At 45.6% G+C, this 57,671-nt stretch carries 41 protein-coding genes (2 of these 41 cut by a window edge); 30 read left to right on the forward strand and 11 right to left on the reverse strand.

Annotated features, from left to right (window positions below):
• Positions 1-2,130 carry the 5' portion of a zinc-dependent metalloprotease gene (locus tag BUR42_RS25755; protein WP_143197581.1) on the reverse strand. Its footprint begins 432 nt before the window's first position, so 2,130 of the gene's 2,562 nt are visible here — the first part of the coding sequence; it begins with the start codon at positions 2,128-2,130; its stop codon lies beyond the left edge, outside the window.
• Between the two features lie 670 nt (positions 2,131-2,800).
• Between BUR42_RS25755 and BUR42_RS25760 the strand changes: the two genes are divergently transcribed.
• The 18 genes from BUR42_RS25760 (at position 2,801) to BUR42_RS25840 (ending at position 25,786) form a co-directional block, all read left to right on the forward strand.
• Entirely contained in the window at positions 2,801-3,520 is a 720-nt protein-coding gene (locus tag BUR42_RS25760; protein ID WP_234979808.1) for a MotA/TolQ/ExbB proton channel family protein, read from the forward strand.
• 69 nt (positions 3,521-3,589) lie between these two features.
• On the forward strand, positions 3,590-4,258 hold the full coding sequence (locus tag BUR42_RS25765; protein ID WP_074242429.1) for an ExbD/TolR family protein: 669 nt from the start codon (positions 3,590-3,592) through the stop codon (positions 4,256-4,258).
• Positions 4,259-4,301: 43 nt separating this feature from the next.
• Positions 4,302-4,880 (forward strand): ExbD/TolR family protein, encoded by a 579-nt coding sequence (locus tag BUR42_RS25770; RefSeq protein ID WP_262488020.1) that lies wholly within the window; start codon positions 4,302-4,304, stop codon positions 4,878-4,880.
• A gap of 46 nt (positions 4,881-4,926) precedes the next feature.
• Positions 4,927-5,766, forward strand: coding sequence for an energy transducer TonB (locus BUR42_RS25775; RefSeq protein ID WP_074242431.1), 840 nt, complete (start codon positions 4,927-4,929; stop codon positions 5,764-5,766).
• Positions 5,767-6,095: 329 nt separating this feature from the next.
• On the forward strand, positions 6,096-7,472 hold the full coding sequence (gene mnmE / locus BUR42_RS25780) for a tRNA uridine-5-carboxymethylaminomethyl(34) synthesis GTPase MnmE (protein ID WP_074242432.1): 1,377 nt from the start codon (positions 6,096-6,098) through the stop codon (positions 7,470-7,472).
• A gap of 199 nt (positions 7,473-7,671) precedes the next feature.
• On the forward strand, positions 7,672-7,806 hold the full coding sequence (locus tag BUR42_RS30105) for an SRPBCC family protein (protein WP_262488013.1): 135 nt from the start codon (positions 7,672-7,674) through the stop codon (positions 7,804-7,806).
• Complete coding sequence (locus BUR42_RS30110; RefSeq protein WP_262488014.1) at positions 7,803-7,964, forward strand: SRPBCC family protein; 162 nt, start codon at positions 7,803-7,805, stop codon at positions 7,962-7,964. Before BUR42_RS30105 ends, BUR42_RS30110 begins: the two co-directional genes overlap by 4 nt.
• A 188-nt stretch (positions 7,965-8,152) precedes the next feature.
• Positions 8,153-10,585, forward strand: coding sequence for an ABC transporter permease (locus BUR42_RS25790; RefSeq protein ID WP_074242433.1), 2,433 nt, complete (start codon positions 8,153-8,155; stop codon positions 10,583-10,585).
• Between the two features lie 265 nt (positions 10,586-10,850).
• The gene (locus BUR42_RS25795) at positions 10,851-11,933 is read left to right on the forward strand and encodes a serine hydrolase domain-containing protein (protein ID WP_074242434.1); all 1,083 of its coding nucleotides are present in this window, start codon (positions 10,851-10,853) and stop codon (positions 11,931-11,933) included.
• Between the two features lie 222 nt (positions 11,934-12,155).
• Positions 12,156-14,369, forward strand: a complete 2,214-nt coding sequence (locus BUR42_RS25800) for a tetratricopeptide repeat-containing sensor histidine kinase (protein WP_084185822.1) — start codon at positions 12,156-12,158, stop codon at positions 14,367-14,369.
• Complete coding sequence (locus tag BUR42_RS25805; protein ID WP_074242435.1) at positions 14,366-15,001, forward strand: response regulator transcription factor; 636 nt, start codon at positions 14,366-14,368, stop codon at positions 14,999-15,001. The genes BUR42_RS25800 and BUR42_RS25805 overlap by 4 nt, the downstream gene beginning before the upstream one ends.
• 90 nt (positions 15,002-15,091) lie before the next feature.
• Positions 15,092-15,688 carry a hypothetical protein gene (locus tag BUR42_RS25810; RefSeq protein WP_074242436.1) on the forward strand — a complete coding sequence of 199 codons (597 nt, stop codon included), beginning with the start codon at positions 15,092-15,094 and terminating at the stop codon, positions 15,686-15,688.
• A gap of 51 nt (positions 15,689-15,739) precedes the next feature.
• A complete protein-coding gene (locus tag BUR42_RS25815; protein ID WP_074242437.1) occupies positions 15,740-17,062 on the forward strand; it encodes an OmpA family protein in 1,323 nt (440 codons plus the stop codon).
• A 10-nt stretch (positions 17,063-17,072) separates the two neighbouring features.
• Complete coding sequence (locus BUR42_RS25820) at positions 17,073-18,305, forward strand: hypothetical protein (RefSeq protein WP_074242438.1); 1,233 nt, start codon at positions 17,073-17,075, stop codon at positions 18,303-18,305.
• Between the two features lie 134 nt (positions 18,306-18,439).
• Positions 18,440-19,033: an RNA polymerase sigma factor gene (locus BUR42_RS25825; protein WP_074242439.1), complete on the forward strand. Its 594-nt coding sequence runs from the start codon at positions 18,440-18,442 to the stop codon at positions 19,031-19,033.
• Between the two features lie 91 nt (positions 19,034-19,124).
• Entirely contained in the window at positions 19,125-20,297 is a 1,173-nt protein-coding gene (locus tag BUR42_RS25830) for a FecR family protein (RefSeq protein ID WP_074243221.1), read from the forward strand.
• Positions 20,298-20,394: 97 nt separating this feature from the next.
• Entirely contained in the window at positions 20,395-23,925 is a 3,531-nt protein-coding gene (locus tag BUR42_RS25835) for a TonB-dependent receptor (protein WP_074242440.1), read from the forward strand.
• A gap of 10 nt (positions 23,926-23,935) precedes the next feature.
• The gene (locus BUR42_RS25840) at positions 23,936-25,786 is read left to right on the forward strand and encodes a RagB/SusD family nutrient uptake outer membrane protein (protein ID WP_074242441.1); all 1,851 of its coding nucleotides are present in this window, start codon (positions 23,936-23,938) and stop codon (positions 25,784-25,786) included.
• 51 nt (positions 25,787-25,837) lie between these two features.
• Here the strand turns inward: BUR42_RS25840 and BUR42_RS25845 are convergent, their stop codons facing one another.
• Positions 25,838-27,019, reverse strand: coding sequence for a metallophosphoesterase (locus BUR42_RS25845; RefSeq protein ID WP_074242442.1), 1,182 nt, complete (start codon positions 27,017-27,019; stop codon positions 25,838-25,840).
• Between the two features lie 277 nt (positions 27,020-27,296).
• On the opposite strand from BUR42_RS25845, the gene BUR42_RS25850 reads away from it, so the two are divergent.
• A complete protein-coding gene (locus BUR42_RS25850; RefSeq protein WP_074242443.1) occupies positions 27,297-28,076 on the forward strand; it encodes an NIPSNAP family protein in 780 nt (259 codons plus the stop codon).
• 127 nt (positions 28,077-28,203) lie between these two features.
• Here BUR42_RS25850 and BUR42_RS25855 read toward each other — a convergent pair whose 3' ends face one another.
• Genes BUR42_RS25855 through BUR42_RS25875 form a run of 5 tightly spaced genes read right to left on the reverse strand, consistent with a single transcriptional unit; the run spans position 28,204 to position 31,417 of the window.
• Entirely contained in the window at positions 28,204-28,977 is a 774-nt protein-coding gene (locus BUR42_RS25855; protein ID WP_074242444.1) for a hypothetical protein, read from the reverse strand.
• Entirely contained in the window at positions 28,974-29,939 is a 966-nt protein-coding gene (locus tag BUR42_RS25860; protein ID WP_074242445.1) for a hypothetical protein, read from the reverse strand. Before BUR42_RS25860 ends, BUR42_RS25855 begins: the two co-directional genes overlap by 4 nt.
• Before the next feature lies 1 nt (position 29,940).
• Positions 29,941-30,447 carry a hypothetical protein gene (locus BUR42_RS25865; protein ID WP_074242446.1) on the reverse strand — a complete coding sequence of 169 codons (507 nt, stop codon included), beginning with the start codon at positions 30,445-30,447 and terminating at the stop codon, positions 29,941-29,943.
• Positions 30,448-30,453: 6 nt separating this feature from the next.
• Positions 30,454-30,936 carry a hypothetical protein gene (locus tag BUR42_RS25870; protein WP_084185825.1) on the reverse strand — a complete coding sequence of 161 codons (483 nt, stop codon included), beginning with the start codon at positions 30,934-30,936 and terminating at the stop codon, positions 30,454-30,456.
• Position 30,937: 1 nt separating this feature from the next.
• Positions 30,938-31,417, reverse strand: a complete 480-nt coding sequence (locus BUR42_RS25875; RefSeq protein ID WP_074242447.1) for a hypothetical protein — start codon at positions 31,415-31,417, stop codon at positions 30,938-30,940.
• Between the two features lie 180 nt (positions 31,418-31,597).
• Between BUR42_RS25875 and BUR42_RS25880 the strand changes: the two genes are divergently transcribed.
• The 7 genes from BUR42_RS25880 to BUR42_RS25910 all read left to right on the forward strand — a co-directional run bounded on the left by BUR42_RS25880 (position 31,598) and on the right by BUR42_RS25910 (position 44,391).
• Entirely contained in the window at positions 31,598-33,346 is a 1,749-nt protein-coding gene (locus tag BUR42_RS25880) for a helix-turn-helix transcriptional regulator (RefSeq protein ID WP_074242448.1), read from the forward strand.
• A 247-nt stretch (positions 33,347-33,593) separates the two neighbouring features.
• The gene (locus BUR42_RS25885) at positions 33,594-36,701 is read left to right on the forward strand and encodes a SusC/RagA family TonB-linked outer membrane protein (RefSeq protein ID WP_074242449.1); all 3,108 of its coding nucleotides are present in this window, start codon (positions 33,594-33,596) and stop codon (positions 36,699-36,701) included.
• An 18-nt stretch (positions 36,702-36,719) separates the two neighbouring features.
• Positions 36,720-38,363, forward strand: coding sequence for a RagB/SusD family nutrient uptake outer membrane protein (locus tag BUR42_RS25890; protein ID WP_074243224.1), 1,644 nt, complete (start codon positions 36,720-36,722; stop codon positions 38,361-38,363).
• Between the two features lie 48 nt (positions 38,364-38,411).
• Positions 38,412-39,833: a hypothetical protein gene (locus tag BUR42_RS25895; protein ID WP_074242450.1), complete on the forward strand. Its 1,422-nt coding sequence runs from the start codon at positions 38,412-38,414 to the stop codon at positions 39,831-39,833.
• Between the two features lie 10 nt (positions 39,834-39,843).
• Positions 39,844-40,854, forward strand: coding sequence for a GntR family transcriptional regulator (locus BUR42_RS25900; RefSeq protein WP_074242451.1), 1,011 nt, complete (start codon positions 39,844-39,846; stop codon positions 40,852-40,854).
• 10 nt (positions 40,855-40,864) lie between these two features.
• On the forward strand, positions 40,865-42,802 hold the full coding sequence (locus BUR42_RS25905) for a glucosidase family protein (protein WP_074242452.1): 1,938 nt from the start codon (positions 40,865-40,867) through the stop codon (positions 42,800-42,802).
• Positions 42,803-42,819: 17 nt separating this feature from the next.
• Positions 42,820-44,391 carry a solute:sodium symporter family transporter gene (locus tag BUR42_RS25910; protein ID WP_074242453.1) on the forward strand — a complete coding sequence of 524 codons (1,572 nt, stop codon included), beginning with the start codon at positions 42,820-42,822 and terminating at the stop codon, positions 44,389-44,391.
• Here BUR42_RS25910 and BUR42_RS25915 read toward each other — a convergent pair.
• Positions 44,375-45,745: a Gfo/Idh/MocA family protein gene (locus tag BUR42_RS25915; protein WP_074242454.1), complete on the reverse strand. Its 1,371-nt coding sequence runs from the start codon at positions 45,743-45,745 to the stop codon at positions 44,375-44,377. The two genes, BUR42_RS25910 and BUR42_RS25915, sit on opposite strands and share 17 nt — an antisense overlap.
• A gap of 53 nt (positions 45,746-45,798) precedes the next feature.
• Here BUR42_RS25915 and gloA2 point away from each other — a divergent pair, with 53 nt between their 5' ends.
• From gloA2 to BUR42_RS25935, 4 genes are all read left to right on the forward strand, one after another.
• Positions 45,799-46,188 carry an SMU1112c/YaeR family gloxylase I-like metalloprotein gene (gloA2, locus tag BUR42_RS25920; protein WP_074242455.1) on the forward strand — a complete coding sequence of 130 codons (390 nt, stop codon included), beginning with the start codon at positions 45,799-45,801 and terminating at the stop codon, positions 46,186-46,188.
• 44 nt (positions 46,189-46,232) lie between these two features.
• Entirely contained in the window at positions 46,233-48,359 is a 2,127-nt protein-coding gene (locus BUR42_RS25925; protein WP_074242456.1) for an outer membrane protein assembly factor BamB family protein, read from the forward strand.
• 73 nt (positions 48,360-48,432) lie between these two features.
• On the forward strand, positions 48,433-49,869 hold the full coding sequence (locus BUR42_RS25930; protein WP_074242457.1) for an NHL repeat-containing protein: 1,437 nt from the start codon (positions 48,433-48,435) through the stop codon (positions 49,867-49,869).
• Between the two features lie 132 nt (positions 49,870-50,001).
• Positions 50,002-53,559: an Ig-like domain-containing protein gene (locus tag BUR42_RS25935; protein WP_084185827.1), complete on the forward strand. Its 3,558-nt coding sequence runs from the start codon at positions 50,002-50,004 to the stop codon at positions 53,557-53,559.
• A 28-nt stretch (positions 53,560-53,587) separates the two neighbouring features.
• Here the strand turns inward: BUR42_RS25935 and BUR42_RS25940 are convergent, their stop codons facing one another.
• The 3 genes from BUR42_RS25940 to BUR42_RS25950 all read right to left on the reverse strand — a co-directional run.
• Positions 53,588-54,550: a phosphotriesterase family protein gene (locus BUR42_RS25940; RefSeq protein WP_074242459.1), complete on the reverse strand. Its 963-nt coding sequence runs from the start codon at positions 54,548-54,550 to the stop codon at positions 53,588-53,590.
• 72 nt (positions 54,551-54,622) lie between these two features.
• On the reverse strand, positions 54,623-56,026 hold the full coding sequence (locus tag BUR42_RS25945; protein ID WP_074243226.1) for a RagB/SusD family nutrient uptake outer membrane protein: 1,404 nt from the start codon (positions 56,024-56,026) through the stop codon (positions 54,623-54,625).
• A gap of 28 nt (positions 56,027-56,054) precedes the next feature.
• Positions 56,055-57,671, reverse strand: partial view of a SusC/RagA family TonB-linked outer membrane protein gene (locus BUR42_RS25950; RefSeq protein WP_074242460.1) — the 3' portion only. Its footprint extends 1,467 nt past the window's final position; the window shows 1,617 of its 3,084 coding nt (coding positions 1,468-3,084); its start codon lies beyond the right edge, outside the window — the gene reads right to left on this strand; its stop codon occupies positions 56,055-56,057.

Genomic DNA, 57,671 nt, shown 5'->3' on the forward strand with positions numbered 1-57,671 from the left:
GATAGTAGTAACAGGGCTGGCCTTAATGCGGCTGTAGATATCCTTGTTCACCAGCCATGTTGGGGTGGTGAAGAGGTTAGCCTGTAAGAACTGCACGGCTTCTTTTTGTTTGGCTTTAGGCACAAACTCATAGATGGCACCGCTTTGTTCTACCGTCTTAGGCGTTTCGTAGATCCCGCCGATGTTTTTGGCAACGTGGCCCATGTAGCGGAAATACTGGCCGTATACTTCTTTGTACAATTCATCCAGGTTACTATATCCTTCTCCTTCCTGGCGGGTCCAGGCCATGAGGTTAGGAACAATGCGCTGCAGGTTCTTAATACCATAGGCGCTGGCTTTCATGGCATCATCGCCAAGGTCTTCGTTCTGAGAACGTGGGTCGTCGGGATTGCTTTCTGTACCGAACCAGAATTTCTTGTCCTGCAGGCGGTTGATGGTCCACTGGTTCAGGGTTTTCTTTTCTGAATCAGCATCTGTACCGGGGATCAGTTTGTAACCCCATTCGATGGCCCATTTATCGTAGAAATTAATACGGGGATAGAGGTCTGCACCGGTGATACCGTCTCCAGGCTGTGCGATGTAGTTAAAACGTGCATAGTCCATGATAGAAGCGGCGTGACCGTTCTTCTTCACCCATTCTTTATCACGCAGTTTTTCAACCGGGTAAGCAGAGCTGGAGCCGAAGTTGTGGCGGAGACCTAAAGTGTGACCTACTTCGTGAGAAGATACAAAGCGGATCAGTTCGCCCATCAATTCATCATCAAACTGCATTTTACGTGCGCGGTCGTCGTTAGGAGCGGCCTGGATGAAATACCAGTTACGCAGCAGGCGCATTACGTTATGGTACCAGTTGATATGGCTTTCCAGTATTTCACCGGAACGGGGATCGTGTACGTGAGGGCCGCTGGCGTTAGGAACTTCAGAGGGTTTGTATACGATAGCGGAATAACGGGCATCTTCCAGGCTCCAGGTAGAATCTTCCTGTGGAGTGGGGGCCATTTTAGCTACGATCGCGTTTTTGAAACCAGCCTGCTCGAAAGCGCCCTGCCAGTCGTTCACCCCCTGGATCAGGTATTTACGCCATTTGGCGGGGGTAGCAGGGTCGATATAGAATACGATCTGTTTCTTTGGTTCTACCAGTTCGCCTTTGCGGAACTTCTCCATGTCTTCCTCCTTAGGCTCAAGGCGCCAGCGGGTGATCATAGAAAGTCTTTTTACGCCCTGGGGATCAGCATCAAAGTCAGTAACGCTGGTAGCGAAGTAACCAACACGGGGATCAAAATAGCGTGGTTGCATGGGAACAGCAGGTAACATTACCAGGGAGCTGTTCAGTTCCAGGGTGGCGTTGCCACCTGGAGCAGGAGGCATACCAGGGCCGGAGGGGCCGCCGCTTTTGGTGTAAGTTTTAACAGTTTTGATCTCCAGGTTCTCAGGATAGGAGCGAACATCCTGGATGTAGGATTTGTCAGACTGAGGCATACCCAGTTTCAGCGCGGATTTCAGACCGCCGTCGAAATAGAGGATATCGTTATCGCTGTTGATATAATCTGTAAAATCAAGTACAGAGCCGTTGTTGTCTTTAGAAAAAGCTTTGATATCGAAAGACGCGGCAATGGGCTGAATGTTGGAATTCATTACTGAATTGAACATTGGTTGGGTAGAATCCTTAGATCTTTCTGAGAAAGAGATATTTTTAAGGAAGATGCGGTTGTTGGGTCCTTTTTCGAAGCGGATCACATTTTCATTGATCTGGTCTCCGCCGAAGCCCATCATGCCCACGCGTGTGTCTGCGGCTGATTTGGAAATGCGGTTTACCACCAGGATGTCTCTTCCGAGGAGCCTGTCAGGTATTTCCACGAAGAACTTATCGTCCAGTTTATAGACATTGAACATGCCGGAGTCAGCTTTGGCCTTTGGCGTGATCACTTCGGAGAACTTTTTAGGTCCTGGTTTAGGAGCGCCGGGTCCCATCATAGGGGGGCGGGCTGTAGTGTCTTTTGCGGGAGTGGCTGCAGGTACGGGAGTGCTCTCTTTTTTCTTACGCTGCGCCTCTGCCGGGGCGGTTGTGAGCAAACAGGTTGCGCACATCATACCTGCCAGGACAGCGGTCATTCTGGGTTGTAAATGCATTTGAGATGTTGGTTTATTTGATTTAAACAGATTATAGATGGGGGCAAAGAAAAGGATAACCGTCTATATAAAAGAACAAAATCCATAAAAGAGAGAAAAGCAGTAAGAACGGAAAGAAAAAGGGGTAAATTGCTGTGGGAGACCGTGCTGTTAATGAAGCTGATAGCGGAAAAGTGAAGTTTTAAAATTTCTGTTGGAACATTTGAATTTTTTCTTAAATTGTGCGTCCAACTTTGAAAAATATCAATCGATTCCGTTTTTAAGCGGCAAAGGTGGGGTAGGACGGTAAGAACAACATTATCTTTTTTGTTTATTTAAAGTGTTTGCTCAAAAAATGTGTAGATTGGAAAGGCTCTACGGATAGGGCTTTTGTGTAGATAGTTAAATTTTTGAGTGGCACTTGTTTTTTTGAGTAAGGCTTATAACTTTGTGAATCACTGATTATTAGCCGCTTATTGTGATGTTTTGAAAATAATGATCTAAATCTTAATTACTAACAAACAAACAGTTTAATCTTTAACACTAAAATTCAATCAACATGGCTGAGACTAAAACAACTGTGACTGCAGCTGCTGCCAAAACTTCTCATCAAGCGACTAAGTCGTCTAACTTATTCGCTATTCTCGCTGTACCTATTTGTATCGCAATTGGGTACATCTTCTACATTTTCGTGTTAGGAAACAGCGCAAACTTTCAAGGCGGTAATCCGGACAATCACCCAGTTGAAGCAGGTATCGGCAAATGGTTTGGTACTGTACACAAAGGTGGTGTTATTGTGCCTATCCTGATCTCTACCTTGTTGATCTGTCTGACTTTCGTAATCGAGCGTTTCCTGTACCTGGCGAAAGCTAAAGGTAAATTCAGCGGTTCTGAGCTGGTACGTAAAGTACAATATCACCTGGCTAACAAGAATGTTGACGCGGCTTTGGCTGAGTGCGACAAACAAAAAGGTTCAGTTGGTAACGTTCTGAAAGCTGGTCTGAAGAAGTACAAGGAAATGATCAGCAATACAGAGCTGGATACTGATCAAAAGATCCTGACCATTAAGAATGAAATCGAGGAAACTACAGCATTGGAACTGCCAATGATGGAGAAAAACCTGGTATTCCTGTCAACTATCGCTTCTGTGGCTACCCTGTTGGGTCTGTTCGGTACGGTATTGGGGATGATCAAGGCGTTCGCGTCTATGTCCAACACAGGTGCTCCGGATTCTGCACAGCTGGCACTTGGTATCTCTGAAGCATTGATTAACACGGCTTTAGGTATCGGTACTTCCGCTGTAGCGATCATCATGTACAACTACTTTACTACCAATATCGATAGCATCACTTACGCTATTGACGAATCTGGCTTTACTTTGACACAATCATTCGCTGCTAACCACAAATAATTCGTAAATTATATTGTGGAATTAGCGCAGGATTGAATCTAATTAAGTGAACCAAAAAAAGGAGTAAAGATGCCAAAGATAAAAATGCCCAGGAAAAGCACACTCATCGACATGACTGCGATGTGTGATGTGGCCTTCCTGTTGCTGACTTTCTTCATGCTGGCGACCAAGTTCAAACCGGACGAACCGGTGGCTGTGGTTACTCCGTCTTCTATCAACACACAATTACTGCCGGATTCCGATGTGATACTTTTAACAGTTGACAAGGATGGCAGAGTGTTTTTCAGTATGGACGGCCAGCCTAAGAGAAAGCAGCTCATAGAAGACCTGAATACAAATTTCAAGTTGGGCCTGGAGGATAAAGAAATCCGGAACTTCATGGTAGGTTCAAGCGTTGGTACAGACTTCAAGAACCTGAAAAAGGTACTGGATATGACGGCTGACGAGCGGAAGAATTCAAAAGCGGAAACAGGTATTCCCATGGATTCTACCAATAATGAACTCGCTATCTGGATCGATTATGCCCGTTCAGCGCAGGTTGCCACTGTAGGTAACGCCAACAAGCTGAAATACTGTATAAAGGCAGATAATGATACGCCTTATCCGGTTATCAAGAGGATCCTGGACACCTTCAAAGAGAAGAAGATCCAGAAACTGAACCTGGTAACCAACCTTGAGGCTAAACCGGCTGGTTCTGCTGCTGCTATTTTTGAGCAACAGGAACAGAACAAGCAGTAGTAAAAAATATTCAAAACACTAAAAAATTGCTACCATGGCCGAAATGGATACCAGTAGTAAGGGTGGCGGGAAACATGACAAAGGGACGAAATCGAAGAAACTTTCGACTCGTGTTGACATGACTCCGATGGTGGATCTGGGTTTTCTCCTGATTACCTTCTTCATGTTGACTACTACGATGTCTAAGCCCAAGACCATGGATCTGATCATGCCTAAGGAAACGGAGAAGGAGGAAGAGCAGAACAAAGTGAAAGAGAGTACTGCCCTCACGATCCTCTTAGGTAAGAAAGACCAGGTTTACTACTACGAGGGATTGGCGCAAGACCCCAATGCCTCCAGTAACCCGGACTTCTTTAAAGCAACTACGTTCTCAAATACCAGCGGCATCCGCGATGTGATCATCAAAAAGCGTGATGAAGTGGCAAGGTTACGTAACTATAAAGGAGAACCAGAAGATGTGGTTGTCATTATCAAAGCAGATGATGGCTCTACATACAAGAACTTTGTAGATTTATTGGATGAAATGGCAATCAACCGTATTCAACGTTACGCAACGGTGGATATCAGCGACCAGGACAAGCAATGGATCAAGTCTACTGAAACCTCTAACGGGATCCAGTAGATTTATGGAAAAACTAATTTTTTGCATCCATCAATAAACATGTATCATGGATTCAGCTAAAATCCTTAAGGCCGATTTTCTTGACATCCTGTTTGAAGACAGGAACAAGAACTACGGTGCTTATGAGCTTCGCAAGAAGTACGACAAGCGCGTGCGGAATTCCATCTTAGGTACAGCTGCTCTGGCATTATTGATCGTTGGTTCTTACCTGGTTTATATCAACCTGAGTGCTAACGACAGCGATAAGAACCTGAAGCCTGTAGTTGAAGATATCAAGCTGGAGGACGTGAAGTTACCGGACGATCCGAAAACGCCGCCTCCGCCGCCTCCGCCACCTGCTCCACCGCCACCAGTGAAGCCTTCAGTGCAATTCACGCCGCCGGTGATCAAGAAAGATGAAGAAGTAAAAGCGGAAGAAGAATTGGTTAAACTGGACGAGATCAAGGATAAAGCCGTATCTACTAAAACAGTAGAAGGTGACCCGAACGGTATCGACCCAGGATTGATCAATGACAGTAAAGGTACCGGTGTGGTAGAAGCACCGCCTCCGCCGCCGAAGGAAGAGATCTTCACATTCGTGGAGCAACCTCCAACCTTCCCGGGTGGTGACGAAGCGCTCAACAAGTACCTGAGCAATAACATCCGTTATCCGCATCTGGCAACAGAGAACGGTATCTTCGGTACCATTTTCGTATCCTTTGTGGTTGACTCAGAAGGTCAGATCAAGGATGTGAAAACGGTAGGTGCACCCAAAGGTGGTGGTCTTGAAGAAGAAGCCATCCGCGTGGTGAAGAAAATGCCGAAGTGGAAACCAGGTAAGCAAAATGGACGCCAGGTATCTGTGCAGTTCAACTTGCCGATCCGGTTCACTTTGCAAGATCAGTAATTATTAGTCTCAAGCTAGTAGAAATATATTCCCTGCCAGTTAGCTGGCGGGGAATTTTTTTTTGTTTATGGCGGTTGTTACTTTATAGAGGCAGGCCGGAAAAGCGGACCTCTTCTTGATTTTTAGGGCTTGCGGTGGGCTGTTTTGTTGGAGGGAAGGTTTTGGTTTTATAGGTTCGGAGTACAGATGTCAATCAAGGAGTTTATTTTGGAGCTACTGATTAAGAGTCAGTAGTTATTAGATTCTTTTGTTTATTTATTTATGGCCTTTGGCTGGTAGAATAAATCCCGGCCAGACTGCAGGTAGGTATTTTTATTTAATTTCGATGCATGATTGGAAAGTTAGGAGGTCATGATGATACGATAGTTGCGATTGCAACTGCACCCGGGATCGGGGCTATTGCAGTGATCCGTTTGAGCGGGACTGCTGCGATTGCTATTACTTCAAAGCTATTTCCCTCTAAGGACCTGGCTGCGCAGCCCGGGCATACATTGCATTTTGGGGCTTTGCATTTTGAAGGGAAAGTTATTGACGAAGTAGTGGTTAGCCTGTATCATGCTCCCCGCTCCTATACGGGAGAAGAGGTAGTGGAGATTTCGTGCCATGGCTCACCTTATATACAGGCGCAGATTGTTGAGGCCTGTATAGCATCGGGGGCGCGTATGGCTAAGCCGGGGGAGTTCACACAAAGAGCATTTCTGAACGGTAAGCTGGATTTGACGCAGGCAGAATCCGTGGCAGACCTGATTGCCAGTAATACGGCCGCATCTCATCAAACAGCCATCCAACAAATGCGGGGAGGCTTTTCCCGTGAACTGCAGGCTTTGCGGGAGCAGTTGATCAGGTTCTCAGCACTGATAGAACTGGAATTGGATTTCAGCCAGGAAGATGTAGAGTTTGCGGACCGGTCTGCTCTTTACCAGTTAGTGGAGGCTGCGTTGGTGGAGGTTGCTCAGTTGGTTAAGTCTTTTAAAGCCGGCAACGTAATCAAGAACGGAGTAAATACTGCCATCATTGGAAGGCCGAATGCGGGCAAGTCTACTTTGCTGAATACATTACTGAATGAAAACCGTGCTATTGTAAGTGATATTGCCGGTACAACCCGTGATACGATTGAGGAGGTGTTGAATATAGGAGGTATCCTTTTCCGCCTGATTGATACGGCGGGGATACGGGAGAGCTCCGATCTTATTGAAAGTATAGGAGTGGCCAAGTCTTTGGAGAAGATGCGGGAAGCGGGGATTGTGATCTACCTCTTTGATGTGGCGGAGCTTTCAGCAGCTGAGGTACTTGCACAGGTGGCTTCATTTGAGGCAGAGGGGATCTCTTATTTACTTGTAGGGAATAAGGTCGATCTTCTAGCAGATGCTGAGACTAAGTTTTCCTCTATTCCTGGGATCCTGTTTATTTCTGCGAAGGATCATTCCCGTGTTGATGCTTTGAGGGAGCGGTTGGTGGCTGCGGTGATGGGAGGTTCTGTCAATACAGAGAATACGATCATTACCAATGTGCGGCATTATACGGCTTTGCAGGAAGTGTATTCTTCTTTGCAGGATGTGAAACGTGGGATGGATGAGGGGTTGCCGGGGGATTTGTTGGCGCTGGATATCAGGAGGTGTTTGTTTTACCTGGCGGATATAGCAGGGGAGGTGACGAATGAGGATCGGTTGGATTATATATTTTCGAAGTTTTGTATTGGCAAATAACCCCCATTTTTTTCTTTCTAAAGAATGATGGGCTTCCAAAGGTCAAACTTGGCAAATCGCTCCGGTTTCATAAACCGACGACCATGGCGTATAGTAACCAAGTATAACACCGGCCAGGCTATGATCAAAAAGAATCCCGCCGAAGTATCTGGAGAAATTCTATGGCCCACAGCTTGTGAAGACCGGCGGTTCTTTTAAAATGTCTTTTCAGAATTTTTCCACCGGCAACAGTCATTCATTTGGTGGGAAGTATGTAGAAATTAAACCGAATGAATTTCTGAAATATACGATACGGATCAGTTTGATGATCCTAACTTACCGGGTGAGATCATGACGTCTGTATGGCTGAAGAAAAATATGGCAGGTACGGAGATAAAGGTCCTGCAGGAAGGAATTCCTTCTGTTATACCGGAAGAGATGTGTTATTTAGGCTGGCAGGAATCGCTGGATAAGCTGATGAGGCTGGTAGAGCCTGAGATTCCGGATGCCTGAGGCTAATTACTTCAAAACGGGAAAGGATCATCTTTTCCCGTTTTGCTGTACCCCTGTCCGGAAACGGACGCCCATTGTGCTGAAACCGAACGACTGAGCATACCTATAAGGAGGTAATTTATTGATTATCAATTGAGAGGACTATGGCATTTTCTTAGCTATCTTAGTCAGGATGTATACGTCACCTTATGTTCAAAAATTACCTAGTCGTTACTTGGAGGTCGCTTTGGAAGAATAAAACTTTCTCAGCTATTAATATATCAGGCCTTGCTATTGGCCTTAGCGCATCATTAGTAATATACCTGCTGGTGAGCTATCATTTTGGCTTTAATAAGTTTGACAGAGATGGTGACCGGATTTACAGGATAGTATCTGACTTCGTTTTTACCGGCGTTGAGTATCATAATTCCGGTGTTACTTCTCCCCTTGGCAGGGCCGTTCAGAACGAACTTACAGGCTTTGATGAAGTGGCCGCCTTCCGTACATGGAATGATGGTGTAAAGGTAAGCGTGGCGGATGCGCATAAAAGCTTTAAAAAGCAAAGGAATATCATCTTTGCCAATGTTCACTATTTTAATCTCTTTCGTCATCAGTGGATTGCGGGTACTCCCGCCACTGCCTTACAGCAGCCTTACCAAACTGTATTGACTGCATCCAATGCACAGCTTTATTTCCCGGGGCTTTCGGCTAGCGAAATAATAGGCAGGGAGCTTTATTTCAATGACACCGTGCGTACCACCGTTACCGGCATTGTAAATGACTTTAAAGAGAATACCGATTTTGCCTTTAAGATATTTGTATCCTATAGCACCCTAAGCACTACGGGCCTGAAGCCGGAGGACTGGGATCAATGGAGCAGCACTAACGGCGCTTCGCAACTCTTTGTGAAACTCTCTGCAGGTGCACAGGTGCCGCAGGTGGAAAAGGAGATCAATAAGCTATATAACAAATACAATAAGCCTGAGCCGGGGAATAATAATAAAACCTCCTACAGGCTGCAACCCCTGAACGACATTCATTTTAACAGTACTTATGGTGCATTTGGCCAACCGCTTGCTAATAAGCAAACCTTATACGGTCTGCTGGCTATTGCTGCTTTTTTATTATTGCTGGGCTGCATCAACTTTATCAATCTAACTACGGCGCAGGCTGCACAGCGCGCAAAGGAAATAGGTGTACGTAAAGCTATCGGCAGTTCCCAAAAGCAACTCATCCTTCAATTCCTGGGTGAGACTTTTCAGCTTACTTTAATTGCAGCGCTGCTGTCAATACTGCTAACGCCGCTGATCTTAAAAGCCTTCGCCGGTTTTATCCCTGAGGGCCTGGGGCTTAGTTTGGCAACACAGCCTGGCGTGCTTTTATTTTTAATCTTATTGATATTGCTGGTCACTGTGCTGTCCGGCTTTTATCCTGCCCTGGTATTAGCCGGTTACAATCCTGTGCAGACCTTAAAGAACCAGACTTACGCGAACGCCGGTAAAACGCGTAATGCATGGATGCGTAAATCCCTGACCGTATCACAGTTCGTAATTGCACAGGTGTTTATTCTGGCCACCGTTGTTGTCAGCAAACAGATCCATTATTCGCTTAACAAAGACCTTGGTTTTAAGAAGGATGCAATTGTTTATTTCAGCACCAATGTTAATGAGCCGGATGCAAAGAAAAGGATTTCGCTGATGAACAAGCTGAAAGCGATACCTGAAATTGCCATGGTGAGCCTGGGCTCTGCGCCGCCTTCCTCCAATGGTAGCTGGTCCAGCACCATGAGATATAAAGATCTTGAAACAGATGTACAGGTTAAAATTGGCGATACCGGCTATCTTAAATTATATGGCTTACAATTGCTTGCAGGGGAAAATATACAGCACAGCGATACTGTAAATGGGGTGCTCATCAATGAAAGATATGCGCAGATATTGGGCTTTGCCACATCGCAACAGGCAATAGGTCAGTACATAACCTGGGATGAAGAAAGACATGTGCCCATAACAGGAGTGATCGCAAATTTTCACCAGACCTCTTTACGTGAACCTATCAAGCCATTGATAATAGCTCACTGGAGCGCTAAAGCGAACACCTTTAGCATTGCCTTGTACCCGCAGAACAAGGCAGGTACGGCATGGAAGGCAGCTTTTGGGAAGATGGAGAAAGCATGGAAAGAAATATATCCGGAAGAAGATTTCTCTTATAGTTTTTTTAACGAAGAAATAGCCAGGTTCTACAAAAATGAAAGGCAGATCTCCCGTCTGCTGATGTGGGCTGCAGCGCTGGCTATATTCATCAGCAGCCTCGGCCTGCTGGGGTTGGTCATTTATACTATCCGGCAGCGTACCAAAGAAATAGGTGTACGTAAAATACTCGGTGCTTCTGTTGTTCAGATCGTGACGCTGATCTCAAAAGAATTTATTCTGTTGGTCATTTTAGCATTTATAATTGCTATACCGCTTGCATGGCTAAGTATGCACCAATGGCTGCAGCAATTTGCTTACAGGACGGGCATGAGTTCCTGGATATTTGTGGTCAGTGGGCTGGTCATGCTTTCTATTGCATTGCTTACGCTGGGGTTACAGACTATCAGGGCGGCATTAGTGAACCCGGTGAAGAGCCTGAGGGCGGAGTGACCGGGTGACCAAACAAGGCACTACGGACCTTTTCTTATTCGTTTACGCCTGCCACAGGAAGGCTGTAGAGACAAAAGCAAGCGCTACGATCTATACTTCATCAACCCCTAACTCCACCACCTTTGACTTACCGGGGTAGAATTTGAGAAAGCAAATGGGTCGTTGTTTTTGGAAATAATGTGTACGCGGACGGTATCAAGGGATTGCAAATTCTGTATTGAGAAGTAGGCTTTTTCTTCTATTTAACAACCAAAGAAATCTAACCATGCAGAAACTTATAATTTTTGGTCTGCAACTACTTCCACTTTTGACAGTTGCTCAAACGGCAAAGCCTTTACAGAGTTCCCTTGAAGTATTTCCTGATAGCACCTGGGAAAGGATTATCAATCCGGGCGACTATGGCTGGAATAACAGAAAGTTAAAGCAACTTCGTGGTTTTATTATTGATAGCACTCACACTACGGGAATGGTGGTGATACAAAGTGGTAAAGTTTTGTTTGAATATGGGGATGTACAAGAACTTAGTTATCTGGCTTCATGTAGGAAGAGCGTTCTTTCGATGCTATATGGCCCTTTTGTTACCAATGATAAGTTAAAGTTGAATACTACCATTGAACAACTGGGACTTGACGATGTGGGTGGATTACTACCGATTGAAAAGAAAGCGACTATTAATGATTTACTCACGGCCCGCTCTGGTGTTTACCATGCAGCCAGTAACGAAGGTGACGCTTCTGCTATGGCGCCTAAAAGAGGCAGTGTTACACCAGGCAGCTTTTGGCTATACAATAACTGGGACTTTAATATAGCGGGGTATATTCTGGAGCGGCAGACAGGTAAAAGCATATACGAGCTCATTGACTCTATACTGGCTAATCCACTACAGATGCAGGACTGGAGGATCGAAGCGCAAAGAAAGACCGGTGATACCACAAAGTCAAAATACAAGGCGTATCATATATGGTTTTCAACTCGTGATATGGCACGGTTAGGCTACCTTATGTTAAGGAACGGAAAGTGGAAAGATCAACAAGTGCTTCCTGCCAGCTGGGTAAAAACCACTACTTCAATTGTTACCACAAACAAGGAGGCTGAGCAAAACAAGACCGCTTACTTTCATTTTGGTTATGGATACTTATGGTGGATCTGGGATGCACCATATAATAAAGGTGCCTATGAAGGCGCTTATTCCGCCACGGGTGCCTTTGGACAATTTATCACCGTTCTGCCAAAACTTGACCTTGTGATAGCTCATAAGACAAAGTATGAATATGAGCGACAAGTTTCTACTGAGCTTTATTTAAAAATTCTTGATAAATTATTAGCAGTCCGGGATGCTGAAAAGTAAACCACGACTAACATAGCGGCGCATCATTTATAATTCAGCAAGTAAATTACAGCTGAATATTTTCGGAAAAACGTTTATTTCTATTTCGTATTTTCCTACTGATAATTCGTTGGTCCTTAATAAATATTACTTTCGGCATCGGCAAGTGATCTCGTTCCTTTCCCCGGAAAAACTTCTTAATTCCCTATTTTATTCGTACATTTTCCTCATAATTCAACCCCTATGAATTTCAGGCTTTGCCTGTTATGCACGTTCTCGCTTTTGCTTCTGACGGCTGCTGCACCTCGGGCACAATTCTATTCCAAAGATTCCGCGACAATATTCAAACTTATTGCAACCGCGGAAGAACATTTTTCCAATTCAATCTACGATTCCGCCCTACATTATTGCGACCTTGCAATCAATTACAGCCGGCACAATAACTATAAAAAAGGATTGGCTTTCGCGCTGATAGAAAGGACAGACATCCTCATAGACAAAGGAGATCTGGAAAATGCAGCCTTGCAAGCCGGTAGCACCAGGGAGATCGGTCAGCAACTGAAAGATTCCATGATTGTTGCTATTTCCCTTATGCAAATGGCACAAGTGAATATGTACGATAAAAAATATGACGAGGCCATTCCCTATTTTGAAAAAAGCGTACAGCATTATTTCGAAAAACATCCTTCCCGGTATGCCGCGCTTGCCTTCAACGATTTCGGATTTACCTATGGCATGAAAGGGGAGCTGGACAAAAAGGCCCATTGCCTGATCCGTTCCATCGATGTATATGAATCACTTGGAGATGGGTTCGATGGTGAAAAGGCCGCCGCTTATAACAATCTCGCCACTGTTTATTATGAGCTCAAACAAAGGGATAAAACCATCGAATACGCGAAAAGATCCGTTGCCTACAGGGAAAAAGCCGGTGATATTTCCCGCCTTTCCCTTGGATGCTGTAACCTCAGCCAGTTCTACCTTGGCGTGAATAACGAGGAAGCAAGACGATACCAGCGCCTCTGCGTAAAATATGCCGAGCAATCGGGCGACGAATCCCGTATCATTCATTCTTACATCACTTCCTCCCTCATCGCAAGTGAACAAAAAGACAGCACTACGGCACTCGAATATGAAATGAAGATCATTTCCCTGCTGGAGAAGAATAGAAAGGATCCGCTGATGCTGGCCCGGCGCTATATTGCTGCGGGTATGGCTTTCATGAAAAAAGATTCAGTCCAGGCATTATCCTGGTTCAACAAATCCCTGGCACTGTCGGGTTCCCTGAACGACAAATTTAATCTTCGTGACCTTTATTATCAGCTTGCGATCTTTTACAAAGATCATCAGAACTATGAAGAAGCCTATCATTACTATGTCAGACATATCCTCTACAGGGACAGTATCATCAAAAACAATACAGCAACTGCTATCGCCGGTCTGGAAGCCAAATATGAAAGTGAAAAAAAAGACAACCTGATTTCCCGCCTCAATACCGCTCAGGAGATTAAAACCCTGCAGATAGAAAAGCAGAAAGCCCTGCTGGCAGGAAATCTCGAAGAAGCAAGGAGGAAACAGAACGAGATCATCCTGCTGTCTAAAGAAAAAGAAGTGCAAGACCTGAAGATCAGTCAGCAGGATGAAAAACTGGAAAAACAATTACTTCAGGTCAATTACAACCAGCAACAATTGGAGCTGGCGGCCAAAGAAAAACAATTGAAGGAGAAACAGCTGAAAAGCTCCCGCATGGTCCGTAACCTCCTGCTCACAAGCCTTCTTCTTTTATTGATCATTGGATTCTTCCTGTTCAACCGGTACCAGTTGAAACGAAAGATCCAGGAACAGGAAGCCCTGCTTGCCGTGCGTAATAATATCGCCAAAGACCTGCACGACGAGATCGGCTCCACGCTCACCAGCATTAGGATATTATCGGAAGTTTCCGGGAAAGACCTGCAAAAAGAAGGCAATAAAGTCTCAGGCTTCATTCAAAAGATCACTGAACAATCCGCTGCCGCCCAACAGGGCATCAGCGATATTGTGTGGGCAGTGAAACCTGAAAATGACAAGCTTGAAAATATGGTGGTCCGCATGCGTGAGTATGCTGCACAAACACTGGAAAGCAGAAATATTCAGACCTCCATCAGCATCGACGAAAAGCTGCTGGATACGAGTCTGGATATGCGGCAACGAAGAGATCTCTTCCTGATCTATAAAGAAGCGATCAATAACGTCTCCAAATATGCACAGGCAACAGAAGTGGACGTTATCATAACACAACAGGAACAAGAGCTGAACCTTACTATCCGGGACAATGGCATTGGTTTCAATGCTAACGGAACCCACAGCTCAAACGGGCTTAATAATATGCAGGCACGCGCAAATGCATTGAACGGCACATTAAGCATTCACTCCGCCGAAGGACAGGGCACGCTTATCAGTCTAAAAATACCCGTTACATGACGATAAAAGTATTGGCATATGATGATAACGAAGTTATCCGCACCAGCATTGAAATACTGATAGCTTCAGAAGATGGCCTGGAACTGGTGGCCGCGATACCCAATGCGGAAACAGTGGAAACGGATGTGAAAGAATTGCGTCCGGACGTTGTTCTGATGGATATTGATATGCCTGTTGTAGATGGTGTGACGGCGGTTAAAAAGATCCGGGAATTCAACCCGCAATTACCGGTGATCATGCTTACCATCTTCGATGATAATGAAAACATCTTTAAGGCTATTTGCGCAGGGGCATCAGGTTACCTGTTGAAGCAGAATATCACGGGCGAAATTCCCGGGGCTATCCGCAATGTTCTGGAGGGCGGAGCCCCCATGACGGGAGCCATAGCAAAAAAAGTATTGCAAATGCTACCGCAAGCCCGTTCGGAAGAACCGGAGAAAGGAAATCTTTCCGCAAAAGAATCGGCTATCCTTCAGCTGCTGGTGAAAGGTTACAGTTATAAAATGATCGCCGGAGAACAGGGTATCAGTATCGATACCGTTCGTTTCCATATAAAAAAGATATACGATAAACTCCACGTACACTCCGCTACAGAAGCCGTTTCCAAGGCTATAAGGGATAAGCTGGTATAATGCACCTACATGGATATGTAGTTGAATTCCCTTTACCGTGATCGTAGGTTTGGGAGGATAAAATTTTTTCTTATCCCCAAAAATACAGTTATGAAACAAACCTCTTCTATCTTCAAAACCAGTGGCTTGCTGTTGGCATTGATGATCATTACAGGCTCCGCCATTGCACAGATCAACATTCCGCCCGCCATGCAAAAGTCGATCGTCAGCAACAGACTTCCTGCACACATCCAGCTGACAGAAGCACAGATGAAAAAGATCATGATCAAAAAGATTGATCTTTCTGCCAGCAAGATCAATTTTACCATCATAAAATGTAAGGACCGCTTTAACGCACACGTTGTTGTTGAAGGCGTGGTAAAGAACACGGGTGGGCTTGCCTATTCCTCCAACGCCAATCAACAATCCGCATTGCTGTACGAAGATAATGGCGGCAGACTCCAGCTAGTAGCATCGCAATCCTTCCAGAACCTGGCTCCGGGTGCAGAAGTAAAAGTATCTTATACAAGGCCCTGGAACCGGTCCTCCCCTGCAGAAGGCGAATTTCCCCCCAATTATGTACTGGTGATCGGCTTCGATCCGGATATCTATATCGATGGAAACGACAGCAACGATGACAGTAATTATGGCAATAACAGGTTTACCAGATCTGCCGCCGAAGTCAACAGCAACTGGACCTGTAAATAAATCAAAAAGCCGCTCCTGTACTTCAGGGCAGCCTTTTCCAAAAACATCAATATGAAAATGATCCTCGCGCTGTCCATCATACTGATGAGCGCAATAACTTTACATGCACAGGTCTCTCTGCCCAAGAGAGTGGAACAAAGGGCAAAGGACAAATCCGGCAACAAAGTGGATGAAACTGTAGACAAAGGCATTGATTCCGCCTTTTCTAAAACAGGCCGGGCCATCGGTAACCTGTTCAAGAAAAAAGACAAAGGTAAAAAACAACAGAACGACCAGGAAAATGGTTCCGGTGCCGGAAATGAAGTAACCGGAACTGCCGAAAGAAAAAGCACCGGGAACATTTCCGGAGCTCCGAAGAACATCAACAGCACCACTGACTTTGTGCCTGGGGAAATGGTACTGTTTGAAGACGATTTTGAAAAAGATGCATTAGGAGATTTTCCTGCACAATGGAATACCAATGGAAGCGGAAAAGTGGTGACCATAGGAGGGCTGGATGGAAAATGGCTGGATGTGGTGCACAATTGTATTATTACCCCGGTTATGAATAGGCAATTACCGGAAAACAGCACCATAGAGTTTGATCTCTTCCTCAGATCGGAAACAGGGCGCAGCACACCGTTCATCCAGTTCGGGCTCACACAGGTGAAAGATATTCTGAGGGAAGACCTGTTCTACCAGGACCGCTTCTTTATCAACCTCCACCGGTATACGGAAGAAGATGGGAAAACCCTGGAATACGGATTGAAGAATGATATCATTGGCAACAAAAGTAATTTCCCGCTTACTTCTTATGTGAATAAAGTGCTGCATGTTGCGATTGCCGTTAATAAATCCCGGATCAGGCTCTACCTGGACAATAACAAGATCATCGATCTTCCACGGGCATTGACCAGTGCAATGAGAAACACTTTTTTCCTGAACAATAATGCGGTGATACCTGCCTCCGAGATCGGCATGCTTATCAGTAATGTACGCATAGCATCGGCTGAAACAGATGCCCGTAGCCTGCTGGTCAAACAATTGATGGAAGAAGGGAAAGCGGTGACAAATGATATACTGTTCGATGTAAACAGTGACAAGCTCAGGCCGGAATCTTTCAGCATCATCAATCAGTTTGGAGATGCCTTGCAAAAAGAGCCTTCGCTGAAAATAAAGATCATTGGTCATACCGATAATGATGGCAATGATGCCAGCAACCTGGCATTGTCACAGAAAAGAGCGGTTGCCGTAAAAAGCTATATCACGGAAAAATATGCTGTAGCCGGCTCCAGGATCCAAACAGACGGAAAGGGTGAATCGCAGCCCGTGGCAGATAATGCCAGTGTGGGTGGCAAAGCAAAGAACCGTCGCGTAGAATTTGTAAAACTTTAATTTCCCTGTCATGAAAAATATTCTGCTGGCGTTTGTTCTGGTCGGTTTAGTCATAACAGATGCCACAGCTCAGCCCAGGAACCGGAGCAGGGATAGCCTGGGCGTGATTCCCTGGCGGGCTGCTGTAAAAAATGCACCTGTATTGACCGGCCATTCGGAGCCGCGCATTATTGTGCCACACGAGCAACCTTTATGTTTTCCTTTCGAGTTCGATCTGAAGATAAATATTCCCGGTAAAACGGTGGAACAGGCAATGTTCATCAATAGCAATACCGGTGTGATCGGCTATTTGCCTCCGGCTGAAGGCGGACTGGTGAACATGCTGTTCCCGGAACTGGCTGATTTTTCTTTTTATATCATGAGCCTGAAGGGAAATACCTTTCACTATTCTACACGCAAAGGGAAAAATAATATCATAGAAAAATGGGTGTCTACAGGAAATACCAATACAGATCCGTACCGTATGGCCACAATCGATGTTTCCCGGCCGGCAGACCTGCAGCGTAAAGGTGTTACTGCTCCATACTGTAATGGAACCATGACGGCCATGGCATACCGTTTTGCCAGTTCCCCGGATATGACATGGTACCTGTACGGAGACCGGTTCCCTGAAAAGCTGCATCCACGGAAATTCCTTGGCAATTTTGGAGTGGGATATCTCTATACAGACGAAGGATTATATATTGTTACGGAGATCCAGGCTTCTTCTTATTCCTGCAGGGTAACGGACATCCTGATCATGAACACCTGCCTGAATACAAGTGAATTTAAGGTGATGGAAGACGAGTATGTACGAGGACAAACGATAGCATTACAAAAAGAAAAAGAGAAACTGGAGAGCCAATCAGTTAGCGGCCCCTGCGCTTCCGAGCAGGCCATTTTACTGACCTTCAGAAAGGAACAGCAAAGGAAAAAGGAAGAGGCCCTCCGGGGGGCAGGCACCGGGAATATTCACCAGAATATAAATGCACAGAAGAGCATGCTGAGTATGATGGACCCGCTGGCCCTTGTACAGGAAAACATCCTTTCTGCTAAAGTAAGCATTTGCAAAATACAACATGCCCCTCGCGCCACATCGAGGAGTACGGCAAGACTAAGTTGCCTGACCAACCGGCTCAGTACGCTAATGCGGCTTGAAGCCCAGATGAGGGCACTGGATGCACAATATGTTAATGAGCCAGGTAAGGCCTATGCAGAGAAAAGTAAGTTGTATATGCAGAATCTGCCGGGAGAATGTGACTGATATAGATTTGATATCTTTAGGCCGGGGTTTCACAACCCCGGCTTTTCTATTGTTTGAAGAAACTTAACTTGACAATTACAAGATAATTTCTTTAACTTGTACTCATACCATTTAACCATTACAACCAAAACTCTTTGCCGGGAAACTCCTTCACCAATGAAAAAGCGCTGCTATTGCGAGTTGCAGAGGGCAATGAAAATGCCTTTGCAGAATTGTTTCATAACTACTACAACCAACTTGGCGATTTCATTATCCGTATAACAGAATCCGAAGAAATTACCCAGGAGATCGTTCAGGATGTATTCCTGAAAATATGGACCAACCGCCAGGCATTGGCCAAGGTAGATAGTTTCAAAGCCTATCTATTCACAGTAGCCAGAAATCATGCATTTAACTGCCTTAAACAAACGGCCCGGCTAAGGAACCGCCAGAAGGCATACGAATATTATGAACTTCAGGCTGCCGGCACCCAACATGAAGAGGCCATGTCTACCGATGTACTGCAGCTGGTTGAAAAGGCCGTGGAACTGCTTCCTCCCAGGCAAAGAAGCGTTTTCCTGTTAAGCCGGAAAGAAGGTATATCCCATGAGCTCATTGCCAGAAAGCTCAATATCTCCCACGAAACCGTTAAAAAGCATATGGTATTGGCACTGAGGTTCTTAAGAGACCATCTCCGTACCAGCCTTCGCTTTTTAGTCCTTATTCTTTCTTTCATATTCCGCAGCTAGAAATTTTTTTTTAAATCTCATTACCTCCCTTGTACAATTACGTTGTCTTACCATCAAACTGGGGAATAACTTTCTTCACCGAATGACACATATGCATAAAGCTAGACTGGCTTATCTATTGAGTATCTATTTTGATAAAACTGCTACAGCTGCAGAGGTAGATGAGTTGATGGAGGCGGTTGAGGACAGTAAACATGATGAGGAGCTCAAAAGTCTGCTCGCCGAATTATGGGAGCAACACCATAGCCATCATCGGCCGATCAGTGAAGAAAAGGGGGCTGAGACGTTAAGAGCTATCCTGCAACAGGAGAGAGTGTTGAAACCAGTAGCCGTAAAGAAGCGGTGGTGGCCGGCAGCGGCAGCAGCTGCCATTATGTTATTCATCGCAGGTTATTATTGGATGAGCAATCAGCGGCCCACGAATGAGTATATGGCAGAACAGCCTGTACCACCCTATGTGATCAAACCCGGTGGGAATAAAGCGGTATTAACACTGGCGGACGGTTCTCATATAGAACTGGATTCCTCACGTGAGGGCGTGCTGACAACACAGGGAAGCGCGGTGGTTGTGAACTCCAGTTCATCCATATTAGCCTATGGCCCCAATAAAAACAGCACAGATGAAGCAGTATATAATACATTGTCTACACCAAGAGGAGGACAATATTGCCTGATACTTTCAGATGGCACCAAAGTATGGCTCAATGCCAATTCCAGCATCCGCTTCCCGGCCACTTTTAATGGCGATACAAGAAGCGTGAGCATTAAAGGGGAAGCTTATTTTGAGGTAGCAAAGAATAAAGCAAAACCATTTCTCGTAACAGCGAAAGAAGCAACAATCAGGGTATTGGGTACCCATTTCAATATCATGGCCTATGAAGATGAAGGCATGATGACCACTACCTTGCTCGAAGGAGCAGTAAAGGTATCTAAAGGAGACAAGTTTAAAATATTGAAGCCGGGGGTACAGGCACAGATCCTTGCTGACGAAACAATGAAAACCGCAATTGTTGATGTAGATGAGGAAATGGCCTGGAAGAACGGTTGGTTTAACTTTAACTCATGGGATATTCAACGCATTATGCGGCAGATATCCAGATGGTACGACATAGACGTAGTATATGAAGGGAAGATGCCAACAGGGCATTATTCAGGAATTGTAAGCCGTGAAAACAATATCTCTCAGGTATTGCAGATCATGAAGGCTGGTGGTGTTGACTTTAAAATAGAAGACCGCAAGATCATAGTGTCCGAAGGCCACTAGCTAACGTTAATTTCAAGGGGACGACTCCCCGATAATTATATGAACGCTGTCCCAAAACAGACGTAACGGATTTTCTATTCTTCTAATTTACCACTTTATGAACAAGAGACTATTTTTATTGACGTCTAAATCAGACTGGTTGGTAGTAACCAGATTAATGCGGGTTGTTAAACTAACCGCATTATTACTTATCGTGGCAAATTTTTGTGCAAATGCCAAGACCTTTGCCCAGATCACCATGTCCCAACGAAATGTATCGTTGGAAAAAGTATTTAAAGAGATTCACCGGAAAACCGGCTATCAGTTCTTTTACAAGGATGAGCTGATGAAAGAGGCAAAGAAGGTGGATATTGACGTGAAAGATGCCAGCATTGAAGAAGTACTGGACATCTGTTTTAAAGATCAGCCTTTCGGTTTCACTATCACACAAAAGACAATCACTGTTGTGAGGAAGAATGCAGTGAAAGTGGTGACAGGCCATCCATCACCGCCTATTGTGATCAAAGGAAAGGTGACTGACTATAACAATGCCGGGCTTGCCGGTGTATCTGTTTCCGTGATCGGTTCCACAACTGGTGTGTTCACTGATATAGATGGTAATTTTACCATCACCGTTCCCGATAACAGTGTATTGAGTTTTACATTTATTGGGTTTAAAACGGAGAACCTTCGCGTAGGTAAAGAAAATACCACTGTAACTGTGATGCTTACCCAACAAGTATCTTCATTGAACGATGTAGTTGTGGTAGGTTATGGGACACAGAAGAAAGTATCCGTGGTAGGCGCAGTTACTTCCATCGGCACCAACGAACTACGTCAAAGCCCTACTACCAACCTCTCCAATGCACTTGCAGGAAGACTACCCGGTTTGCTGGTGAACCAGTTTGTGGGTGGTGAGCCTGGTGTGGACCAGAGTGATGTGTTTATTCGTGGTATGGCTACTTACAATACAGGTAACAACTCTCAAAAACCCATTGTGATCGTAGATGGCATTGAGCGCGACTTCCAGTATCTGAATCCGGAGGAAGTGGAAACCTTTTCCTTATTAAAGGACGCATCTGCCACAGCGGTTTTTGGTGTTAGAGGTGCCAATGGTGTAATCCTGGTTACCACGCGCAGAGGTAAATTGATGGATAAGCCCAATGTTACTTTCAAAGCTGCTACTGGTATTTCCGCACCTATAAAATTCCCTGAGTACCTGGGCTCTGCAGATTATGCCATGTTGTATAACGAGGCGCAGGACAATGATAAAAGTACCCGCACCAGGTTTACTGCAGAGGCCATCGAGAATTACAAAAAAGCAAAAGGCGATAACTCAGATGGACTGGGTTATAACATCGATCTGTTCGATTATGCCTTTAAACCCAGTATGCAGCAGGATTACAGTCTAAACATCCAGGGTGGCAGTAAAACCGTGAAGTACTTTGTAATGGCGGGTTATATGAACCAGGATGGTAACTATAAGCATACCAAACTGAGTCCTTATAATACCAACGCAGTTTTTAAACGTTATAACTTTCGCTCTAATATCGACATCAATATCACGGAGAATTTCTATGCGCGTTTGAACCTCGGCGGGCGTATCCAGAACAGGATCGCGCCAGGCACTACAGCAGCGCGTGTGGTGAATATCGCCAACACACAACCTTCTATCTACCCGATCATATTGGAGAATAACGATAATCCTGCAAACAAGTCCATCATCTACAAACATCCGGAAGGCTTGCTGTTCGGTACGCAATTGTATCGTTATAATATCCTTGGTGAGATTGCTTACTCCGGTTTTATCAACGAATACAAAACGTTCATGGACGGAAGTTTTGCGCTGGGCCATAAACTGGATTTCATTACAAAAGGTTTGACTGCCGAAGTACAATATTCTTATGATGTACAGAGTGGTAATACTGTGAACAGAACAATCCCGCACGAGTCTGAAGGTTATCGTGAGTATGGCGGATATGCCACTTTCTATCCGCAGGCCGGCGTAGATATATTCATGAATCCCAACGGCAGCCATTACGATGGTGCATATATTACACCGAAACGTTCAGACAATGCCACTATGAACAATGGTTACGATGGTAACACTCCGGGTGCACAACGCAAGACCCATCTGCAGGTGACATTGAACTATGCCCGGTCTTTTGGCAAGCATAGTGTGACAGGGATGTTACTGGGGCTTCAGCAACGCCGGACTATTATGAATGACGTTCCTTTCGGTAACCAGGGCCTGGCTTTCAGAGCTACTTATAATTACAACGACCGCTACCTGTTTGAGTTCAATGCCGGGTATAACGGATCGGAGAACTTTCCCAAAGGTGCCCGTTATGGGTTTTTCCCTGCCGTTGCCGCAGGATGGGTGATCAGCAATGAGCGTTTTATGGAGAATTCAGTCATCAATTACCTGAAGCTGAGAGGTTCTTACGGATTGGTAGGTAGTGATCTGTTGCCTGGCATCCGTTTCGGCTACCTTCAATTCTTTGAGGTAAATGGTGATACCTACAATTTTGGTGTTGGTCAGAACAATGGCGCACCAGCAAACGTGTATGAAGCACCGCTGGCCAACCTCGCACTGACATGGGAGAAAGCCAGAAAGACCAATATTGGTATTGAAGCAAGAACATTGAGCAATCGCCTGAGCCTTACACTGGATATCTTCAAGGAGCATCGTTACGACATCCTTACCACCATTCCTAATGACTATGGGACCAGGAACGTATCTGCCGTTGTTGGTCAGAACGCGCCGCAGTTGAACCTGGGTATAGTAGACAATAAGGGTTTTGATCTGGAAGTTGGCTGGTCAGATAATATTGGCAAGAGCTTCAGCTATTACATTCGCCCGAATGTATCTTTTGCCAGGAACAAGATCATCTACATCAATGAAATAGAACGTATTGCTGCCAATGGCAAGAATGTGGACTATGCCCGCCGTACAGGAAAGCGTATCGGTGAGCAGTTTGTATTTGAGTTCAGTCATTTTGTAAAGGACCAGGCGGAAGCGGACCAGTTGAATACATCCAACTACCAGAAATGGGGAGCACTGATACCTGGTGATGTGGTGTATAAAGACCAGAATGGCGACGGACAGATCACCGATCAGGAAGATCGCATCGCGATGGGTAATCCCCGGAATCCTGAGATACAGTTTGGTCTTCCTCTTGGCGTGTCTTACAAAAGTTTTGATGTCAGCATTTTGTTCCAGGGAGCCACTAATACCAGCGTTCAGCTGATCAATGCCGCAGCCTGGGATTTCCCTACTTACGGACAGGACATCATCGGACGTGTGAAGAATTTCCACCTTGCCCGCTGGACTCCGGCAACAGCAGCCACTGCTACTTATCCTGCATTGCATTACGGCACACATCTGAATAATAAAAACCCGAATAGTTCATTGTTCCTCGCAGACGCTTCTTACATGCGTTTGAAAAGCCTGGAAATTGGCTATTCCCTCTCCCCCAAGTTCCTGAAGAGGTTAGGTCTTACAAAAACAAGGTTCTATGCCCAAGGCCTGAACCTGGCTACCTGGGATAAACTGTCCACTTTTGATGTAGACCCCGAAACCAATACCGGGGGCGACTGGTACCCTATTCAGAAAGTATATAATCTGGGTGTTTACGTAACCTTCTAAAGCAGCAATCATGAAACAAAGAAAATATACCCTCTTAATAGTAATCGGCACAATGATAGGTGCCACCTCCTGCGAGAAATTCCTCGACAGGCAGCCTGACAATAAACTCAACGAACAGCAGGTATTCACTAACTGGGACCGCGTAAACGGCGAAGCGAACAAATTGTATCGCGACATGCGGGACCGTGACAAAGGGATTGTTACCCTGCAGGATTTCTCCATGTCCGGCATAACGGATGAATGTAAGGGTACCAAGGTAGAAACCGGTACACCTGATCTGTTTAACTTCGGAAGTTTTGGGCCATCCATCGGGATGCCTTCCAAAGCCAATGGTATTTACTGGCCGGATTATTATAACTCTATCCGTAAAGCCAATGTGTTCCTTGAAGGTGTGAAAAAATATAATTCTCCGGACAACCCGCTTCGTGAGGGAGATCTGAAGAACCGTGTAGCCGAAGCGCATTTTTTGCGTGCATATTTTCACTGGTTGGCAGCCCGCTTCTATGGCGACATTGTTTATATAGATTATGTACCCAGTCCCTCTGCTAATGAGCAATTCACTCGCAAGCCATGGCCTGAATTTGTGACGAAGATTGTTGCTGATCTGGACTTTGCCATTGCCGAGCTACCTGCCCGGCACGATGATGGTGAATTCGGACGAGCCGACAAGGGGGCCGCGATGGCCTTAAAAGCGATCGTTCTATATATGAACGCAAGCCCTATGTACAATGGAGGCAAGCTGCCCGGCAGCGATACCCGTGCCGGCCACGCACAATATGCGGCTTATGACAAGAGTAAGTGGAAGCTGGCCGCAGATGCCGCAAAGGCTGTACTGGACCTGAAAAATGGTTCCACACCACGTTACAGCCTGTATATGGGGAAAGGCACTGACTGGCAGCCGGAAAGCAATAACAAGGTGTATGCGAGAATAAAGCAGATCTATATCGATCAGCCGGCTATCCTCAATGAGTGGGTATTCTACATTTCCAATAATAAGGCAGAATCATGGCAAGGGGACCATATTCCACCTTCTTATGGCGGTGGTTCCCGTTTACAGCCAATACAGGAGCAGGTGGATGAATATGAGTTTGTAGGAAATGATGGTTATGGCTATGCTACCTACGATCCACAGGCTGCAGCCAAGGGCTGGGACGTGAACAATCCATATGCAAAACGCGATCCCCGCTTTTATTCTGATATTATGTATCATGGCAGTACTTACCAGAATAAGATTATCAATACTGCCAGCGGTGCTGATAAGATAGGAGCCAGTAATGCAACCTTTACAGGTTACTACCTGCGTAAGTTCTATCATGAAGATTGGAAACGTAGTGGCAGCTGGCCTTTGCACTTTCCTGTTATCCGCCTGCCGGAAATTATGCTGATCTATGCAGAGGCAATGAACCGGTTCAGTGGTCCGGGCAGCGATGTGTATGACATGTTGAACACGCTGCGCGCACGCTCATTCATGGCGCCGGTGCCTCCCGGATTGGATGAGGAAGCATTGCACAAATATATTCAGCGTGAGCGCCGTGTGGAACTTTTCTATGAAAACAAACGTTACTTCTATGCCCGCTGGAACCTTGAGCCGGATTCTCAGGTAGAGCTGGCACGGGAAAATAACTATAAAGGTGCTCCTAATCCGGCAGCAGTATGGCCTTATCCAAAAACGCAACGTTACGCGCATGGTATGCGTCCTGTTGAAGACCCTGCCGGTGCTATTGATATTGGCGGTGTCAAATACAGGATGGAGCGTTTTAAATTGGAGGACAGAATTTTTACTTCAAAGAATTACTACTGGCCGTTGATGCAAAGTGAACTGGCGAATGCGCCAAGCTTGCTGCAGAGCCCGAACTGGTAATGAGGATTTTTTATATTCAAAAAGCCCCGATCGTACGATCGGGGCTTTTTGTTAAGCACCCCGCTTTAGTGTAAGCACGGTGATCTCAGGCCATATACCCACTCTCCCCTTTAACCCGTGAAAACCAAAGCCTCTGTTCACATACAGGTACTTCCCGTCTTGTTGATATAATCCTGCCCACTGTTTGTAAACGTACTTTACAGGGCTCCATTTAAACCCGAAGAGCTCAATACCAAACTGCATCCCATGTGTATGCCCGGCCAGTGTAAGATGAACATGCTGATCATGGTCTACTGTCACTTCATCCCAATGTGAAGGATCATGCGACATCAATATTTTGAAAGCGTTATCCGGTACATCAGTGGTTGCTCTTTTCAGATCACCGTATTTTTGAAAGCCGCCTTTACCCCAGTTCTCCACACCAATAAGTGCTATGCTCTGCCCCTGTTTGCTGATCGTCACCGATTCGTTCAGTAATAGCTTGAAACCAATCTCTGCATGGATTTCTTTCAGGTGGTTAAGATTGGCATCCTTGGCTGTTGCATTTTCCCATCTCATATAGTCTCCATAATCATGATTTCCTAAAACCGAGTATTTGCCATAAGGCGCTTTAAGCTTTGAAAACAAGGGTATCCAGGGCGTCATTTCCGAGGCCATGTTATTTACCAGATCACCAGTGAATAACAGCAGGTCGCTGTTTTGCGCATCTGCCATGTCAAGGCCTTTTTGTACGCCTTTCACATCACTAAGGCTACCGGAATGCACATCGGAGATCTGGGTGATCGTGAAGCCGTCAAATGCTTCGGGAAGGTCTGGGAAATACAGAGTTTCCCTTTTTAATTTATAGAAGTGTCTGCCGCGTGTTAAACCAAACAGAATGATCAGGAAAAATATCCCGGCAAGTACAGCCGCTGCTTCACTCACATAAACACTTCTTGAAGGGAACCCTTCAAACACGCGCACTATATCTTCCGCCAGCAAAACCAACGAAGAAAATACCTTGGGAATGAACATCAGCAACATGGCTGACATCAATAATTGAATAAAGCGTTGTGCATTAATGCCCGTTCTGCGGGCAAATATGATGAACAGGATACCTGCCATCAAAGTAATGTCAATCAACCAATAACCTAAGTGGATCACCGGGTTCCCTGTAAGGGTCGTGATCGCCTGATAGAAATAAATATCACTCACCACAAAGACCAGTAACATCAGTAAAAGCCGTCTTGCCATATAACGAATATGTTTATATAGAAGACGAACAACGGGCGGAAATATTTTATGATCGCAGGATTTACCCAGGGGCTCTTTCTACAGTTGTTTACTGTCTTTCCCATAACGGACCACCCTGGATATGCAGGAGATAAATATTGTTTTATTTTAATGTTTTAATTAGCAGATGTTTCGGTAGGTTTGCAAATAATGCATAAAAATACCATGAAACCGGTATTGTTTAATTGATTGGTTTTGTGGATTTTCAAGTGATTTACAGACTAAACCCACAACCCATATGCAACGTAGAAAATTCCTTCAGTCTTCACTTGCAGCAACAGCAGGTATGATAACCCCCGGTCCTGCAATAGCAGGTGATAAACAGCCCCCACAAAAAGAAGTATACGAATGGCGTGAATATGAAATGCGCTTTGGTTCCGACCAGATGCAATTGGAGAATTATTTTAAGACCGCATTTATTCCTGCATTGAATAAATATGGTGTAAAAGCAGTTGGTGTCTTCAAAGAATGGAGGCAATCGGAACCGGCTAAATTTTATTTACTGGTTCCTTATTCTTCCCTTGACAATTATCTTTCGGTAAATATGAAAGTAAAGGCGGACACTGATTATATTAAAAATAGTGCCGCATATAACAGCGTACCAGCGGATAAGCCCATATATAGCCGCTTTGCCTCCTCTTTGATGATTGCTTTTGACGGTTGGCCTGCAATGGTTATCCCATCAGGTAAATCCCGGATCTTTGAATTAAGAACGTATGAGGGATATAGCGAAGATGCCGTAAGAAGAAAAATTAAGATGTTTAATGACGGAGAGTTCCCCATTTTTAAAAGGGCGAAGTTAAATCCGGTATTCTGTGGTGATGTGATTGCCGGCGACAGACAACCGCGTCTCACCTATATGATCACATGCGATAGTATGGAGGAACGTGAGAAAGGATGGGCGGCTTTTGTAGCTGATCCTGAATGGAAGAAGTTAGTAGGAGATCCTCAGTATGCAAATACGATTTCCACTATCAGGAATACCTTTTTGGTGCCAACATCCTATTCGCAGGTGTAAATATAAAAAGAGAGGCTTCCTGCAGAGAAGGCTTCTCTTTTTATTGTTTTACGAATCTCACGATGTTTTTCAGTAGGATGGCTATGAAATAGCATTAAACGCAGTTGAACAATAAATAGCTGCAGCACTATTCCCGTTCAAACCTCCTCAGCCCACCATCTTCATCAAAATCTATAGACCATTTTTCCCTGCTGCCAATGATAGTTCCGGGATACCAGCGTACCCTGTTATCCCAGATGGAGATATAAACGCTTGTTAAAGGCTTAGCGCCTTCAACTTCCGCGGCCTTTTCATTATAGGTTTTCGCAACCTTGGCCGCAGTGGTAAAATGGATCTTTTCAAGTGAAACCAGTCTGCTGGCAATACGGTCCTTTATGGATACCTGTTCAGGTTTGGGGGCAGACCATGCTCCATTTTGATAGACATAGTTATCAATGTATTCAGGGTTCTCCGGATGCTGTAGCATAGTGCGGATACTTCCATCACCATAAAAATGAATGGAGGAGTAGATGAAGATTTCTTTACCCGCATATTGAGGAAGGTTTCTTAGTGCCTTTTCTGCTTTTAGCAGACCATCTGTAAGCAAACGGGAAGAACGGGTTTTGATCGTAACTGATAAAGTAGAATCTATGCGCTTCTGAATAGATGAAGGAATGACTGCATCTGTTTCTATAGTAACAGAGAAACTGGAATCTTTTCTTTTTTCTATATGCTGTGTGATCGCTTCCGTTTCTATAGTGATAGAGAAGCTACTATCCATGGAAAAATGCTGCACAGATGGAGGCGGATCAACAGGCTTTTTAGTGGGCTCAGCAACAGGATGGAACGTTTCCTCAACAGTCCTCACCACCTGCTTGCAGGACAATAATAAACAACAGGCAAAAAGAAGTGGTTTCATCATGCATAGATTATTTCGTCCAGATCACTGGCAAAGGCGATCTGCTGAGGGTTTTCTTTAAGGTAGAAGATCTCCACGGCCTCCTGCCGCGTAACATCCAGGTGTAGGAGATCCACCAGTTTTTTGATACTGGCCTTGTGCTTTTTGTAATGTTCATCCATGAATTCAAGCTCAAAACGCACCATCGGTTGCTCATTGATGTAAGTTCCTGTTTGGCTGGCGCTCAGAAGTTTTGCACTTGTACGGATCCCTTTGAACTTAATGATCATTGATTCATCCGTATTGGCAGTGAAAACAGAAATGAACTTATCGAACAACCGGTAACCCAACATCACAATAGGGCAAACAAACAATGGATGATAGAAGCTGATAAAGCGCCATCCCATCCCGTTACTTTCCAATTTATAGGAAAATACATAATAGCCAATGATGAGAGCTGTCAGCGCCAACCAGCCAAGCATGGTCCACGTCATTATCATTTTCCTGATGCCGGCTTCGGAAGTGGCAAACATGAAATAGGGATAGGATGTCATGTCCTTATCGATCAGGATGTCTATTTTCTTTCCAGCCTCAAATCGTTGCTCATCGGGCTTTCCGTCATTTACAGCTGTCTTTTGAATGATCTCGGTGTTCACCAGGTTTTTAAAAGACAACGTGAGATCATAAACGTCCTGGGACACACTTTCTGAAGACAAGATGGTGGCAGTCCGGGGTATGCCATTCTGCTTCAACCGTTCAAAATTTCGCTTTGCAATAAAGTTGGACAGGATCCATTTGTAGAAATATCCCCACAGCAGGATCCCCCATAATATTATAGACACCAATAGCACGCCGAGCGCCACCCAGGGATTTGAGTAATCAATATCAGCGGATTCACTTTTGATGTTATAATACAGGATCATCGGGAAGGGAACCGCAAAGAAGAGCATGTAAAGGCTCCAGAATATACCCCAGGCGCGTGTCATATTACCGGTTGAATTTTGGCGTTTCCACTAATTTGATGTCGTGATCTTTGGCATATTGTGTTCCGATGTTATACAGCTTATCGTACTTGACCAGGAAGGTTTCGTACGATTTTTTATCCAGTTCTTCCATGGCTTGGGCTACCTCTTCCTGCGGAGCTTTCCGATCTATCATTTTGGCAATGGGTAAATGATCATTGCGATAGCTATCCAGCGTGAACTGGAAGAGGTCTTTGGAAGCATCCAGCATGGCTTTGGTATCTTTAGTAGGGAGTAACTTGTTCACGTTTTTCAAATTATTCTCTACCCGCAGGATCGCATAGTTTACCTGTTCTTCATAATTATACTGGCTGCTCCCTCTTTTGCTATAACCAAGCGCCGTAATAAAATAGTCACTGCCGAAATGGGAAACCGAATTGGCGTTCAAAGCCGCCGCGTCAAAATATTTTTCCGGCGATGCAGGGAGTTTGCAAGCAGTCAGCAGAAGCAGTAGGATCAAAATTTTTCTCATAAGTCATTATTTTACGAATTCCAGAATAGGGTTTAGTATTTGTTCGATGTACTCCTTCTCCCTTGCCTGATGTTTCTTACTGGTGCCGAACGCATCGCTGATCGCGTAGTTCTTTACGAACTGGTTCTTCTTCCTGCCTATTATATAAGTTATATCGCCGTATTCTGAGTTGGTGAGAATGGTCATTTCGTCGAAAGCCATTAATCTCTTTTTGAAAAGGTTCACCTTATATATAGAACGGGTCCTTTTGTCGAACAGGAAGCGGACGTTTACATGGAAGAGGTAATCATAAATGATGTAGAATAACAGGATCAGCCCTGCGGCAATAACTATCCTTATGATATCGGTATCCAGCAGGTTATGGAAAAAGATCAATGAACTAAACACCAGCACGAACAGGACCACGAATAACCTGATCTTAGGCATATAGGCAAAGTATGGCCGGATGCTTAGTTCGTAAGGTGTTATTTTTAACTGGTACTTGTTCATCTCAGGCTAATTCAATTCCCATAATATCGCTCATCTCGTTTACCGCATTCTGGGCAGGGCGGGCACTGAAAAGCCCCACAACCACCGGCACTCTTTTCTCCCTTCCATTCTGATCAAAGATGAGGAAGGCAGTGCTGTCCATGGTGATGGCTTTAAAGAGGTAGCTGCTGGTGAGTACGTAGAACTGCACAAACTCATCAAAGCGATAGGTGACCTCGGGGCTCAAAGCATTGTTTTTGTGTACAATGGTTTTGGCCGCGGTGTCGATTGTGAGTTTTTTGGTGGACCGTAGCAGGTTGATCAGGGCAAATACGACAAAGAATCCGGCTCCGAAGGCTCTGATCTTTTTCTCTGGCGGAAGGAGAAGATATAAACCTGCGGCTATCGCCAGGCATATGAGTGAACGGAGCAAAGCAGTAGAGGATTTGCTCTTCAGGTGGAATTTACTTCCTTCTTGTATGAAATAATTGTACTGGGTCATAGTGCCACAAATTTCCATCAAGCCCTGGCCTGTTTCCAAATTCCCCTATCCTACAGTACATCTACTTCCTGCAGATGAGGCGTCTACAATATGTCTACAGTTTGACTATAAGCATTGATTATCAATAAAATGTATCAACGCCCATATCTGATTCTTAGCGATTTATTGTAATTTGGCGGCATGAAATACTGCCTATATATAATAGTTATGCTGATGCCATTCGGCAGTATCGCACAGACGGGGGAATTGAACCAGCAGGCAGAGGTATTCCGGATCAATAAGGATTATAAGGAAGCAGAAGCCAGGGCAAGGCAAAGTGCTGCCCTTGCATTGCAACATGATAACTATACGGATGCTGCCAAGGCTTATACCCTCCTGACGGATATCAGGATCAATGCGCAGCAGCTTACGAACCTGAAACAGGTAAGTGATTCTGCCCTGGCACTCGCACAACAGGCAAAAAATCCTGTGGCCATGGCTTATGGATATTATTCCCAGGTACTGTTATACAAAATGCTGGACAACGGGGAGGATGTGGTGAGGTTTTGCAATAAGGGGCTGAAAGAGCTGGAGCAGGTAGACGATCCTTACATTGCCGCCAAGATCTATTACAGGCTTTATGTGGTTTATTCCGACTGGAACAATGAAGCCCGGGTGAACACCTATGCCCGGAAAGCCACAGAAAATGCCCTGCGTACGAAAGATTATAATCTCATGAGCAATTGCTATATGGCATTGTCCGTGGCACATGAGTATAATTATAATAGCACCAAAAACAGGCCGCAGCTGGACAGTACTCTCTTTTACCTGAATAAGGTGGAATCACTTTATCAGCAATACCCGGGGCAGGTGGCTAAGTTTACCTATGCCATCGCCTGTATTAACCTTGCCAATTGTTACCTCCGGTATTTTCCGGAAGCAGCAGCGAAAGGTATTCATTATGCCAGTACTGCCCGGGCTATATTAAATGGCTTACCGAATACTGAAGAGGTGGTGGCCAGCAGTTTAGGGATCTTAAGTGAATATGCCAGCCAGGCAGGAAATAAAGCGCAGACGGAAAGTTATCTCCTGGAGGCTTATCGTGTAATTAAAGCCCAGCAACCTCCTTATTATTATACACTCATTAACGTGGTACAAGCCCTTTCTGGTTTTTACGAACAGCAGGGAGATCATAAAAAAGCACTGGAATTTCAGAAGGAAGTAACGGAATATAATAACAAGAACTTCAACCAGAAACAGGCGCTGAATGCACAGAAACTGGAAATTCAGTATGAAACGGAAAAGAAGAATAACGAAGTGCAGATCCTGAAAGAGCAGGAGCGGAACCGCAGGCTGCAGAGTTATTTATATGGAGCTGTTGCACTGGTTGCAGTATTGGGGTTGATAATTATGTATCGTGCCAACCGTTTCAGAATGCGTTATGCATTGCAGCGGGAAAGACAGCTGCAACTGAAAGTAAAGCTGGAAAAAGAAGAACAGGCCAGGTTAAAGGCAGAACAACAACTCCTGGAAACGCAGCAGCAGCAATTGAAGAAAGAGGTTATGGCGAATGTGTTGCAGCTGGAACATAAGAATCAGACCTTACTTAATATAAAGGATAAACTTGCAGAAGGAGATAAGGTGAACATGCAAAAGATCCTCAAAGAAGAAATGATACTCGACAGCAATTTTGAACATGCAAAATTGCAGATCCAACAAGTACACCCCGACTTTTTTTACCTGCTCAATGAAAAGGCACAACGAAAACTCACTATGCTTGACCTCAAGCTTTGTGCCTACCTGTACCTCAAAATGGATACCCGCCAGATTGCCCAACTGATGAATATTGAAGCTAAAAGCGTAAGGATGAGCCGCTACCGTATCAAGCAGAAGCTAGGCCTGGATAAGGACGAAGACCTGAATAGCTTCCTCCAGGCACTGGGAGCTTAAGTATAAGGTACTGTACAACCCCATTTAATTTCAGGAACAAAAGTTTTGAAATATGAAAAACCTGCTTATCTTTATATTGTCAGACCAGACCAGAACAGACCAGTGGGCATATCAACCAGGTAAATTCCAGAAGACTATTATTCACTTTCCAAAACACCGTTATGAAAAAGGTAACCTAGATACCTTAACCATTTACTATTAAACGCTTCCACGGCTTATACTTTCCACAAACCAAACAAATGCTGTTATGAAAAGAACAAAGCATAATGGGCATCCTATTGCCTTTGCCTCCCAGGCGGAACATCCGCTTAAGGCGTTTATCCTCCTATTCCTTTTACTGTGCAGTTCTATTTTATCTTTTGCACAGAACAATGCCCGCGTGATCAGCGGAAAGATCAAGAATGATAATGGTGAGTTCATTCCAGGCGCCACCATTATGGAAAAGAACAGTAAAACTGGCGCCATCTCTGATAACAGTGGTAGTTACTCCATCAGGGTTTCCGGCAGCAATACCATACTGGTGATCTCTGCAACAGGCTTTACTACTACTGAAATTCCGGTAGGCGAAAGGAGTAGCATAGACGTTACACTTCAGAATGAAAATAAAGAATTGAATGAAATAGTGGTGATAGGTTATGGTGCCAGGAAAAGAACAAATCTCACAGGTGCTGTTTCTGCTGTTACCGGTAAGGAACTGCAAAAATCCCCCGCTGTAAATATCACTAATTCCCTTGCAGGCCAGGTGCCTGGTCTGATAGCGAATACCAGGAGCGGTGAGCCTGGGAATGATAATGCGGAGATCTTTGTTCGTGGTAAAGCTACATTGGGAAGCACCGGCGCACTGGTTGTTATAGATGGTGTTCCTGACAGGTCTGGTGGTTTTGCCAGGCTCAACCCTGCGGATATTGAATCGATCTCTGTTATTAAAGATGCTACCGCAGCCATTTACGGTGCCCGTTCTGCAAATGGTGTTATCCTGGTTACCACCAGGAGAGGGCGGTCTGGTACACCTGTATTGTCTTTCAGCACTAACTGGGGTTTCACACAACCCACACGGGTACCTGAGATGTTGAATTCTTACGAGTATGCCGTGGCAACAAATGAATATGATGTATTGCGCGGGCAGCAGAAAACCTGGCCGGATGCGGATATTCAATTGTTCAAAGATGGCTCCGATCCACTCGGCCATCCTAACAGCAACTGGTGGGATGCTATTATGAAAACATGGGCAATGCAGCAGAATCATGTTGTTTCGCTCAGTGGTGGCACGGAGAAAGTAAAGTATTATCTCTCCGGTCAGTATCAGCATCAGGATGGCATTTACAAGCAAAGCGCAGCTTATTATAAACAGGCACAGGCAAGAGCTAATATAGATGTAGCAGTAACAAACAATTTCAAAGTAGGGATAGATGTGTTGTACCGTAATGAGTTCCGCAATGCTGCGAAACCGGGGTATGATGCAGGTGGAATATTCAGGGAGTTATGGCTGGCTTATCCTTACCTGGTGCCCAAATATCCTAATGGTTATGTAGGGCCAGGCATAGGTGGCGGACCTGATAACAGCATGATCTATATTACGAACGGAGATGCCGGTTACCAGCGTTTTACGAACGATTACCTGCAAACAAAAGCATCTTTCAACTGGGACCTTTCCAAAATTACAGATGGCCTTTCACTGGATGGTTATTATGCCTACGATCTTACACTGAACAGAACAAAACAATTTGTACAAACACCTCCAGCCGCTTACAGGTATAATCCTTCCACGAAGGACTATACAAGGATCGTATCCTCCATTACCCCCAACCTCAATGAACTAAGAGGTTCTGTAAGGCAGAAGCTCCTGAACCTGCGGCTGAATTACAGCAGGAAGTTTAATGATCATGCACTGGATGCTTTTGTTGCCTTTGAAAGGTTCCAGGGCGAGGCCGATAACATTACGGCTTACAGATCTAACTTCCTCAGCAATTCCCTGGATGAGTTGTTTGCAGGCAGCCTTATCGGGCAGCAGAACAATTCTTCCGCTGCGGAATCAGGCCGTATCAACTACATCAGCCGTATATCTTACAATTTCAGGAATAAGTATCTCCTGGATTATAATATGCGCTACGATGGATCGCAGAATTTCCCCGAAGGTAAACGTTATGGTTTCTTTCCGGGTGTGTCTGCTGCATGGCGTATTTCGCAGGAACCTTTCTTCCGCTCATCTTTCGTAAGTGACCTTAAGGTAAGGGCGTCATGGGGTAAAACCGGTAACGATGCAGTGAGTGCTTTCAACTATATTCAAACGTACCTGTTTGGTACCGGCTTCGGTTATTCACTGGGCCCCAACGCATCACAGGTGAGTTCACTGAACCTTGGCCCTACACCCAACAGGAACATTACCTGGGAAGTGGCCAACACTACAGATCTGGCAGTAGAATCCCAATTCCTGAATGGAAAGATTGGCCTGAGCCTTGACTACTTCCGGTCTATGCGCACGGGGATCCTGATCGCACGCAGCGAATCTGTTCCCGGTTATACGGGTGTTACCCTGCCATTGGAAAACCTGGGACGCGTGCTGAACAGGGGTATTGAGGTAGAAGCTTCCTATAATAACAGAACAGGGAAAGACTTCTCTTATTCCGTAAGAGGGAACATGACGTTCGCACGGAACAAAGTGATCTATATGGACGAAGCGAAAAATATTCCTTCCTACCAGCAAAAAACCAACCTCCCGATCGATGCCTGGTTCCTTTATCAATCAGATGGTATTTACCAGAACCAACGGGAGATAGATAACAGTCCGCATCCTGCAGGTACTGCTCCCGGCGATATCCGTTATAAAGATCTCAATAATGATAAACAGATCAATGGACTGGATATGGTGAGAACACCATTGGTAAGAACACCTGAGATCATCTACGGTGCTGCATTCAATTGCACCTGGAAAAATATTGATGTGTCTGTTTTCTTCCAGGGGCAGGCAAGGGCCAAATCTTATCTCGCACCCGCAGGGTTAAACCTGGCCAGGGAATTTTTCACTGACCGCTGGCAGAAAGAAGGAGATAATACCTATCCCCGCAATTTCAGCGGACCTACGGGCAGAACTTTTGGTGTAAACACCATGGCTTCCGACTTCTGGTTGCGCAATGCTGCCTTTGTGAGATTGAAGAATGTGGAGATCGGTTACAACCTGCCATCTTCCTGGCTGGGCAAAGCAAAGATCCAGGGTGCCAGGATCTACGTGAGCGGAAATAACCTGTTCTCTATCGATAAATTCGGGCCATCTTATGATCCTGAAATACCTAACGATAATGGCTATTATTACCCGCAGCAGCGGATCGTAAACATCGGTGCAAACCTCAGTTTCTAACGGTAACAAATGAAAAGCATGAAAACATTATATATTATTTGTGTGCTGGCTGTAGCTATGCTACTCAGCGCATGTAACGACACGCTGGACCTTAAGCCGAAGAATGCCTATTCTGAAGAAGATGTATGGGGCGATCCCAAACTGACGGAAGTTTTCGTGAATGGCATTTACGACAGGGCCGTGCTGGCATATAAAGACGCAGGTTATGGATGGGCAGCACAAACAGATGAGCTCTACGGAAACTTTAACTGGACAAATGAGAATGTATATGTGCGGGGAGAAGCCACTCCGGATAATCAAACCAGTGGTTCGCTGAACAACTGGAATAGCTTATATACTGCGATCCGGTATTGCAACACCTTCTTTTTAAACATTAATAAAGTTGATTCCACAGGGAATGAAAGCCTTATCCGCCGTATGAAAGGAGAAGTATATTTTCTCCGCGCAATGGCCTACTTTGAATTGCTGAAACGTTTTGGCGGTGTGCTGCTGATCACCAAGGTCTACGATGTTACAGATAAGACCTTTACTGAAAAAAGGGCCACCTGGCAGGAAACAAAAGATTTTATCCTGGCAGATATAGCACAGGCAGTGCAGCTGTTACCTGCATCCCAAAGCAATGATATGAATAAAGGCAGGGCCACTGCCGGGGCTGCGCTCGCGCTTAAATCCCGTTTGCTGTTGTACGCGGCAAGCCCTTATTTCAACAAAACCAACGACCAGCAATTATGGCGCGATGCAAGGGATGCGGCCAAAGCGGTGATTGATTACAATGGCAAAATGTATAGCTTGTATGGCAACGCAGGCAATGGTACCTATAATAAGATCTTCCTCGACTTCTTCAATCCTGAAGTGATCTTTGGAAGGGTATACAGCGGCCTGGTGAAGGCAGACCGGTATAACACGGTGAGCAGGGACCTTAGTCCTAATGGATACGATGGTTACAGTGCATACAATGTGATCCAGCAAATGGTAGATGAATTTGAAATGGCAGATGGTACCACCTTTAGCTGGAATAATCCCGCCCATGCGCAGAACCCTTATGCTAACAGGGAACCACGTTTCTATGCGGATATACTCGCCAATAACCAACAATTTAAAGGACGGCTTACACAGTTCTATGAAGGTGGGGATGATTCCCCCCAAAGCCCTTATTCCCCCTGGAATGCATCTAAAACAAGGTATTGCATGCGTAAAATGGTGGACGAGGCTGTAGACTGGAAAAAGCAGGATTTTGCAGCCTCTCAATGGGTTGTGTTCCGTTTGTCAGAAATGTATCTTAACTATGCGGAAGCTTGTGCTGCATTGGGGCAATACGGAGAAGCCCGCACTTATCTGAATGATCTGAGGCAGCTGAAAGCAGGATTGCCTGCAGTGACGGCTCCTGATGCGGGGCTGATGGACAGGATAAAACATGAAAGAAGGATTGAACTTTGCTTTGAAGGGCATCGTTACTTTGATATCAGAAGATGGGGCGTTGCTGAACTGGGATCGGAAGATGCCAAGGGTGTGGTGATCACGAAACAGCCAAACGGTACCTTCACCTACCAGCAGATCACTGTGGAAGAAAGAACATGGGTGCCCGGCTTTTATTTCTATCCGATACCAAGAACGGAAATACAGAAGAATCCGAATATCACACAGAATCCGAATTATAATTAATACAATAAGCAGGGGCCATCTGCCCCTGCTTATAAGAAATACTTTTCCATGTTTATCAGGTCCTTATTATTGTTACTGATTTGTTTAAAGGGAAATGCACAACAGATTGTATTTCATTCTTCCAATGCTAAGCTGGAAGCAGCTTTCAACTGGGCACAGCAAATGGCTTTATCTTACAAGGGGCACAAGGATGATCCTGTTGGCCCCTGGTATGAATCTGCCTTGCCGCCAAGGTCTGCCTTCTGCATGCGGGATGTGGCACATCAATGTATTGGAGGGGAAATACTGGGGCTGGCCGCAGAGAACAGGAATATGCTAACGCTGTTTGCTAAAAATATCTCGAAGGAAAAAGACTGGTGTTCCTATTGGGAAATGAACAAACATGGCCTGCCTGCCCCTGAAGATTACCGGAACGACAAGGAGTTCTGGTATAACCTGAATGCGAATTTTGATATCATGAATGCGAACTGGCGCATGTACCTGTGGACGGGGAATAAGCTTTATATCAATGATCCTGTTTTCCGCAACTTTCACGATAGATCTGTGGATGAATATATCAATACCTGGATCTTACAGGCAGATTCGCTGCTGGTAAGACCGGCTTACCCGAATGCACCCATCCCCTTCAATGAGAAGGATGCCTTTCATCGTTGCCGGGGGCTGCCTTCTTATTCAGAAGGTGTACCCCATCTGAAAATGGGAGTTGACCTGATCGCAGCTTTATACAGAGGGTTGGAAACATATGCAGCGATACTGGAAACCGGGGGCCAGCGTGCTAAAGCTGCAGGATACAGGCTTAAGGCTGAACAGTATCGCCGCCACATAGAGAACACCTGGTGGGATGCGCAGGCACAGCAATATCAGACCCATGTTACGAATGACGGTGCCTTTGGAAAAGGAGAGGGCGAAACTTTCCTGCTTTGGTTTGATGCATTGAAAGACAGTACCCGCGCCAGGAGAACAATAGAGCACCTGGTATCTAATAACTGGAATGTGGAGAATCTGTCTTATTTTCCGGTAGTACTTAGCAGGTATGGCTATTACGATCAGGCATTGCGCTATATACTCCATCTGGCAGATCCCGGTACAAAGAGAAGGGAATATCCGGAGGTTTCTTTTGGCGTGGTGGAAGGGATCATCCAGGGTTTGATGGGAGTGGATGCCGATGCACGGTATAACAGGATAAGTACCCTTTTCAACGGGCAGCAGGCAGATACGCTCTCTGCTGAAAACATTCCGGTACTCTCCGGGCGCATTACTGTAAGTGAATATAGGAATAGCGCCAGCCTGCAATACCATGGGAATACTGCTATTGTATGGCGGGCGAAATTTACCGGAAGGCACGCTTTCATTAAAACAGGGAACAGGAAGATAAAGGCATTGCAGGAATTGGATAAACGGGGTAATTTTATCTCTTATGCAGATGTGAAGCTGCAGCCGGGAAAGGCGATGACAGTAACGGTCGATTAAAATATCATGGATGCGAAATGTATTTGAAAAAATAAGGGAACTGGAAGAAGTAGCAGCTTACTCTAAGCGGGACCGCCTGGTGCAGGGGATCATTAATGCCATCAACGAAAAGGTGCTGCAGATGGACGATCCGCTCCCTTCTGTGAACACACTGATCAGGGAGTTGAAGTTTTCGCGGGAAACTATTGTGAAAGGGTACCAGGAACTTGTAAGCAGAGGGATCATTGAATCAAAGTACCGGCTTGGCTATTTTGTAGCACATGGAAATACTGAACAGGTGATGAAAGTAGCGCTGCTGATGTACAACCTTGATACCTTTGAAGAGCAGTTCTACAGGAATTTCAGGCATCAGCTGGGTAAGGGCGTGGAGCTGAATATTTTCTTTCACCACGGTAATATAGAGATCTTCGAAACAATACTGCTGCAGATCAGGGGTAAATACGGGATGTATGTGGTAGCTCCTATTCCGCATCCCAGGTCAAAGGAGTTGCTGGATACTATTCCCCGCAGCAAGTTCCTGATGTTTGACAGGTACGAGCCATTGGACGGGGAATTCAATTACATCACCCAGGAGTTCAAACAATCGTCCTACAACGCATTTAAACAACTGGCAAAAGAGATCAAACAATTTGATGAAATGATCTTCCTGCATTCCCCGGAATCGCTGGACCCAAAGGAGATCGTTTCCGCCTTCAAAAAGTTCCTGAAGGACTTTAAAATGAAAGGCAGCATTGTAAATGAGTTCAGCCCGGGTATGGTGGAAAAAGGAAAAGTATATTTTACGCTGGACAACTTTGCCATGTGGGAAATACTGCGGGAGTGCGAAAAAAAGAAATTGAAACCAGGTAAAGACGTAGGCCTGTTATCACATAACGATGAACCTGCAAAAGAGTTTGTAGGGATCACTACTTATTCCACAGACTTTGCACTGATGGGCAAAATGGCCGGCCAGGCTGTTATTAACAGGGAAAAGATCCGGCAGATCATACCCACTGCACTGGCCAAGAGAAAAACACTTTAAAAAGATATAGATGAGATACTTACTTGTGTGGCTATTATTAGCTTCATCCCCTTTGTGTGCCCAATTGAAATGGCAAATGCAGCCGGATGGAGGAATTATATGGAGGATCAAAACGAATGAAATACATGCTGATCATATAGAAATGAGTGGAAAGAAGATCTCTGCCATTATCTATTATGGGAAGGACAGTGCAGGTGGGTTGCTGCTGAAACAGAAACTTATTTTCCCTATGCTGCGCACTATACCCAATGATACAAGAGGAAGCCTGATCCGGACCTTTGAGCAGCATATTATGGATTCCGTAAAAGTTAATGGGGCTTATGTGCAGGAAGTACCGCAATCCTTTTATATAAAAGGATACCTGCAATCTGAAAGTACCACAAATGCCGGCCTGTTCATCAAAAGACAAATATTTCCTTCAACGGAAAAGGCTGCATACATAGAAAGATATACTTTGTCCAATACGGGGAAAAAAACACTCTCCGTAAGCATTCCTATGCAGGATAAAAACATTGTAACAGATGCAGTAAAGGGTGTTGATGGTGCTTATACTATAAATTACCGGGTGTACAACGGAGGTGATCTTATATTACAACCGGGAGAAAAATGGACGTTTGCTGTTGTTATATCTGCCGCCGGTTTTATTTCAGCAGATTATGAATTTGAAAAGCGGAAAGCGCTGATAACCCAGCTGGGAGAATCCCTGGTACTGGAAACGCCGAATGATACCATCAACAGGATGTTCAGCTTTGCCAAGATCCGTGCTGCAGAAAGTATTTTTGATACAAAAGAAGGGCTGATGCATGCTCCCGGTGGTGGTGAATATTATGCCGCTATCTGGGCCAACGACCAGGCGGAATATGTGAACCCTTTTTTTCCTTTCCTGGGAAATGTGGAAGGTAATGAATCTGCCAGGAATAGTTTCCGGCTTTTTGCCCGGTATATGAATGATGATTACAAACCTATTCCCAGTTCCATTATTGCAGAAGGTACTGATTTCTGGAATGGTGCCGGAGACAGGGGAGATCAGGCCATGATTGCCTATGGTGCTTCTCTCTTTGCGCTATATTCTGCTGATACGGTTAATGCAAAACGCCTCTGGCCATTGATCTCCTGGTGTAATGAATACCTGCGCCGTCATAAAACTAAAGATGGAGTGATCACCTCGGATTCTGATGAACTGGAAGGGCGGTTTAAAGCAGGCAGGATCAACCTGTCCACTAACGTGCTGGCCTATGGAGCATTTGTATATGCATCCAGGCTGGCTGCTTCCCTTGGATTGCGGCAGGACGCAAACAGGCTGCAGCAGGAAGCCTTACAGTTACGAAAGGATATTGAAACCTATTTTGGCGCTACGGTGGAAGGGTATAAAACGTATCGTTATTATGAAGGTAATGATGTGTTACGCTCCTGGATCTGCATACCACTGGTGATGGACATTTTTGACCGTAAAGAAGGAACCATCCATGCATTACTTTCTCCAAGGCTTTGGACGAAGAACGGGATCCTCACGGAAGCCGGTTCTGCCACCTTCTGGGACAGGTCTACCTTGTATGCCTTCCGTGGCATGCTGCGGGCAGGGGTAGTAGATACTACGCTTCCCTATCTCAGGTATTATTCTTCACAGCGCCTGCTGGGTAGCCATGTACCTTATGCCATAGAAGCCTGGCCTGAAGGAGATCAACGGCATCTCTCTGCTGAAAGCGGGCTTTATTGCAGGGTTATAACGGAAGGGTTGTTTGGTTTTGATCCCCTGGGCTTTTCTCAGTTTACCATCTGCCCGCGTTTACCAAAAGAATGGAGCAGTATGAAGCTGCGGAATATCAGGGCTTTCAACAGGAACTTTGATATTGAAGTGAGCAGGCATAAGATCAATGTTGTATCAGCAGGTAAAATGATAAAAAGCATCAATTGGGATGGCCACAGCCCGGTTAATTTGACTTTTTGAATTAACTTTCCTGTTGTATGAATGCAACAATATTCCTGACCTTCCTACTGATAACGGTTTCCATCGGCGTTATTTCCTGGTATAAAACGAGGCGGGAAAAGGCTAATACCATTACCGGCTTTTTCCTGGCTAACCGCAGCCTGGGATTTATCACAGTGGGGAGCAGCCTGTTGTTTGCTAATATTAATACCGTACTTTTTGTTGGAGAGAACGAACTGGTGTACACCAATAACATGAGTGTAATAGCCTGGGGCATGACATCCGTTATAGCCATGCTGGTTGTTTCGGAATTTATTATGCCCATTTACCTTCGTACAGGCATTGCCACCACGCCGGACTATCTTGAAAAAAGATATGACAGCAGCACAAAAAAAATAGTCTCCCTCATATTCCTTGTTAACTATATCGTTAATTTATTGCCTTCTGTATTATACGGTGGCGCCGTGGCATTTAACGGCCTGTTCCATTTTTCAGATCATTATGGCATTGATTACTGGACCAGCATCTGGGTGCTGGTATGGATAATGGGGAGTATCGGCGGATTGTATTGTATCCTGGGTGGTTTAAAGGCTATCGCTATTTCCGATGTACTGTTAGGTGCCGCTATGTTCACCGGCGGCATATTATTGCCCTGGTTTGGATTGCGTTACCTGGGGAATGGTAATATCTCAGAAGGTTTGGCAGTGATCTTATCTTCCAAAACAGAACACATGAAAGTGATCGGCGCTGCCGGAGATGCCGTTCCCTTCTCTACAATATTCACGGGTATGCTGCTGGTGAACCTTTACTACTGGGGTACTGAGCAATATACAGTGCAGCAGGTGCTGGGTTCGCGCAACCTGGCGGTTTGCCAGAAAGGTATTGCGCTGGCTGCTTTTGGGAAGGTGCTTTCTCCATTGCTCATTAATATTCCGGGGCTAATAGCCGTGCATATGTATAGCAGTATGCAGAATACAGCAGAAGTATTTCCAAGGATGGTGAGTGATGTATCACCGGCGCTCTTTGTGGGTTATATGGCAGCCATTTTGTTCGGTGCCACATTTACTACATTCAATGCAGGGCTTAATAGTGCCAGCACCCTTTTCATCCTTAATGTATACAAGGCCGGGCAGAAAAACGAAAAGCAATTACTGCGTATTGCAAAACGTTTTGAGATCATTATCTGTTTGCTGGCCATGTGCATTGCGCCATTTATCATCTTTGCGAAAGGGGGTTTTTATAACTACCTGCAAACGGTAGGAGGGTTGTTCAGCGTGCCTATTTTTACCATTATACTGGTGGGTTTCCTCACCCGGAAAGTGCCGCCCATCGCTGCTAAAACAGGCCTCGCCTTTTTTATTGTTACGTATGGTGCTACACAGGTGATCTTTGATACCGGCATACATTTCTTGCATATCCTGGCCATGTTGTTCATTATTACCTGCATACTGATGCTGATCATAGGAAGGATGTATCCTATGAAAGTGCCTTATGTGCGCGAAATGAGCAATGTGGTGAATGTGGAACCCTGGAAAGGGCGGCATATTTATTCCGCACTATTGGTGATGGCAGTGATAGCCGTGTATGTATTGTTTACGATCTTAAGTTAGCACCTGGGTGTTCCCATGGTTTCCTGTAAGGGCGCAGCAATAATCCTGTAGCTTCCCGGTCTCCCACAATAATGCGTTTTTCCGGATCGTATACCAAGGGTCTTCCTGTTTTCATGGAAAGGTTGGCGAGGATACAGCTGGCAGTGGAAATATGTCCTTCTTCAATATCTGCTACGGGGCGGCCTCCTGTTTCAATCGCTTTAATGAAATCCAGCATGTGCAAACGGGTAGCAGGTGCTGCGTTCAATTCAATAGCGGGCTCGGTCACATCTTCAGGATATTTCTCTTTCTCATATACCACATCTTTATGAATGGGTTCGCCTTTGCCCTGCGGAATAAAATCGTAGGACATGGTGCTGGCTTTCAGGGTGCCCTTTTCACCGTATAGCGTAAATGCCCATGGATACTTCGGATCGGCAGGTGTGCCCCAGGTCCTGTGCTGCCATACACAATTCAGGTTATCATATTCAAAGATGGCGGTTTGGGTATCCGCGATATTGGATTTACCTTCTTTCTGTACATAAATACCGCCGGTGGAACTGATGCGTTTAGGCCAACCCAGTTGCAGCATCCAGCGTACGGTATCCAGCATGTGCACACACATATCCCCCATAATACCATTGCCGTATTCTGTAAAAGTACGCCACCAGCGTTGATGGGGAATACCATCGTAAGGGCGCATGGGCGCTGGGCCTGTCCACATTTCATAATCAAGGAAATCAGGTACAGCCTGTACGGGCGGATTACCATTATTGCGCATGTGGTAATAACAGCACATTTCCACATGTGATATTTTACCGAGCAGGCCTGCGTCTACAATATTCTTTTTTGCATCGATAAGGTGCGGTGTGCTTTTACGTTGCGTACCTACCTGTACTACCCGGTTGTATTTCCGGGCAGCAGCTAACATCGCTTCGCCTTCCAGCACATCTACGCTGATGGGCTTTTGCACGTATACATGCGCGCCGGCTTTCACGGCTTCGATCATATTGAGTGCATGCCAATGGTCCGGCGTACCGATCAGTACAATGTCCAGTTTATTTTCCGCCAGCATTTTCCGGTAATCTGTATAGAGCTTGGGTTTGGCGCCTGATTTTTGTCTTTTGCTCACCATTTCTGCAGCACCTGCCAGCATATTCTTGTCAACATCACAAAGCGCAACAACATTAACGGGCGATACCTGGATCAGTCTGAAGAGATCACTTTTGCCATACCAGCCTGCACCGATCAGCCCTACCTGGTATACTTTGGTGGGATCCATAAAATCAATTGCTTTAGCGCCGAATGTGGAAAGCAGCAGGGATGCCGTGGCTCCTTTGAGGAAATGACGTCTGTTGATGTGGAAGGGTTGCATAGTGGAATATTTGATAAATGCTCTTTAAGATACAATATTATTAGTTTTGTGGTATGCTTACATTGAATAAAGTACATCATATTGCCATTATCTGTTCCGATTACGAGCGTTCCAAACGTTTCTATACGGAGGTTTTAGGATTTGCGGTAGTACAGGAAACTTTCCGTGCTGCACGCCAGTCCTGGAAACTGGACCTTTCCCTGGGTGGTACTTACATCATAGAGCTGTTTTCTTTCCCCGATCCCCCGGAACGGCTTTCCCGGCCTGAGGCACAGGGTTTGCGGCATCTTGCTTTTGAGGTGAACGATGTGGAAGTGGCAGTAAAGGCCTTACTGGATAAGCAGGTAGTTACGGAACCCATCAGGGTGGATGAATTGACCGGGAAACGGTTCACTTTCTTTGCCGATCCGGATGGTTTACCGCTGGAACTCTATGAGCGTTAAAAAAAAGCGATTATATTTATTCTCATAACATCCACGTCTACGTTATGAGAATTATTCCTTTCCTGTTTATCGTCCTGTTTTTTTCTTGTAAGAATGACACTTATGAGCATTGGAGCACCTATAACGGTACCAAGGCCGGCTTAAAGTATTCTTCCCTCAAACAGATTGATACTTCCAACGTACAGCAGCTAACAGTAGCATGGGAATACCATACCGGCGATGTGGATACGGCGAATCACTCCCAGATCCAGTGTAACCCCATTATGGTGAACAATGTATTGTACGTGATCTCTCCGCAACTGAAACTGGCAGCACTGGATGCCGCTACGGGGCAACAGAAATGGGTATTTGATCCCTGGGCTGCGGGGAAGAAAGAAAAGAACCTCAATAACCTGCGGGGCCTTACTTACTGGGAAGATGAAAAGGACAAACGGCTCTTTTATACTGCAGGCCCACATCTTTATGCCGTGGATGCACTGAGCGGAAGGTCAGCCCTCACTTTTGGGGATAGTGGAAGGATAGACCTGCACAACGATTTGGGAGAAGCTGCGAAAGATATGTATGTGATCACTACTTCTCCCGGTATGATCTATAAGGATCAGATCATTATTGGTTCCCGGGTGTCTGAACGCAGTGATGCAGCGCCGGGGCATATCCGCAGTTATGATGTACATACCGGTAAACTGCGCTGGATCTTTCATACCATCCCTCAGCCGGGCGAAGAAGGATATGATAAATGGGATAATCCGGAAGTTTATAAACACCTTGGCGGCGCTAATTCCTGGTCGGGTTTCAGCCTGGATGAAGAAAGGGGCATCCTCTTTGCCCCTACGGGTTCTGTATCCTTTGATTTTTACGGTGGTATGCGGCAAGGCGCAAATCTGTTTGCCAATAGCCTGTTAGCCTTAGATGCTAATACGGGAAAACGCATCTGGCACTTCCAGCATATCCATCATGATGTATGGGACCGCGATCTGCCTGCGCCACCGGTATTGGTTACGGTAACGCATAATGGTAAAAAGGTGGATGCGGCAGCACAGATCACCAAGTCCGGTTACGTATTGCTTTTCGACAGAGTGAATGGTACGCCACTTTTCCCCATAGAAGAACGGGCAGTGCCAACACAGAGTGAATTAACGGGAGAGAAGTTATGGCCTACGCAGCCTTATCCTGTACTGCCTGCACCCTTCACCCGTCAATTGATGAAGGAGTCTGATCTCAACTTCCTCTTACCCGATTCATCTTTTAAAGATGTAAAGGAACGCTGGACACATTATAAGAAAGATCACATGTTTGAACCGCCTTCCAAACAGGGAACAGTCGTTTTCCCCGGACTGGATGGTGGAGCGGAATGGGGCGGTCCGGCAGTTGATCCTGAAACCGGGATCCTGTATGTGAATGCAAATGAAATGCCCTGGGTAGTAGAGATTGTAGACCTGCGCGAAAAACCGGCTGCAAAGGAAACGAACCTGCAGGCGGGAAAAAGACTTTACCGTAATCATTGCATGAGCTGCCATGGCCCTGACAGGGAAGGGGGTGGGAATTATCCTGCGTTGCTGAATGTTTCATCCAAATATACCACGGAGCAATTCATACAATTAGTCAATACAGGCCGTCGTATGATGCCGGGGTTTAAACGTTTGCAGGAAGAGGAGAAGCAAGCTATCGCTGCTTTTATCCTTGATCTTAAACCTAAGCAAACCCTGGCTTACAAAGGGCCACAGCAGCCTGTAGATAGTTTCAGGAACCTCCCTTATGCTATGACAGGGTATAATAAATTCCTCAGTAAAGAAGGGCATCCCGCTATCAGTCCACCGTGGGGAACATTGAGCGCCATTGATCTTAATACCGGTAAATACCTTTGGAGAGATACTTTAGGAGAAGATCCTGCATTTAAGGGCAGGGGGATCAAAACGGGAACAGAGAATTACGGGGCGCCTGTGGTAACGGCAGGAGGTTTGTTGTTCATTGCAGCTACCAAGGATGGAAAGATGCGTGCATTCAATAAAAGAACGGGGCAGTTATTATGGGAAACAACTTTGCCGGCAGCCGGGTTTGCTACGCCGGCCATTTATATGGTGAATGGTAAACAGTATGTGGTGATAGCCTGTGGGGGAGGGAAATTGAATACGGCATCCGGGGATAGTTATGTAGCGTTTGCTTTAAAATAATCGTAAATTACAATACCAGCCACCCTGCGAAAAGCCTGCGCGTATTCCATTTAATTAACAAAAACACCCCAACATGAAAAAGCAAATGTTTGTTTGGCTTTCGGCATTGGCTATTGTGTTCAGTGCATGTGAACGCATCCCCGGAAACCAACTCCCCAAAGACATTGATATCACTATTACTGACATCGCCGGTAAACCTGTTGAAACGATATATGCAGGTATGCTCATCAAACTTGTTTCGCCGGAATTTAAAAACTTACCGATACGGCAGGAAGGAAAGTTTTTCATCGATAAGCAGGAAGCGGAGATCAAAGAGGCAAAGGGCGACTATGTACTCCTTTCTTTACCCATGTTAAATTATATTGAGCTCACAGGGGTTGACATATCATTACTGATCAGGAATACCCGTTGGCAGCTCTGCAGTGCCTGTGTATTGTACAGGCCTACTGTCAGAGGGGTTGTGCTGGCAGGCACCAAGGAAGGAACATTTAACCTTCCGGCAGAAATGACCCTGGATGCAGCGGGGAATATTTATGTGATAGATCAACGCACTGGTCACGACCTGATCAAAAAAGTAACACCTGCCGGCGTTACCACTGATTTTGCGGGCATGGCAAATGAATTCGGCAGACTGGTAGGGATTGCGATTGATAATACCCGTGGGTTGATGTATGTATCTGACGCCACCAGCCAGCAGGTAAAGGCTATCAATCTTGCCAGTCCAACTACGATCAGTGTATTGGCGGGAAGTGGCACTGCGGGTAATACAGATGGAACTGGTACGGCTGCATCCTTCCGTTTTGGAAGTAACCTGGTCAGCGATTTCGGAACATCTGAAATAGGCCAGGGAATGACCATCGACGCAGGTGGGAATTTATACGTAGGTGAGTTGTATACTGCAACGATCACTTTTGCATCACAGATCCGGAAGATCACTCCGGCTGGTGTGGTAACTGTTGTACCGGGCAGCCGCATAGAACCCATGAGCCAGGCAGAGGTTGCCATACCTTCAGGTGTAAGTATCGATGCCGGGAATAATATTCATTATGTAAGTGGCAGCTCCGGTTTTTTCCAGGGCATCACAAAGATCACGCCGGGAGGTATTGCTTCCAGGCTGGCAGGTAAAACTTCTTTTGAAGGCCTGAATGATGGCACCGGCAATGTGGCGCAGTTCTCATATCCTAAAGCGATCGCCTCCCTGAACACTTACTTTTACGTGGCGGATGGAACAAATGGAGCGCTTCGCCGGGTGAGTAATACCGGAGCAGTGATTACCCTGGCAGGCGTGGGGCATTTTGAAACGGCTGCTTATTGTGCCTGTCCTTTTGCAGGGCCAAGGGATAGCAGTTATGTGATGCCGCCCATTTTAGTAGTGCCCGGGGATGCTTATGAAACATTGGCCAAAGCCATCCGGATGAACCAGGCGGGGGGTGTAGCCGTCAGGAATGCAGGGCTCATTTATGTGGCGGATTATGGGTACAGATGTATCTGGAAGATCACGATCGGATGAATATCAGGGCTTTGTAAAAAACGACTTCCTATAGAATGATACTTTTAACGGGTAATTAAGTACGTTTTGACAGGTATCTGTCAGAACGTAAAAGGGTAGTTTTATTCCATTGTAAACCCAATCAAGATCTATATGAAGAACACGTTACTCGTATTATTGTTATTTGTATTGTCGTCTTTTAAAGAAGGTCCCGTTATGGTTTCCCGAACGGTGTGGGAATTAACACAGATCCCGAATATTGCCACAGAAACAGGCCGGATAAAAACCTCCCTCCAGATGGCGGATTTTGAACCGGTAGGTTTGAGAGCTACAGCCAATACTCCCCTGGTATTGAATGTAGAGCAGGTAAGCGGTTCGGGCATGCCTAAGTTAATTGTTGGTACGTACGACCGGCAAACGGTCACCACCTACGACCTGGTGGCCGGGGTGAATACCATCACCAATGCCAATGGGGGAGATCTGTATCTGCAGTATTCTTCCGCAACCCCTTCCGGCAATAATAAGGTAAGGGTCACTTTTCAAAGCGGGTATCAACAGATGCCGCTGTACATAAAAGGCACTACCACACACCAGGACTGGCTGGATATGCTGGCTGCGGACACCGCATCTCCCAACGTTACCCTGATAGCGGACAGGGTATTTATTGTGGTATCGCAGGTAAAGGCGGAACAGTACCAGCATGAAAACCAGGATACCCTGCTTTCGCTTATGGATCGCGTGATGCAGGCTGAAGGGGACATTAGCGGGCTGGATAATAGTGCGCCTGTACATGCTCCTTTTTCCCGCAATAAATTAATGATGCTGGAAAAGGCCAGCGGAAATCCTGATGCCACATCTTTAGGCCGTGTAAGGATACCGACAGTGAACATCAACTGGATTCTATCTCCTTCCTATATCCTGCAGGATGGTGGCTGGGGTGTTTTCCATGAGTTGGGGCATCACCACCAGCATTCCGCCTGGACCTGGAGCACCTGTATAGAAGTATGCGTGAACATTTATTCCCTTGCGGCGAAACGGGCTATCCATCCCGGGCAGCAGGGCATGAGCACGAGCGACTGGAACAGTATCATGAATTATCTGGCACAACCACAAGCTTCAAAGAACTTTAACGCCAGCAGCGTTTCGCTTTTTATGCGCCTGGGTATGTTCCATCAATTATGGCTCGCATATGGGGATGCGTTCTATCATACGTTACATAAACGTGTTCGGGAAGAAGCACCTTCATCCGGTACTGATGAAGTAGAAATGCGTACGTTCATGTTGTATGCCTGCCAGATCAGCGGAAAGAACCTGGGGCAGTTCTTCAGGAACTGGGGACTGAATGTGAATCAATCCGTGTATGATGAGATCAATGCATTGGGATATCCGGCGCCGGTAACAGACCCTTCCACTTTGCGGGAAGACCTTACGGCTACGATCACTTCCCCAGCTGCCAATGCCGTTTTCCCTGCAGGTTCGAATATCAATATTTCCGCTACCGCTTTTGGGCCTGAAGGCATCCGAAAAGTGGAATTCTTCCAGGGGGCGGTGAAACTGGGAGAGGATAGCACAGCTCCTTACAGTTATGCATGGAACAGTGTTAACCCGGGTAGTTATGTTTTAACTGCAAAGGCTACCAGCTTGAGTGGGGCTGCTGCTACTTCAGCTGCGGTGAATGTAACCATGGATGCTGTATCGATTACTTCTCCCGTAGAGAATACCTCTTTCCCATCCGGCACAGCTATCGTTATCAATGCTAATGCCGCTGCTACAGGTAGTGCTGTTACGAAGATGGAGTTCTATGCAGATAGTATTAAGATAGGAGCGTCTTCCACAGCGCCCTACAGTTTCTCCTGGCAAAATGCAACACAGGGTAGTTATACACTGACGGCGAAAGCGATCTATCAAAACGGTGATACCGCTACATCATCCCCTGTTAGTATTGTTGCCGGCGGATTGTTCCCGGTAGCGGATGCTTATGTGCGCGATGGAGGAACAGCCGCCACCAATTATGGTACTGCAACCGGATTAGTGGTAAAGAAAGATGGCAACAGCGGATTCAGCAGGATCACTTACCTCAAATTCGATCTGCATGATTTTACTGACCCGGGTACGGCGAAACTTCGTTTGCAGTTATCAGGTGCCGGTACGGCTATCGCCGGTACACAATGGCAGGTATGGAAAAGTGCAGATGACAGCTGGACGGAAACAGGTATCAACTGGAATAATAAACCAGCCAATGCTGTACTGCTGGCTACATTGCAAGGGAAGCGGACAGGTGCTGCGGAATGGGATATCAGTAACCAGGTGATAGAAGAGATCAATGGTGATAAGGTGTTGTCTTTGGTGATTGTTTCCACAGTGTCCGGGCAAACCAACGATGCGAGCTTCCATTCAAAAGAAGTAGCAGATGCTAAACTGAAACCGGTCTTGCTGATCAATACTTATCCGAAGATCACCTTAACACAACCCGCCAATAATGATACATTGACCGAACACAACACTGTTGCTATACAAGCCAATGCCAGTGATGATCAGCAGGTGGATAGTGTGCAGTTCTATGTGAATGGAGAAAAGAAAACTACTGTTACATCATCTCCTTATCAATGGAGCTGGGAAGATGTTGCACCGGGTACTTATGGTATAAAGGCGAAAGTAACAGACAGTACACAACTGAGTACATGGTCTGATTCCATAACGGTTGTGGTGATCGCTGATACTATTGCTCCGGTGATCTTGGCTCCGCCGGCTATTACCACCACCACAGCATCATCTCCAACAGTGGTGAATATTGGTACGCCGGTAGTAATGGATAACGGAGGTATTGCGAGCATTACTAACAATGCCCCTGCATCTTTCCCTGTAGGTAATACAATTGTTACATGGACGGCAACAGACCGTAGTGGTAATAGTGCAACGGCTACACAGGCAGTGAAAGTGGAATACCTGAAGAGTTCCCTTGGTGCTGTAACTATTTTTGCCGGCACTACCAACAACAGCAGTCATGGACGGCAGGTTGATATACAGGCACAGTTGTACCTAAATGGTGCGCTGGTTGGTTCCGGCACGCTGACAGATCAGACCATTTCAGGTAAAGATCTGAACAATAGCAGAAAGATTGTTATACCCATCAACGCAGATAGTATCGTTTACACACCTGCTGATGTATTGGAGGTAAAACTGCTGGCACGGCGGCATGATGCACATGGAAGTTTTGGAATAAAGCTCTGGTACAATGCAGATTCCACCACTGCATTTTCTAAGGGATACACCAGGATGGATAAATTCACACCGGTAAGTCCGGATGGGAATTTCTTTTACCTGCGGGAGCAATATGCTCTTCAATCATCTGCAGGGAATACAGTAAGCAGTAAAACAATCCCTGCAACTGCCAGCTACCAGGAGATCGGTACCTGGTCAACTATCCAGGTTGCGCCGCAGTTCATGAGCAGATTGGGTAAGATCACGGATACGGAAGTGGGGATCAAAGCATTCCCCAACCCCAGCAGTAATGAGTTTACGCTTATAATACCAGGGGGAGAAAAGTTGGTGCAGATCAGGATCATGGATGTAGCAGGAAGGTTGGTCCAACAACTATCCACACCTGCAGGCCAGCTGATTAGATTTGGTGCTGAACTTAAGCCCGGTGTTTATTTTGCAGAAGTAAAGCAGGACGAAGAACGGACTGTATTGAAACTGGTAAAACAATAATATAAAAAAGAGATGAAGCTAACCAGCTTCATCTCTTTTTTACCGTTAATGCCTCTGCAGGATTTTTAATGATCAGTTGTTCAATATCTTCTGCTGAAAAACCTTTCAGTAGTTGGAAGATCTCTGTATATCCCCTGAAATCCCCACCATCCGGTTCTCCCGGCCTATAGTATCCTGCATCGTGGGATAGTAGCACCCGATGTAATAACCCGGCTTCTTTTAATCCTGCCAATGCCTCCAGGTAATAATCATTATTTACACCTATGTTGTCCAGGCTAATCCATGCTCCCATTTTTGCTGCACGGATATGCATTGTTTTATCTTTCTCTGCCTGCGCATGTACCCATACAAAGGCATCCGGTTTCACGTTCATTTCTTTTAGTATTTCCAGTTGCTCAAATGCAGCCCTGGCAGGGCCTGTGTGAGAATAAATAATGAGCCCTGTTTTCAGATGTGTAATAGCAGCAGCACGAACGAGCTTTTTATGGACCTCCGTGAGACCATTCGCGGGGCCATCTACACTGATCTTGATGAATCCCGGTTTGATGCCGGTGCCGTCTATTCCATGTTCAAACTCCGCAATCCACCTGGCAGCCAGTTGTTCTGCTGTTTCGGTAAATGCCCAGGAAGGAAGGTGTTTATTGGAACGGGCACCATAATACCCGGTGTTAGTAATGAAGTTTATACCTGTTTTATCGGAGAGCATTTTTAACAGCCGTACATCCCTTCCTAAGAATGCAGGGGTGCATTCAACAACAGCCTGTACACCCGCTTTTTTTGCTTCCATGAAATAAGGGACTACTTTATTGAGTACAGTTGTTTTGTTCCACCTGTTTTCATTTGTTTTGTCTGCACCGATAAAGTCTACCAGTACATGTTCATGCGCGAGGGTCCTGCCAAGGCGGTTAGCATCAACAGGGCCGTTCACGGTTATGATCTGCCCTGCAGGAATGAATGCAGTAGCCAGGGTTATTAGTATCAGGATATTCATGTAATAAATTTAATAAAAAAAGGGCTGATTGAATAGATCAATCAGCCCCTTAGAATTAAACGCCAGCTCAGCTTATTGCGGGTAACCCGTGTTCTGAGGTTTCAAGTTTGGATTCAAATCGATTTCAAACTGTGGTACAGGGAACAGGACGTGGAAATCTTTAACATTAGCGGAGCCTTTTGCCAGCATGGTACTAACCAGTCTATCTGTGCGTACCAGGTCAAACCAGCGTTGCCCTTCAAAGCAGAGTTCCAGTCTTCTTTCATTGAGAATGGAATCACGCAATTGCGCTTGTGTTAAACCTGACAGGTTAGGCAAGCCTGATCTTTTACGGATGAGGTTTACCGCTTTATATGCTTCGTTATTGTCAACAGGTACATTCACTTCGTTGTAAGCTTCAGCATAGGTCAGTACTACTTCTGCATAACGCATCAGCGGATAGTTATTATCAGATTGATTTTCTGTTTTAGCATCTGCATCTATCCATTTGTTGCAGTACCATTTGTTGTCTGTTCCTTTGGTGAAGAAAACAGTGCGGCGAACATCGTTCGCATTGAAGCTGTTGTACAGTTCCACTGTAGGCTGAAAGGAACCGAAGCCTCTACCACCTACCGCGTTATTTTCCTGTGCAAAGAAGGCGATCAGGTTACCACCCTGACCTGAAGGGCCACTTAAGAACTGAGCATCAAAGATGGCTTCTTTACCAAATTCATTTTTGATATCGTATACATCTATATAACTATCCCAGAGTCCATAACCCAGCGCAGGGTTGTTCATGATCTCTGCTGCTTTACCAGCTGCCAGCTGATATTGTTTCTGCGTTAAGTACACGCTTGCCAGGAATGCCTGCGCAGCTCCTTTTGTAGCGCGGCCCTGGTCAGCGCCTGTGTAACCATTGGGTAGTATACCTTCTGCATCTTTCAGGTCCTTTATGATCTGTACATACACATCGGCTTTGGGCGCACGTTTGGGATAGGTCAGTTTATCCAGGGAAGCCAGTGCTGTGGTCATCAGCGGAAGGTCTCCGAACAAACGTACCAGGTGATAATAATAGAAAGCACGCAGGAATTTTGCTTCACCTACTAACCTGTCTCTCAATGCTACGTCCATATCGATGTTTGGAACATAGTCTATCACGAAGTTGGTGTAAGAAATACCCTGGTAGAAGTTCTGCCAGGTTTCGCGCAGGATACCATTTGTAGGCGTATGTACAAAGTTATCCAACTGCACACGGTCGTTGTTGTTGGGCAGCGGGAACATGTTATCCGTAGTGATCTCTCCGAGGATGGCGTAGTTACGGGTAACAAAACCATTGTTCCGAACGGGCGCGTATGCTGCACTTACAGCGGCAATGGCATCGTTACGGGTTTTGTAGAAATTTTCCGGTGAAATAAATGACTGGGGACTTTCATCCAGTTTTTGACAGGAAGTTGCAGCTATCACCACCAGTCCGAATATATAGAGGATACGTTTCATGATCTTCATTTTAAATGGATTCTTTTAATTACAAACCGATATTAACACCTACCAGGAATATTTTAGAGGCAGGGTAGCTACCATAGTCTGTTCCCTGGCTGAGATTTTCCTGTCCGAAACGACTTACTTCAGGGTCGAATCCGGAGTAATCTGTGAAGGTGAGCAGGTTCTGTGCGCTTACATAGATCTTTACATTGGTTAAACCGGCACGTTTAAGCAGGCTGGAAGGGAAGTTATAGCCCAGCTGAATATTCCGGAGGCGGATATAAGAACCATCTTCTACCTGGCGGCTGGTAACCTGGTAAGGCTGGCCGTTTGCGCTTGCACGTGGAATGGTTTGGCTTGGATTAGCAGGTGTCCAGCGGTCTTTTACAGAAGCCAGCTGATTACTTACACCGGTTTGTGATTCCAGCTCAAAACGGTTGAGGTTAAAGATGCTGTTGCCTTCTACACCCTGGAAGAAAATGCTCAGGTCAAATCCTTTAAAGGAAAAATTATTAGTGAAGCCGAATGTATAATCAGGTTGTGCATGACCAAGGATCACACGGTCTGAGGAGTTGATCACACCATCAGGGTTGATATCTTTATACCTGCGGTCTCCCGGTTTAGCTGATTTCTGTGCAGACTTTGCAATCTCTTCCGCATTCTGGAAAATTCCATCTGTTACCAGGCCAAAGAAAACACCAATTGGCTGCCCTACACGCAGGATGCCGGAATTGCCTAATTGCAGGTGTCCGCTGGCACCACCGGAAGGAATATCTCCCGTTACAGCACCCAGGTCAAGGATCTCATTTTTGTTGTAGGAGATATTGAAGCTGGTGTTCCATTGGAATTCGCCGGTAAGATTGGTAGAGTTGATCGCTAACTCAGTTCCCTGGTTCTTTACCTTACCGATGTTCTGGAGGGAAGTGAAGTACCCGGATGTGATGGGGAGTGATACGTTATACAGCAGGTCTTTGGTTTTCTTCTGATACCAGTCCGCAGTAACCTGGATGCGGTTGTTGAATAAAGCGAAGTCCAACCCGATATCCACCTGTGTGGTGGTTTCCCATTTCAGCCTGGGGTTACCGATCCGGTTAGGCGCATAACCTACAGTGAGTACATTACCAAAACTGTAGTTCTGTGTTTGCAGACCTCCGAGTGATTGATACTGACCAATTTCCTGGTTACCTGTTAAACCATAGCTGGCACGGATCTTCAGGTCGCTCACGGCTTTTACATTATGCATGAATGATTCGTTGGAAACACGCCATGCTACAGAACCTGAAGGGAAGAAGGCACTCTTGTTACCTTCTCCGAAACGGGAGGAACCATCTATCCGGCCGGTGAGGGTCAGGAGGTATTTCTCTTTCAGGTCGTAGTTGATCCGTCCGATGTAGGAACGCAGTGCCCAGTCGTTTTTATTGGAAGAGCCGGTATTTGTCTGCTGCGCGGTACCCAGGTTATTATAAATAAGGATGTCGTTAGAGAAGTTTTGTGCGCTGGCACGTACATCTTCAAAGTTGGCCATTTGGAAAGTATAACCTGCCAGTACGTTGAGCTTATGGATCTTGTTAAATGTTTTCCTGTAGGAGAGCGTGTTTTCACTCAGCCATTCGCCATATTGGGAAGAATAGATATTGGCGCTGCCGTTATTGGCAAGTCC

Source organism: Chitinophaga niabensis, from assembly GCF_900129465.1.
Lineage (GTDB): Bacteria > Bacteroidota > Bacteroidia > Chitinophagales > Chitinophagaceae > Chitinophaga > Chitinophaga niabensis.

What these genes read in the sequence shown, in the direction of transcription:
- BUR42_RS25800 (WP_084185822.1), top strand. Translation starts at nt 12,156, where the DNA reads ATGAATTTCAGGCTTTGCCTGTTATGCACGTTCTCGCTTTTGCTTCTG.
- BUR42_RS25765 (WP_074242429.1), top strand. Translation starts at nt 3,590, where the DNA reads ATGCCAAAGATAAAAATGCCCAGGAAAAGCACACTCATCGACATGACT.
- BUR42_RS25775 (WP_074242431.1), top strand. Translation starts at nt 4,927, where the DNA reads ATGGATTCAGCTAAAATCCTTAAGGCCGATTTTCTTGACATCCTGTTT.
- BUR42_RS25865 (WP_074242446.1), bottom strand. Translation starts at nt 30,447, where the DNA reads ATGAGAAAAATTTTGATCCTACTGCTTCTGCTGACTGCTTGCAAACTC.
- mnmE (WP_074242432.1), top strand. Translation starts at nt 6,096, where the DNA reads ATGATTGGAAAGTTAGGAGGTCATGATGATACGATAGTTGCGATTGCA.
- BUR42_RS25850 (WP_074242443.1), top strand. Translation starts at nt 27,297, where the DNA reads ATGCAACGTAGAAAATTCCTTCAGTCTTCACTTGCAGCAACAGCAGGT.
- BUR42_RS30110 (WP_262488014.1), top strand. Translation starts at nt 7,803, where the DNA reads ATGACGTCTGTATGGCTGAAGAAAAATATGGCAGGTACGGAGATAAAG.
- BUR42_RS25770 (WP_262488020.1), top strand. Translation starts at nt 4,302, where the DNA reads ATGGATACCAGTAGTAAGGGTGGCGGGAAACATGACAAAGGGACGAAA.
- BUR42_RS25875 (WP_074242447.1), bottom strand. Translation starts at nt 31,417, where the DNA reads ATGACCCAGTACAATTATTTCATACAAGAAGGAAGTAAATTCCACCTG.
- BUR42_RS25840 (WP_074242441.1), top strand. Translation starts at nt 23,936, where the DNA reads ATGAAACAAAGAAAATATACCCTCTTAATAGTAATCGGCACAATGATA.
- BUR42_RS25910 (WP_074242453.1), top strand. Translation starts at nt 42,820, where the DNA reads ATGAATGCAACAATATTCCTGACCTTCCTACTGATAACGGTTTCCATC.
- BUR42_RS25870 (WP_084185825.1), bottom strand. Translation starts at nt 30,936, where the DNA reads ATGAACAAGTACCAGTTAAAAATAACACCTTACGAACTAAGCATCCGG.
- BUR42_RS25835 (WP_074242440.1), top strand. Translation starts at nt 20,395, where the DNA reads ATGAACAAGAGACTATTTTTATTGACGTCTAAATCAGACTGGTTGGTA.
- BUR42_RS25845 (WP_074242442.1), bottom strand. Translation starts at nt 27,019, where the DNA reads ATGGCAAGACGGCTTTTACTGATGTTACTGGTCTTTGTGGTGAGTGAT.
- BUR42_RS25795 (WP_074242434.1), top strand. Translation starts at nt 10,851, where the DNA reads ATGCAGAAACTTATAATTTTTGGTCTGCAACTACTTCCACTTTTGACA.
- BUR42_RS25935 (WP_084185827.1), top strand. Translation starts at nt 50,002, where the DNA reads ATGAAGAACACGTTACTCGTATTATTGTTATTTGTATTGTCGTCTTTT.
- BUR42_RS25880 (WP_074242448.1), top strand. Translation starts at nt 31,598, where the DNA reads ATGAAATACTGCCTATATATAATAGTTATGCTGATGCCATTCGGCAGT.
- BUR42_RS25905 (WP_074242452.1), top strand. Translation starts at nt 40,865, where the DNA reads ATGAGATACTTACTTGTGTGGCTATTATTAGCTTCATCCCCTTTGTGT.
- BUR42_RS25830 (WP_074243221.1), top strand. Translation starts at nt 19,125, where the DNA reads ATGCATAAAGCTAGACTGGCTTATCTATTGAGTATCTATTTTGATAAA.
- BUR42_RS25940 (WP_074242459.1), bottom strand. Translation starts at nt 54,550, where the DNA reads ATGAATATCCTGATACTAATAACCCTGGCTACTGCATTCATTCCTGCA.
- BUR42_RS25945 (WP_074243226.1), bottom strand. Translation starts at nt 56,026, where the DNA reads ATGAAACGTATCCTCTATATATTCGGACTGGTGGTGATAGCTGCAACT.
- BUR42_RS25855 (WP_074242444.1), bottom strand. Translation starts at nt 28,977, where the DNA reads ATGATGAAACCACTTCTTTTTGCCTGTTGTTTATTATTGTCCTGCAAG.
- BUR42_RS25805 (WP_074242435.1), top strand. Translation starts at nt 14,366, where the DNA reads ATGACGATAAAAGTATTGGCATATGATGATAACGAAGTTATCCGCACC.
- BUR42_RS25925 (WP_074242456.1), top strand. Translation starts at nt 46,233, where the DNA reads ATGAGAATTATTCCTTTCCTGTTTATCGTCCTGTTTTTTTCTTGTAAG.
- gloA2 (WP_074242455.1), top strand. Translation starts at nt 45,799, where the DNA reads ATGCTTACATTGAATAAAGTACATCATATTGCCATTATCTGTTCCGAT.
- BUR42_RS25890 (WP_074243224.1), top strand. Translation starts at nt 36,720, where the DNA reads ATGAAAACATTATATATTATTTGTGTGCTGGCTGTAGCTATGCTACTC.
- BUR42_RS25895 (WP_074242450.1), top strand. Translation starts at nt 38,412, where the DNA reads ATGTTTATCAGGTCCTTATTATTGTTACTGATTTGTTTAAAGGGAAAT.
- BUR42_RS25930 (WP_074242457.1), top strand. Translation starts at nt 48,433, where the DNA reads ATGAAAAAGCAAATGTTTGTTTGGCTTTCGGCATTGGCTATTGTGTTC.
- BUR42_RS25915 (WP_074242454.1), bottom strand. Translation starts at nt 45,745, where the DNA reads ATGCAACCCTTCCACATCAACAGACGTCATTTCCTCAAAGGAGCCACG.
- BUR42_RS25815 (WP_074242437.1), top strand. Translation starts at nt 15,740, where the DNA reads ATGAAAATGATCCTCGCGCTGTCCATCATACTGATGAGCGCAATAACT.
- BUR42_RS30105 (WP_262488013.1), top strand. Translation starts at nt 7,672, where the DNA reads ATGTCTTTTCAGAATTTTTCCACCGGCAACAGTCATTCATTTGGTGGG.
- BUR42_RS25820 (WP_074242438.1), top strand. Translation starts at nt 17,073, where the DNA reads ATGAAAAATATTCTGCTGGCGTTTGTTCTGGTCGGTTTAGTCATAACA.
- BUR42_RS25885 (WP_074242449.1), top strand. Translation starts at nt 33,594, where the DNA reads ATGAAAAGAACAAAGCATAATGGGCATCCTATTGCCTTTGCCTCCCAG.
- BUR42_RS25900 (WP_074242451.1), top strand. Translation starts at nt 39,844, where the DNA reads ATGCGAAATGTATTTGAAAAAATAAGGGAACTGGAAGAAGTAGCAGCT.
- BUR42_RS25790 (WP_074242433.1), top strand. Translation starts at nt 8,153, where the DNA reads ATGTTCAAAAATTACCTAGTCGTTACTTGGAGGTCGCTTTGGAAGAAT.
- BUR42_RS25860 (WP_074242445.1), bottom strand. Translation starts at nt 29,939, where the DNA reads ATGACACGCGCCTGGGGTATATTCTGGAGCCTTTACATGCTCTTCTTT.
- BUR42_RS25810 (WP_074242436.1), top strand. Translation starts at nt 15,092, where the DNA reads ATGAAACAAACCTCTTCTATCTTCAAAACCAGTGGCTTGCTGTTGGCA.